General features: G+C 43.1%; 64 protein-coding genes and 1 pseudogene. 5 read left to right on the plus strand and 60 right to left on the minus strand.

The genetic code is table 11. The features are described 5' to 3' along the window. Positions 1 to 168: 168 nt before the first annotated feature. The 11 genes from D6855_RS15770 to D6855_RS15815 all read right to left on the minus strand — a co-directional run bounded on the left by D6855_RS15770 (position 169) and on the right by D6855_RS15815 (position 10,050). Positions 169 to 1,587: a hypothetical protein gene (locus D6855_RS15770; protein WP_120742842.1), complete on the minus strand. Its 1,419-nt coding sequence runs from the start codon at positions 1,585 to 1,587 to the stop codon at positions 169 to 171. An 11-nt stretch (positions 1,588 to 1,598) separates the two neighbouring features. Next, positions 1,599 to 2,150, minus strand: coding sequence for a hypothetical protein (locus D6855_RS15775; RefSeq protein WP_120742844.1), 552 nt, complete (start codon positions 2,148 to 2,150; stop codon positions 1,599 to 1,601). 239 nt (positions 2,151 to 2,389) lie between these two features. After that, positions 2,390 to 3,337 carry a DUF4268 domain-containing protein gene (locus D6855_RS15780; RefSeq protein ID WP_120742846.1) on the minus strand — a complete coding sequence of 316 codons (948 nt, stop codon included), beginning with the start codon at positions 3,335 to 3,337 and terminating at the stop codon, positions 2,390 to 2,392. Positions 3,338 to 3,582: 245 nt separating this feature from the next. Beyond that, positions 3,583 to 5,157 (minus strand): recombinase family protein, encoded by a 1,575-nt coding sequence (locus tag D6855_RS15785; protein WP_120742848.1) that lies wholly within the window; start codon positions 5,155 to 5,157, stop codon positions 3,583 to 3,585. Continuing rightward, on the minus strand, positions 5,123 to 6,751 hold the full coding sequence (locus D6855_RS15790; protein WP_120742850.1) for a recombinase family protein: 1,629 nt from the start codon (positions 6,749 to 6,751) through the stop codon (positions 5,123 to 5,125). Before D6855_RS15790 ends, D6855_RS15785 begins: the two co-directional genes overlap by 35 nt. Before the next feature lie 57 nt (positions 6,752 to 6,808). Beyond that, entirely contained in the window at positions 6,809 to 6,982 is a 174-nt protein-coding gene (locus tag D6855_RS16850) for an SHOCT domain-containing protein (protein ID WP_199712468.1), read from the minus strand. Next, complete coding sequence (locus D6855_RS15795; protein ID WP_120742852.1) at positions 6,975 to 7,382, minus strand: RNA polymerase subunit sigma-70; 408 nt, start codon at positions 7,380 to 7,382, stop codon at positions 6,975 to 6,977. Before D6855_RS15795 ends, D6855_RS16850 begins: the two co-directional genes overlap by 8 nt. Positions 7,383 to 7,727: 345 nt before the next feature. Next, entirely contained in the window at positions 7,728 to 8,117 is a 390-nt protein-coding gene (locus D6855_RS15800; RefSeq protein WP_120742854.1) for a hypothetical protein, read from the minus strand. Between the two features lie 23 nt (positions 8,118 to 8,140). Then, a complete protein-coding gene (locus D6855_RS15805; protein WP_120742856.1) occupies positions 8,141 to 9,088 on the minus strand; it encodes a hypothetical protein in 948 nt (315 codons plus the stop codon). 4 nt (positions 9,089 to 9,092) lie between these two features. After that, the gene (locus D6855_RS15810; protein WP_120742858.1) at positions 9,093 to 9,512 is read right to left on the minus strand and encodes a hypothetical protein; all 420 of its coding nucleotides are present in this window, start codon (positions 9,510 to 9,512) and stop codon (positions 9,093 to 9,095) included. 76 nt (positions 9,513 to 9,588) lie between these two features. Then, the gene (locus D6855_RS15815) at positions 9,589 to 10,050 is read right to left on the minus strand and encodes a hypothetical protein (protein WP_120742860.1); all 462 of its coding nucleotides are present in this window, start codon (positions 10,048 to 10,050) and stop codon (positions 9,589 to 9,591) included. Between the two features lie 57 nt (positions 10,051 to 10,107). Between D6855_RS15815 and D6855_RS15820 the strand changes: the two genes are divergently transcribed. Next, a complete protein-coding gene (locus D6855_RS15820; RefSeq protein ID WP_120742862.1) occupies positions 10,108 to 11,178 on the plus strand; it encodes a serine/threonine protein kinase in 1,071 nt (356 codons plus the stop codon). A 366-nt stretch (positions 11,179 to 11,544) separates the two neighbouring features. Here the strand turns inward: D6855_RS15820 and D6855_RS15830 are convergent, their stop codons facing one another. From D6855_RS15830 to D6855_RS16030, 45 genes and pseudogenes are all read right to left on the minus strand, one after another. Continuing rightward, the gene (locus D6855_RS15830; RefSeq protein WP_120742866.1) at positions 11,545 to 11,874 is read right to left on the minus strand and encodes a hypothetical protein; all 330 of its coding nucleotides are present in this window, start codon (positions 11,872 to 11,874) and stop codon (positions 11,545 to 11,547) included. Positions 11,875 to 12,041: 167 nt separating this feature from the next. Further along, positions 12,042 to 12,704, minus strand: coding sequence for a zinc ribbon domain-containing protein (locus D6855_RS15835; protein WP_120742868.1), 663 nt, complete (start codon positions 12,702 to 12,704; stop codon positions 12,042 to 12,044). Between the two features lie 256 nt (positions 12,705 to 12,960). Further along, the gene (locus D6855_RS15840; protein ID WP_120742870.1) at positions 12,961 to 13,695 is read right to left on the minus strand and encodes a glycoside hydrolase family 73 protein; all 735 of its coding nucleotides are present in this window, start codon (positions 13,693 to 13,695) and stop codon (positions 12,961 to 12,963) included. Further along, entirely contained in the window at positions 13,670 to 14,089 is a 420-nt protein-coding gene (locus D6855_RS15845; protein WP_120742872.1) for a phage holin family protein, read from the minus strand. The genes D6855_RS15840 and D6855_RS15845 overlap by 26 nt, the downstream gene beginning before the upstream one ends. 62 nt (positions 14,090 to 14,151) lie before the next feature. Beyond that, positions 14,152 to 18,174, minus strand: coding sequence for a phage tail protein (locus tag D6855_RS15850; RefSeq protein ID WP_120742873.1), 4,023 nt, complete (start codon positions 18,172 to 18,174; stop codon positions 14,152 to 14,154). Then, entirely contained in the window at positions 18,171 to 18,812 is a 642-nt protein-coding gene (locus D6855_RS15855; protein ID WP_120742875.1) for a hypothetical protein, read from the minus strand. Before D6855_RS15855 ends, D6855_RS15850 begins: the two co-directional genes overlap by 4 nt. Then, positions 18,809 to 21,298 carry a phage tail tape measure protein gene (locus D6855_RS15860; protein WP_120742877.1) on the minus strand — a complete coding sequence of 830 codons (2,490 nt, stop codon included), beginning with the start codon at positions 21,296 to 21,298 and terminating at the stop codon, positions 18,809 to 18,811. The genes D6855_RS15855 and D6855_RS15860 overlap by 4 nt, the downstream gene beginning before the upstream one ends. Before the next feature lie 67 nt (positions 21,299 to 21,365). Then, entirely contained in the window at positions 21,366 to 21,899 is a 534-nt protein-coding gene (locus D6855_RS15865; RefSeq protein ID WP_120742879.1) for a hypothetical protein, read from the minus strand. Between the two features lie 69 nt (positions 21,900 to 21,968). Continuing rightward, positions 21,969 to 22,133 (minus strand): hypothetical protein, encoded by a 165-nt coding sequence (locus D6855_RS16855; protein ID WP_199712469.1) that lies wholly within the window; start codon positions 22,131 to 22,133, stop codon positions 21,969 to 21,971. Then, complete coding sequence (locus D6855_RS15870) at positions 22,130 to 22,504, minus strand: hypothetical protein (protein WP_120742881.1); 375 nt, start codon at positions 22,502 to 22,504, stop codon at positions 22,130 to 22,132. Before D6855_RS15870 ends, D6855_RS16855 begins: the two co-directional genes overlap by 4 nt. Positions 22,505 to 22,517: 13 nt before the next feature. Next, entirely contained in the window at positions 22,518 to 23,108 is a 591-nt protein-coding gene (locus D6855_RS15875; protein WP_120742883.1) for a major tail protein, read from the minus strand. An 11-nt stretch (positions 23,109 to 23,119) separates the two neighbouring features. Beyond that, the gene (locus D6855_RS15880) at positions 23,120 to 23,437 is read right to left on the minus strand and encodes a hypothetical protein (protein ID WP_120742953.1); all 318 of its coding nucleotides are present in this window, start codon (positions 23,435 to 23,437) and stop codon (positions 23,120 to 23,122) included. Further along, the gene (locus D6855_RS15885) at positions 23,437 to 23,811 is read right to left on the minus strand and encodes an HK97 gp10 family phage protein (RefSeq protein WP_120742885.1); all 375 of its coding nucleotides are present in this window, start codon (positions 23,809 to 23,811) and stop codon (positions 23,437 to 23,439) included. Before D6855_RS15885 ends, D6855_RS15880 begins: the two co-directional genes overlap by 1 nt. 1 nt (position 23,812) lies before the next feature. Then, on the minus strand, positions 23,813 to 24,148 hold the full coding sequence (locus D6855_RS15890; RefSeq protein WP_120742887.1) for a phage head closure protein: 336 nt from the start codon (positions 24,146 to 24,148) through the stop codon (positions 23,813 to 23,815). Continuing rightward, complete coding sequence (locus D6855_RS15895) at positions 24,148 to 24,426, minus strand: head-tail connector protein (RefSeq protein WP_120742889.1); 279 nt, start codon at positions 24,424 to 24,426, stop codon at positions 24,148 to 24,150. Before D6855_RS15895 ends, D6855_RS15890 begins: the two co-directional genes overlap by 1 nt. A 56-nt stretch (positions 24,427 to 24,482) precedes the next feature. After that, positions 24,483 to 25,667 (minus strand): phage major capsid protein, encoded by a 1,185-nt coding sequence (locus tag D6855_RS15900; RefSeq protein ID WP_120742891.1) that lies wholly within the window; start codon positions 25,665 to 25,667, stop codon positions 24,483 to 24,485. Between the two features lie 14 nt (positions 25,668 to 25,681). Beyond that, on the minus strand, positions 25,682 to 26,458 hold the full coding sequence (locus D6855_RS15905; RefSeq protein WP_120742893.1) for a head maturation protease, ClpP-related: 777 nt from the start codon (positions 26,456 to 26,458) through the stop codon (positions 25,682 to 25,684). Then, a complete protein-coding gene (locus D6855_RS15910; RefSeq protein WP_120742895.1) occupies positions 26,376 to 27,701 on the minus strand; it encodes a phage portal protein in 1,326 nt (441 codons plus the stop codon). The genes D6855_RS15905 and D6855_RS15910 overlap by 83 nt, the downstream gene beginning before the upstream one ends. 9 nt (positions 27,702 to 27,710) lie before the next feature. Next, positions 27,711 to 28,277, minus strand: a complete 567-nt coding sequence (locus D6855_RS15915; RefSeq protein ID WP_120742897.1) for a hypothetical protein — start codon at positions 28,275 to 28,277, stop codon at positions 27,711 to 27,713. Further along, entirely contained in the window at positions 28,264 to 29,415 is a 1,152-nt protein-coding gene (locus tag D6855_RS17045) for a hypothetical protein (protein ID WP_120742899.1), read from the minus strand. Before D6855_RS17045 ends, D6855_RS15915 begins: the two co-directional genes overlap by 14 nt. A 149-nt stretch (positions 29,416 to 29,564) precedes the next feature. After that, entirely contained in the window at positions 29,565 to 29,720 is a 156-nt protein-coding gene (locus D6855_RS16860) for a hypothetical protein (RefSeq protein ID WP_199712470.1), read from the minus strand. Between the two features lie 175 nt (positions 29,721 to 29,895). Beyond that, positions 29,896 to 31,497, minus strand: coding sequence for a terminase large subunit (locus D6855_RS15925; RefSeq protein WP_120742901.1), 1,602 nt, complete (start codon positions 31,495 to 31,497; stop codon positions 29,896 to 29,898). 89 nt (positions 31,498 to 31,586) lie between these two features. Then, positions 31,587 to 31,760: a hypothetical protein gene (locus tag D6855_RS16865; protein WP_199712471.1), complete on the minus strand. Its 174-nt coding sequence runs from the start codon at positions 31,758 to 31,760 to the stop codon at positions 31,587 to 31,589. A gap of 10 nt (positions 31,761 to 31,770) precedes the next feature. Beyond that, a complete protein-coding gene (locus D6855_RS15930) occupies positions 31,771 to 32,046 on the minus strand; it encodes a DUF7678 domain-containing protein (protein WP_120742903.1) in 276 nt (91 codons plus the stop codon). Between the two features lie 101 nt (positions 32,047 to 32,147). Then, positions 32,148 to 32,324: a DUF5049 domain-containing protein gene (locus D6855_RS15935; RefSeq protein ID WP_120742905.1), complete on the minus strand. Its 177-nt coding sequence runs from the start codon at positions 32,322 to 32,324 to the stop codon at positions 32,148 to 32,150. A gap of 169 nt (positions 32,325 to 32,493) precedes the next feature. Beyond that, positions 32,494 to 32,709 (minus strand): annotated as a pseudogene (locus D6855_RS17115) (DUF4314 domain-containing protein); the annotation flags it as partial. Further along, on the minus strand, positions 32,706 to 33,467 hold the full coding sequence (locus D6855_RS15945; RefSeq protein ID WP_199712472.1) for a virulence protein: 762 nt from the start codon (positions 33,465 to 33,467) through the stop codon (positions 32,706 to 32,708). The pseudogene D6855_RS17115 and the gene D6855_RS15945, both read right to left, overlap by 4 nt. A gap of 110 nt (positions 33,468 to 33,577) precedes the next feature. Further along, entirely contained in the window at positions 33,578 to 35,503 is a 1,926-nt protein-coding gene (locus D6855_RS15950) for a DNA cytosine methyltransferase (protein WP_120742909.1), read from the minus strand. Next, positions 35,493 to 36,728 (minus strand): site-specific DNA-methyltransferase, encoded by a 1,236-nt coding sequence (locus D6855_RS15955; RefSeq protein WP_120742955.1) that lies wholly within the window; start codon positions 36,726 to 36,728, stop codon positions 35,493 to 35,495. The genes D6855_RS15950 and D6855_RS15955 overlap by 11 nt, the downstream gene beginning before the upstream one ends. A 14-nt stretch (positions 36,729 to 36,742) precedes the next feature. Continuing rightward, positions 36,743 to 37,273, minus strand: a complete 531-nt coding sequence (locus tag D6855_RS15960; RefSeq protein ID WP_120742911.1) for a P27 family phage terminase small subunit — start codon at positions 37,271 to 37,273, stop codon at positions 36,743 to 36,745. 209 nt (positions 37,274 to 37,482) lie between these two features. Further along, positions 37,483 to 37,842 (minus strand): HNH endonuclease, encoded by a 360-nt coding sequence (locus D6855_RS15965; protein WP_120742913.1) that lies wholly within the window; start codon positions 37,840 to 37,842, stop codon positions 37,483 to 37,485. Between the two features lie 134 nt (positions 37,843 to 37,976). After that, positions 37,977 to 38,381: a sigma factor-like helix-turn-helix DNA-binding protein gene (locus tag D6855_RS15970; protein WP_120742915.1), complete on the minus strand. Its 405-nt coding sequence runs from the start codon at positions 38,379 to 38,381 to the stop codon at positions 37,977 to 37,979. After that, the gene (locus D6855_RS15975; RefSeq protein ID WP_243111998.1) at positions 38,378 to 38,623 is read right to left on the minus strand and encodes a hypothetical protein; all 246 of its coding nucleotides are present in this window, start codon (positions 38,621 to 38,623) and stop codon (positions 38,378 to 38,380) included. The genes D6855_RS15970 and D6855_RS15975 overlap by 4 nt, the downstream gene beginning before the upstream one ends. Positions 38,624 to 38,626: 3 nt before the next feature. Beyond that, complete coding sequence (locus D6855_RS15980; RefSeq protein ID WP_120742917.1) at positions 38,627 to 39,031, minus strand: RusA family crossover junction endodeoxyribonuclease; 405 nt, start codon at positions 39,029 to 39,031, stop codon at positions 38,627 to 38,629. A 159-nt stretch (positions 39,032 to 39,190) separates the two neighbouring features. Further along, complete coding sequence (locus D6855_RS15985; RefSeq protein WP_120742919.1) at positions 39,191 to 41,197, minus strand: AAA family ATPase; 2,007 nt, start codon at positions 41,195 to 41,197, stop codon at positions 39,191 to 39,193. Further along, the gene (locus D6855_RS15990) at positions 41,197 to 41,400 is read right to left on the minus strand and encodes a hypothetical protein (RefSeq protein ID WP_120742921.1); all 204 of its coding nucleotides are present in this window, start codon (positions 41,398 to 41,400) and stop codon (positions 41,197 to 41,199) included. The genes D6855_RS15985 and D6855_RS15990 overlap by 1 nt, the downstream gene beginning before the upstream one ends. Positions 41,401 to 41,411: 11 nt before the next feature. After that, positions 41,412 to 42,992 carry a DEAD/DEAH box helicase gene (locus D6855_RS15995; RefSeq protein WP_120742923.1) on the minus strand — a complete coding sequence of 527 codons (1,581 nt, stop codon included), beginning with the start codon at positions 42,990 to 42,992 and terminating at the stop codon, positions 41,412 to 41,414. 11 nt (positions 42,993 to 43,003) lie between these two features. Continuing rightward, entirely contained in the window at positions 43,004 to 43,486 is a 483-nt protein-coding gene (locus D6855_RS16000) for a hypothetical protein (protein ID WP_120742925.1), read from the minus strand. Positions 43,487 to 43,657: 171 nt separating this feature from the next. Further along, entirely contained in the window at positions 43,658 to 43,861 is a 204-nt protein-coding gene (locus D6855_RS16005) for a hypothetical protein (protein ID WP_120742927.1), read from the minus strand. Further along, a complete protein-coding gene (locus D6855_RS16010; protein WP_120742929.1) occupies positions 43,858 to 44,805 on the minus strand; it encodes an ATP-binding protein in 948 nt (315 codons plus the stop codon). The genes D6855_RS16005 and D6855_RS16010 overlap by 4 nt, the downstream gene beginning before the upstream one ends. A 13-nt stretch (positions 44,806 to 44,818) precedes the next feature. Then, positions 44,819 to 45,328, minus strand: a complete 510-nt coding sequence (locus D6855_RS16015; protein WP_158589561.1) for a siphovirus Gp157 family protein — start codon at positions 45,326 to 45,328, stop codon at positions 44,819 to 44,821. Beyond that, positions 45,276 to 45,485 (minus strand): hypothetical protein, encoded by a 210-nt coding sequence (locus D6855_RS16745; RefSeq protein ID WP_158589562.1) that lies wholly within the window; start codon positions 45,483 to 45,485, stop codon positions 45,276 to 45,278. The genes D6855_RS16015 and D6855_RS16745 overlap by 53 nt, the downstream gene beginning before the upstream one ends. Before the next feature lie 10 nt (positions 45,486 to 45,495). Beyond that, positions 45,496 to 45,696, minus strand: coding sequence for a hypothetical protein (locus D6855_RS16020; RefSeq protein WP_120742933.1), 201 nt, complete (start codon positions 45,694 to 45,696; stop codon positions 45,496 to 45,498). 80 nt (positions 45,697 to 45,776) lie between these two features. After that, positions 45,777 to 46,481, minus strand: coding sequence for a hypothetical protein (locus D6855_RS16025; RefSeq protein ID WP_120742935.1), 705 nt, complete (start codon positions 46,479 to 46,481; stop codon positions 45,777 to 45,779). A 325-nt stretch (positions 46,482 to 46,806) separates the two neighbouring features. After that, on the minus strand, positions 46,807 to 47,220 hold the full coding sequence (locus tag D6855_RS16030) for a helix-turn-helix domain-containing protein (RefSeq protein WP_120742937.1): 414 nt from the start codon (positions 47,218 to 47,220) through the stop codon (positions 46,807 to 46,809). 411 nt (positions 47,221 to 47,631) lie between these two features. On the opposite strand from D6855_RS16030, the gene D6855_RS16035 reads away from it, so the two are divergent. Genes D6855_RS16035 through D6855_RS16050 form a run of 4 tightly spaced genes read left to right on the plus strand, consistent with a single transcriptional unit; the run spans position 47,632 to position 49,694 of the window. Further along, positions 47,632 to 47,967: a helix-turn-helix domain-containing protein gene (locus D6855_RS16035; protein WP_120742939.1), complete on the plus strand. Its 336-nt coding sequence runs from the start codon at positions 47,632 to 47,634 to the stop codon at positions 47,965 to 47,967. Positions 47,968 to 47,972: 5 nt separating this feature from the next. Then, positions 47,973 to 48,566 (plus strand): ImmA/IrrE family metallo-endopeptidase, encoded by a 594-nt coding sequence (locus tag D6855_RS16040; protein ID WP_158589563.1) that lies wholly within the window; start codon positions 47,973 to 47,975, stop codon positions 48,564 to 48,566. Positions 48,567 to 48,585: 19 nt separating this feature from the next. After that, positions 48,586 to 49,431: a hypothetical protein gene (locus D6855_RS16045; RefSeq protein ID WP_120742941.1), complete on the plus strand. Its 846-nt coding sequence runs from the start codon at positions 48,586 to 48,588 to the stop codon at positions 49,429 to 49,431. A 20-nt stretch (positions 49,432 to 49,451) separates the two neighbouring features. After that, positions 49,452 to 49,694, plus strand: a complete 243-nt coding sequence (locus D6855_RS16050; RefSeq protein WP_120742943.1) for a hypothetical protein — start codon at positions 49,452 to 49,454, stop codon at positions 49,692 to 49,694. 52 nt (positions 49,695 to 49,746) lie between these two features. Here D6855_RS16050 and D6855_RS16055 read toward each other — a convergent pair whose 3' ends face one another. The 4 genes from D6855_RS16055 to D6855_RS16070 all read right to left on the minus strand — a co-directional run bounded on the left by D6855_RS16055 (position 49,747) and on the right by D6855_RS16070 (position 54,216). Then, the gene (locus D6855_RS16055; protein ID WP_120742945.1) at positions 49,747 to 50,841 is read right to left on the minus strand and encodes an HNH endonuclease; all 1,095 of its coding nucleotides are present in this window, start codon (positions 50,839 to 50,841) and stop codon (positions 49,747 to 49,749) included. Positions 50,842 to 50,850: 9 nt separating this feature from the next. Further along, a complete protein-coding gene (locus D6855_RS16060) occupies positions 50,851 to 52,089 on the minus strand; it encodes a DNA cytosine methyltransferase (protein WP_120742947.1) in 1,239 nt (412 codons plus the stop codon). Beyond that, positions 52,064 to 53,149, minus strand: coding sequence for a DNA cytosine methyltransferase (locus D6855_RS16065; protein ID WP_120742949.1), 1,086 nt, complete (start codon positions 53,147 to 53,149; stop codon positions 52,064 to 52,066). The genes D6855_RS16060 and D6855_RS16065 overlap by 26 nt, the downstream gene beginning before the upstream one ends. Positions 53,150 to 53,283: 134 nt before the next feature. Beyond that, a complete protein-coding gene (locus D6855_RS16070; RefSeq protein ID WP_120742951.1) occupies positions 53,284 to 54,216 on the minus strand; it encodes a GIY-YIG nuclease family protein in 933 nt (310 codons plus the stop codon). Positions 54,217 to 54,476 lie beyond the last annotated feature (260 nt).

The raw sequence follows: 54,476 nt of genomic DNA on the forward strand, positions 1-54,476 counted from the left end.
TCCGTAACCTGCGAACATTAATACAATGTAACTTTGAACCCCCTTCCATATTAAGACGGTTTCAGGCATAAAAAAGAAGCCCTGTGTCGCGTTTTTAGGATCTTTACTTGGACTATTCCAAAACTTCAATCCTGAAATCGCCACACGAGGCTTCTTTAAAATCACCCATCATACAGCTTTATAAAGCACATCTATCTCTGCAATCTCTGTCTCCATTTTTTTAGAAATTTCACTATCGATGAACTCCTTCTTTATTCTAGTAATAAATCTAATATCAGAAAAAAGATGTGTAACCGTATTTAGAAGACTTCCTATGTCCAGGTTCTTTGGATTTTTTGTAATTGCAGTATTGATGATTGTACTTGTGGATGCTATCGAATTAGAAATGAGTAATATTTTCCTTGTCCTCACCTCATACAAATCTTTATCTTCATTTTCTTTTCTAAAAAGTCCATGTGCCAGTGCTATTATCATATCGAACAATTTAGAAACGACAAATGATGCTCCTATCACTTTTACATCTCGCGCCAAACACAACGCATCATAGTGTTCACTATAAAGCTTACTAGCAAATTCTTCATTTATCGTTTCTAACAAAGGAACTGGTAAACCAAGCTTTGTAAATGAATCAGACTTGAGGTGTTGTGCTTGGGCAAACAAAGCTGCTGGTAGATTTAATTTATCGCCTCTTATTTCCTCATAGCATTCTTGGAACATAAGCGGTAACGGAACAACTTCTGGTGTGATTTTCATTTTAGCTGCTCCAGTAATTGGATCCACTCTTGTAATTCTATTAGTATGAAAATTATTAAAAGTTATACAGTCTGTTAAAATATTTGCTGTGCCAAAAATCCATCCCAAAATAGGATCATGTCCCAGTGTATACATGCGATGGTAACGCCCGCCCATATTTATGCCCAATTCACCGGATCCCTTAGTAATATCATACGGAACCGTCTGATATAAAATATTAATCCAATGACCTGTTGGATTTCTTTTTAACTTTTCATCCCTAAATTTATCATTCGCTTCCCTATGCGCTTTTTCAATTGATTTATCATTGTGGTCTAATCTTTCATCTGGATCAAAACTTTCTCCATATCCAATTTTTTCAGCCACATAAGGGAACACCAATGATTTTGTAACCTGCAATGCTGTTGCTATAGCTAAAAATGCCAAATCTGATTTATTTACAATACTTGTCTTTTTTGAAAACAGTGCTTCAATTTCATCTAGCTCTGAAAAAGCATCCTGTATCTCACTTTCAGACATAATATCTTCTAATTCAACCACTTGTGGTTCACATAGATTAGCAGCAGCTACAATTTCATCCCAACTCTCAAGAACCGGTGAATGCTCCAACTTTCTGCATTGATTCCGCTCAGTAATATCTGTAGCTAGTTTTATGACATCCCGATTCTTTCCTAGTGATCGAAGTAATTCTATAGATGATTCTATATTTGAATCAGCAGTCTGCCTTGAACTACCCAACTTACTATCATTAAGCAATTCTTTTGACATGTCCTGATTCATTTTTAAAACTTTATTAATCTCAGCCTCTTCATCAGAATACTTAAATTTGCCCATATAATCCTTCCTTAAGCAGAGATACCTAAGTCATGTTGCAAATCTTTTATTGCCGCCTGAAGCATTATGTTCAGTCCGTTCAAATAATCTATTCTTTCTTTATCTGCATTACTCTCTTCTTTAAGAGCTTTTAAAATAGCAGTTTGTTTTGCTAATGCGTTTTTATATAGTAGCTCTTTAGCATCGTGAAGTCTTTTGTTCTTTACATGTGATGCCACGCCTACTGCAGTTCCTCCAAGAATCACTGCTGGTGCAGCTAATACAGCAACTCCTGCCGCCATTCCTCCTCCGATAACTGCACCAGCGGCAGCCAACCCGCTAGTAATACCTGCAGCACTTAATCCAACAACTGATCCTCCAAAATACAAAGCCGCAAAACCCACACCAGCACCGACTCCAACGCCCAAAGCCCCGGCGATAGTCTCATTCAGTGGAGAATCTTTCAATTTTCGTGATTTATCCTTTAATGCCTTATCTGCATCATCAATGACAGCTTGTACTGTCTTCAATGCTTCTTCGCTCTGAAACTTCATGTCTTTTTTCTTTTTTACATATTCGCCCATTAATAATCCTCCAGTTTTCAACTACGAATTAAACAATATGCGAAAAGCTACAGTCATATTATAGAATATGTAGTTTTATATCCCATAAACATTTTGTTAATTTACCATTAAACATTTTCTTTTCCACCACTGCGGTGAGCTATAAAATTACTAAAGCCCTGTGTCGCGTTATCAGCCAGATCGTTTGGACAATTCCGCAACGCCAATCCTGAAATCGCAACACAGGGCTTCAATTATTCTTATAATATTTTTGAAATATAGGGCTTAAACAAATCTCTTAAGAATACAGCCCTATCAATCGTAGTTTGGATCAATTCATCATAATTGTCATGATTATCAAAATCCAAATCTGGAATCATGGTGAGTATTCTCGATGCCTTCTTATTATCAAGCCTCATCCACTTAAGTTCTACGTTTCCCGCCTTCTGATTAATCTCATCTTTGTACTGTGCCAACTTATCATAGAAGTCTTTGTTGTCCGGTATATAAATTGAAACACCTATGTATCCTTCTTTATCTATAAGCGTAACAGAAATATAAGACTGGGAGTTTCCTATCGGAAGATTACAAAAATGATGAGTTGACACCTTCTTTGGATTAAAGGCTTTTGTTTCTCTCAGGCGCTCCTGAAATCTTGTCCAGAATATCATTCTCTCCGACTGAGAACGCCTAAGCTCGGTATCGCCATTATTGGTATTGGCCTTCGAACTCTTTATGAATCCATTAGGACTCTCCACCACAGCAAACTTTGCTGCAGGTAATGAATCCCCAATCTTATAAGCATGTATTTCTATAAGAAAGAAACCTATCTCTTCTGAAGTATTATTATTAAGCCATTCGATAGCACTTTTATGTTCTTCTCGCGCCTCCCGAACAACCCACACAATTATTTTTGCATCAAGTCCAGAAGCATATGTGATGAGCTTTCCCAGATGTTCATGATTTGATGCCTCCAACTGATTCTCGATAATGATCTTGTCCCCGGTAGTCTCATCAACTCCAACCAGGTCACAACGATAAGCACCGACAAACACTTCTTTTTCAACCTCAGTAAGCGAGGTTCCTATTTCTTCATTCAGCAGCTCAAGATTCTCTGGATTTGATAACCACTCTGAAAAGTCATACTGTTCATGAGACCAAAGATCTCTAATATCAACTTCCTCAAGTTTTCCTATTGAACTTATCATGGCACTTTACCCCACATTTGTTAACGTTATACCCATATTCATATTATACCCACAGAAAAAGCAGCCCACAATCAAAACTGATTGAGCACTGCTTCAATGTGTTCTTGCATTTCGTCTTGCTTATATCTAGTTATTTTCTATTAGTTGTGTTCTATAAATCACCAAAACAAAATGTTGTAGTCTGCATTTATAAAGAATATGTAAACTTGCATTTTATAGCTGTTTTAGAAAGTTTCCTTGCATTTTCATGTCTTGATTCTCATCCCGCTCTTCAGATTAAAAGTGATATCTCCATTGACCTCAAGCGTCATACTCTCTACCATGCTTCCCCAGAGCCACATATCAAATTCCCCGGTAGGTGTCTTCATCTGTTTGAGCGTCTCAATGAACTCATCGATTGCTGCAGCTCTTGCCTTGGCAGTATCAAGCTTCTTTATAAGATTCTCTTTCTCTGCAACCTTCTCTTCATATCTACCTGCAGCTTCCGCATAAATCTTCTGGTATTCATTCTGATCCTTGGCGCTTCTGGCATTATCATAAACCAAGGATTCTACTTCTTCAGCCAATACCGGCAATTCCAAATCCACCTCTTTTATCCTAGCCTTGATGTTCTCAAGCTGTGTTGCGTCCTCTTTGAGAATCTCAATGTCCTCGATGTAAGTGTCCTTGTCTTTCCATAAAAGCTCCATTGCCCTGTTGAAGCATGCCTTTATCTCATCCTCTGTAACGTGAGGAGTCTTGCACTTGGTAGGGTGATAATATCTCCCATTACACTGCCAAACCACCCTTCTGTACTTATCATTTGAATGCCATACTCTGGATCCGTAGAAGCATCCACACTCTCCGCAGATGAGTTTTGATGCAAAGATGTTACCTGCCACGTACCTATGTGGAAGGCTCATCCTTCTCTCAATCTCCCTCTGAACTCTCTCGAACACCCCTTCGCTGACAATCGGTTCATGATGATCCTCTATATAATACTGAGTGACGGTCCCATCATTCTTAGCCATCTTTTTGGTAAGGAAGTCTACTGTGTAATACTTCTGCAAGAGGACATCCCCCTTATACTTTTCATTTGTAAGGATGCTCCTTACAGTTCCATCATGCCAGTTCTTACCTCCCGGAGCTTTCCTTCCCTGATTCTGCAGTTCCTTGGCAATCGCGTTATATGTCAATCCTGCAAGGAAGAGCTTGTATATGAGCCTTACCGTTTCAGCTTCTTCTTCATTAATATGAAGCTTTCCATCCTCGCCCATGTCATATCCAAGGAACATATGGTAGTTGAAGCTGACTTTGCCATCAGCCATCTGCTTTCTTCTGCCCCATGTGGTATTCTCGGAAATGCTCCTAGATTCCTCCTGCGCAAGAGAAGACATGATCGTTATAAGAAGCTCTCCCCTCGCATCAAATGTCCAGATGTTCTGCTCCTCAAAGAACACCTCTACACCTTTTTCCTTAAGGCTTCTGATGGTCTTTAATGAATCAACGGTGTTTCTGGCAAATCGGCTGACGCTCTTTGTGATGATAAGGTCTATCTTCCCGGAGAGAGCATCGTCCACCATCCTGTTGAATCCATCTCTTTTTTTGGTGGATGTTCCGCTCTTAGCCTCATCTGAATACATTCCTACAAACTCCCAGTCATCATGAGCCTTGATGTACTTAGTATAGTAATCAAGCTGAGCCTCATAACTGCTCTGCTGCTCTTCATGATCCGTACTGACTCTGGCATATCCGCATACCCTCTTTTTTCTAGAATCTGCTATGGGGATGTTTGTATAAAGCTGTTTAGTTGCGGGTATCCTTGTTATCTTTTTTGCCATGTCTTCCTCTCCATGCTTCCTGTTTCTGTGAGTAATACTCTACTCCCTTTGCCCTTCCATCCTTGAAATGGATTATCATATGGCAAGGTCTGTCCATATCGATGTGGTCTACTTCTTCCCTGAACTTATCGAACGAAAACTCATCCCAACCTGCTACCTCTGCTACCCTGAACTTAAGTACATTCTCATGGATGAAGCTGTTGTCAGCATTGACTTTGCAGTTCCAAGTGACTCTGCGGATTCCGTTTTGATTGAGGCAGATAGTTCCAAAGTACTCTCCACAGCATCCACAGATAAGTTTCTTGGAAAAGCAGTTCCTATTGATAGGCTGCTTCTCCACCGAATCCTTCAAACCTCTGAAGTAATCCTCATAAACAGTTCCATCCTTTTTCTTTATTGTTATCCTTCCATCTTTGGGAATCTCGATGACCTGTACCTTTTCTCTGACTATTGACTCATCAAATTCATCCATATCAAGAGCCCTTTTACAAGCCTGTTTTAAAGCCAAGTCCGGTACTGGCTTGATACCACATTTTCCTTTATATGGACAATCTCTTCTTTCGCAGCTCCAAGATCCGTCATTTCCATATGCCACGCTTCCTTGTGGTTGGTGTCTTAAAGACATCCCTGTCTGTCCACATTTTATGATGAAAGTAAAGGTCTTCCTTCCTTCAAACTCAAACACTCTAGAATCCCAGTCTGCCTTCCTTCTTTTCATCTCCGACTGGACCGCGTCCCACATGGCAGGCTCGATGATAGGCTCATGATTTTCTTCTACAATGACCTTGGGAAGTTCTCCTGTGTTCCATCTCTGGACCTTTGTTATAGGATCTTCTATGAATGTCTTCTGAAGGATCAGGTCTCCTTTATAAAGTGGATTCCTAAGAATTTTATACACGGGTCCCTCTTGAAACCAATGCCCGCGGATGGTCTTTATGCCATCTGCTTTGAGTCCTTTACATATCTGTCCGGGCGATTTCCCATCAAGATATTCTCTGTAGATTCGTCTTATTATGTCAGCTTCCTCAGGTTCCTCAACAAGTTCTTCGCCTTCCCATCTGTAACCTGTGACCTGCATCCTTATCGGAGCTTCGCCATTGTCAATCCTTCGCTTCCTAGCCCAACGTACATTATCTGAAAGGCTTCTGACTTCCTCCTGGGCAAAGGCGCCTGTAATGGTCATCAGAAGCTCTCCATCTCCGGACATCGTGTTGATGTTCTGCTCTTCGAACCTGACCTCTACTCCAAGATCTTTGAGATGCCTGACTGTCTGCAGAAGGTCAACTGTATTCCTCGCAAACCTCTGGATGGACTTTGTAAGGATTATGTCTATCTTTCCCTCCTCACAATCTTTTATGAGCCTGTTGAACTCATCCCTTTTCCTTATCAAAGTTCCTGTGATAGCTTCATCTGCATAAACCCCGACAAACTCCCAAGCAGGATTTTTCTGGATCAGTTCGCTGTAGTAGCTGACCTGATTGGAAAGGGAATGTAAAAGTCTTTCGCCATCTTCAGATACTCTCGCATAGGCAGCTACCCTGAGTCTTTTCTGAATGGCCGGGACTTTTTTCTGTAGTTGTATTATTCTTGGCATGGTCACCCCTCCTTTCAGATAGCATATTCCCGTACAATCCGCATGAAATCAAGCTATTCAGGCACTTTTGCCCCAGAATATATCCGAGAATTTTGGCTTATATTTCTCCCTCATCCTCAGCTCAAAGCGATCAAATTCTTCCTCGTCTATCAGTCCTTTTTTAAGCATGTCTGATGCGATGGTCATTGTGATCTGATAGTGGTTCTCTCTCTTTGCTTCCTGCTTACTCATCAACGCCACCTCCGAACCTGTCCTTTATGTAACATTCATGGGAGCAATACTTCCTCGTTGAATTACCATAGACCGTAAATGGCTTATTGCAGCATGCGCAGGTGTACTGATAGAATGCTTTCTTATTTACCTTGTCGAGATTATTGTTCCACCAAGCCATCCTGCACTTGTCAGAGCAGAACCTCTTTTCTTTGCGCTTTGGATTCTGTACTATCTTTGCCCCACAGCACATGCACATCCCCATCCCCTCAGGGATTGCTGTCTTTACAGAAACAACACCTTCCCTTCTGCAGTAACTCTTGATGGTGGATGTCGGAAGTGCAAGGCTCGTTGCAATCTGGCCAAAGCTCATGCCTCTCCCACGCATGTCCCTTATCTGTTTCTTTACACTCTCTGTCATAGCCTTATTCTCCTTTCAGCGGCTATGTATCCGAAACGTTAGATTTTAAGGTTTTTCAAAAAACTTTTATCCATAACCGCTCGGATATAAAGCGCCCGGAAAAATGACGATTTGAACCTAAGCCGTTAATTTTTTTAAACTATTTACATAGTCGCTCATATATAAAGCGTGCGAAAAAAAGCCCAAAGGAAAAAATAAAAAACTTTTTAATCTGGGTAGTGCTATATTCGGATTACTTTTCCCAGAACTGCAGTCCATTACTGGCTTTTGGGTAAAAAAATGCACCTATAGGCGCATATACCTATAGGTGCATTAAAAACTACTATTTAATTATCTACCAGTTGGTTACTCTACATCACTTGGAGGTGGAACTTCACCTTCAACTTTCTTTTTTCCAGTTATAAGTGCTACTACTGCAAGCGCAGCATTGATTAAGCACCATCCAGACCAAATTGCCAAGTCAGAATAGCTTCCATAATTAGCAAATCCAATCAAAGCCGCTAAGCCAAATAGAATTATAAGTGCAATATTACCGCCCTTTTTAACAGATTTCCTCGTCGCAATAGAAACAATACCACCTGCTAACATAAAGATTGCAACAAGGAATCCTGCCGAACCAGATACTTCCCCATTTTCTTCTAGTGCATTTGCAACGCCTGCCGCACATGACTGCAGCATTACAATTAAGCAAAGAACAATAGATAAAATACCTGCAACCAATTTCCAAATCTTCATTTCAATACTCTCCTCTCTCTCTTTTACTGTGCAGTAAATGTTATAGGATCTGTGTCCTTAATTGTATCGTATGTATCTGCATTATAAATGTGGAACTTAAGTTCTACTTCTTCAATTGCAGAAATGCTATTCTCTTCTAATTCTGATGACATGATTGTAATATCATCAAATGCCTTCTTACCATCATAAACTGTCGTCGAGAAATAAGGTGTCATCATGAAACCATTGATAGACATATCATCAACATTAATTCCAACATTCTTTCCAGAATTATTCTCGATATACAGAAGGATTGCGGTGCCCCAGAAGCTATTCTCATCAACTGTTTTACCAACAATTCTGATTCCGTCCTCATTATACAGCTCAAATCCAGAATCATCTGCGCTTGTATCCATATGATCATATGCGGAAGTCTTGATAGTAACTACGTCAGGATTAACAACATCAGTCCAATCATCTGAATTATAGATGTGGAAATAAATCTCAACCTGACCTACAGAATCAATTCCTGCAGCCTTGAGCTCACTGCTTGAAAGGTGCATTGTCTCGTTAGCTTTCTTTCCAGGCGCAACCTCAGATACAAACAGGTCACTGATCATGAAATCATTAACGATAAGTGCATTGCATCCTACAGTAACAGTTTTATCTGATTCATTCTCAAGGAGTAATTTAATACCATCACCCCAAATACTATCTGTCTCATAGCCAGTAGCTGTGACCTTGATACCTGCCTCATCAACAAGCACCTGCTCTTCCACGGTAATTTCCTCTGCCTTAGCCTCTTCTGCCTTAGCTGAACTGTCAGAAGAATCTTCTGTCTTTGTGTCAGACTTAGCATCAGAATCAGCAGATTGATCAGTACCGGTTATCTCTTTTTTATCATCGGAGCTGGATGAACCACTACCGATTGCCATTGATGCAAAAAGACAAAGACATAATACCACTGCTAACCATTTTGTTTTGTTTCGCATATTTTCATAGCCTCCTAATAAGAAATAGTTTGATTATAATAAAAGCAGCAAATGCCTCAGCAAAACCTTCTATCACTATATCCCAGATATCAAATACACCAGGAACTATAGCAGTAAGTTGGAGTAATTCCATTGCTGTAGAGAATAAAAAAGCTATTATGAATACTTTTCCTATTGCTGCATTATTACCTAAACATAAGAATAGAGCAAAAACTAATGCATACCCCCAAAGTATGTCCATCAAGTAGTACCTTACGAAATAATCAAAAGCCGTTTCAGGCTGGCTAATGCTTGTAACTTCATTCCCCAAAAATGATCCTAAGGCTCGAACGAAAATCACATCCGGAGCAACGATAGCGTACAATATTGCACCTACGACCAAAGGAACTATGATATTGGCCAACAACAATACTTTTTTATCCACCTACCAGTCTATTGTTATCCTCCTTATCAAAACATGTTATAACAATATTATAAACGTTATTACGATTATATCCAAACTATTCTTGTAGCCCGCTTGTCCTCAATGGTGCCATCTTCTTGCTCTTGAGGACACTGTTAACGTCAATAATGCTGCCTGGTCTTTCATTAAAAATAATCATAAGCATTGCATCTCGAGGAACTTTAGCATACAACTCAGGCATCTCATATTTTTTTAATGCCCTCTGGGTCTCATCAAGAGTCATTTCCGAAGCATAACAGATTCTTAAAATCACATCCCTTTGTTTAGTGCGCTTTTCTCCGGAAAGCAACTTATAACCATAACGCTCGGGAATATCCGCATTTACAAACACTGACTGCTGTGTTATACCTCTTTCTGACATAATTCCCTTTACATAAGTCGAAAAGGCACTGCTCTCAGTATTTAAGCTATCTTGATTCTCTTCACAGTATTTGTCGAACTCTTTAAGATGAGTCTTACCTAATACTTCTTCCAACTCTCGTGTACTTTTTTCTTTCATACGTTCTCCGCCTGTTTGAGATATAATAAATAAAAAACATAAAACGAGGACGATAACATGGATCCAACATATCATCCGAACAATTCAAATTACAAAACCATAGCCATTCTTAACGAATCTCATGGTATATATCTGGTTCAAAATCAATCAACGAACAGGATTTTCGTCAAGAAGATACTTGATGTTTACAATCCTGATATCTATAAAAAGCTTTATTCCACTCCTGTACCAGGAACTCCAAAAATCATAGAGTTTTTTGAACAGGACAACCAACTTACTATCATTGAAGAATACATATCCGGAACACCACTTCAAGAAAAACTCCAAGAAGGTGTTAGATATAATGATGTCATGAGCTATATAACAGATTTATGCTCTGTTCTTAAAAGGCTCCATGCTTTCACTCCTCCTATAATCCATAGGGATATCAAGCCTTCAAATATCATCATCACAAACTTCAACAGAGCAATCCTGATCGATTTTAATGCAGCAAAGAATTTCTCATCCGCTGCATCAGAAGATACAAGATTATTGGGCACTCAAGGCTACGCAGCACCAGAACAATATGGTTTTGGTTCATCATCACCTCAGACAGATGTTTATTCTCTAGGCATCGTCCTAAAAGAAATGCTTACCTCATGTCAACAATACCCTTCTGAGTTAGACAGGATAGTCGCAAAATGTACCCAGATGAATCCTAAAGAGCGCTACTTAAATATCAATGAACTCGAAAGAGCACTACAAGCGATTTCATCACCAAATAACACTCATGTAAAGCAGGACTCTATCAAGGACTTTATCCCGCCGGGATTCAGAACCCTGACTCCTTGGAAGATGATCATCGCAATACCTGTATATACTCTCATACTGTGGCTATGTTTAACATTAGAAGTAAAAAATGTCTACGGATTGGCCCTGTGGGTAGAAAGAATCTTTTGTTTGGCAATGTTCTTGTCAATTATCTTTGGGTTCTTTAACTACCGTGATATCCAAAGGTTTATTCCTTTGTGTAAACACAAGAATCCTGTTGTAAGATTCTTAGGCTCCGCTATACTTGTTGTAGCCATGGTATTTACCCTGCTGATTTCAATGATTCTCATCGAAATCGTGTTTTTTCACGTGACATGAGAATTATAGCATTTATATTTTTCATCCGTTGCCCCCGCTACGGTGGCAATTTTCATTTTTTAGACTTTTTTAATCTAAGCAAATTTAGTATAACATTGTAAAATAAAACATTTATAAACGGTGTATAATCATTTTCTAACCATACACCGTTTATTTATGCATTGGGGAATACAGCAGACTTACCATTTTCAATGATCATAATCATCAGACGAGTCAATGAAATAAACATTCCACTCCAAGAATTTAATAAGAACAACATTCCAACCACTGTGGCAATAGTTAGATTTGAATGAATCAGGCAGAATCCACAGATATTATATAAAGCTAGTAATATCAATATATGAACAAATTTCTTCATGTTACACCTCACACCATTGCTGACAATAGCTGAAAATTAGAGAGTTTAGTGATTGTCTTCCTCTTAGCCTCTCTTTTCAAGATATATCTATCGTGCTGTCTTATCTCAGAATATGCCAATAAAGCATTGTCTTGTCCATAAACAAAATGAACATGGTACTTTGAATGCTCACTGTGCTTATGATATAGAACAACTGGAGGATATCCTGCCTGATCAAACTTACGGACAAGCCAAAACTGTCCAGTAGCACCACTCTGCATCTCTATCTTATTGTCATCCATTGAAATTATTACAAAATCTCCTGCCAAAAAAGCAGACTTCTCTCCATTAGCAAACATATCTACAACTCCAAGTAAATCTAAAGTGGGTAAAAATTATTCCTGATTGGAATAATTACAGCTATGAATTAGCTGCGAGGGATACTATATCAAAAAGAAAATGATTTGTAAATAGATACTGAAAATAAAAAAGGCTAGGATAAAAATACCCCAGCCTAGCAAAGCAATTACATATGCCTAAAGCCAATAATCATCAGCGCGAACATCAATATAATACCAGCAAACATAGCTAAAAGAAAAATGGGAACTTTTGCCTTTTCCTTTTTCACCTGACGCATCTTTTCATTATAGAATTGTTCTGCCCTGTCAATTTTATCCTGCTCCATTCCAAGAACTTTAGCCTTCTGAACAGCCTGCTGATATTTAGAAATCCAAGCTTCAGATAGATGCTTATCAGTTTCTTTTTGCACATTTGTTCCATTGAATTCATCAAACGCAGATGGAACAATATTTGAAACCGCAAGTATTAAGAAATCCAAAATGTCTGCAGTATTGTTCGGAATCGCATAATTTCTTATTAGCTGAATTGCTTTCTTGGCATTCTCATCTGGTTCTATCGCATCATACCATTTGCGTTTTGTTTTTTCTTTTGGAGCGTTCAATACTTCAGTCAGCTTCTTTTCAAAATCCTTTACAGAATCAGGAATATCTGCATCAATTTCATATCCACAAAATTTGCACTTGGTCTCTAATGCATATATTAAACCACCACAATTGGGACATTTTTTTGTATCTTTCTCATATTGGATTTTACTATGAACTTCGCTTCCGCAATACTGACAAAACATAGCATCGTCTGCTATTTGCTTACCACATTTCTGACAATACATACCCTCATCCTCTTTTATTCGTAAAATAAAGACAAGTAATTTTAGTATCTATATATCACAAAGTCAATAATTAAATCAAAGCTAATTAAGGTAAGAACATGACCTTTCCCATTAAAAATCAACACTATAATTATATCCTTTTTCTCAAACAAAAAAAGAGGACCGCAATGGCGATATCGCTACCATAATGGTAACTCCGCTGTGCGAGTCCTCTCTTTGAATTGGATTATACAGTTTTTACTTTTTTGTGCAAGTACTATTCTACATAATAGTTCCCACCATACTTTAGAGCCACATACCCATCTACTGTTTTTCCCCAGCTCTCACTTACTGACTTCTCGATAGTTTCAAGTACCTCGATGGTCCTTCCCTGTCGATAAACAGCCTTTCCAAGAATGTTGCTCTGAGCAGAGACACAGTCCTTTGCTACTTTCTGTGGGAACTCAGTACCTGCTCCTTCACGGATCTTGATGGCAGATGCTGTGACCGTATAGACCTTGGAGAGCTTCTTAATCCCCAAAACATCCCTGTCATAATCATCAAGGTCATACTGCTTAATATAGTTCTTGAGGTTCTGAGCATAAGAAAGGCTTGTAGCCCATCCGTCCTGTCGGATAAGGTCACAAGCCTTGTTATAATCTGTCACTCCCCTTAAGTTCTGGTATCTCTTGTACTGGAGAAATTCATAATACCCTTTTATCCCTTCAGCCACGCTTCTATATTTCCTGAACCGAGCAGTGATTGTCACGTAGGATCCATCCTTTCTCTGTTCCTTTGTCTTATACTCCTTGTAATCACAGCCACATCCCTTTGACCATTTCATTCCAAAGAAGTTATAGCAGTCTTTTGAAAGACCGCTCCTCCCCCAGTTGGATTCAAGGATTGCCTGCGCAATCGTGAGGGACGGCAAGATGCAATAGTCCCTATAGTAGCTGACTGCGGCATCTCCGATCATCTTAATGAAATCACTCTGAAGTTTTGTCATCTTCATCACCGTCCTTTATCTGCTTCAGAACCTCTACAAGCTTTTTAGGGATAGGCAGCTCAAGCTTTGCAGAATTCTCAATGATGGAAACCCCCTCATTTGAAAGATAAAAGAATATGACTGCATTCCTTAAGATTGCCCCGGTCTTAAGTATCTCGATATCGATGACATTACCGATACCTACAAGAAGGAAGATAGCAACCTTCCTTGCAATACCCTTGAAACCGACCTCGCTTGAAAGCTGCTTTGTGTAGATAGCTGCCATTACTCCTGTAAGGTAGTCGATAACAACAAAAGCAATCAGCGCATACAGAAAACCATCGAGTCCACCAAAAATCCAGCCCATAACACCTCCAATCCCAGTAAAGATATACTGACCTACAGTTACTACATTTTTCATACGTGTTTCCTCCTTCTTGCAATAAAAAAGCATCCTCGAAGGATGCAGATTGCCATGATTATTTAATTTGTCAGCTCTGTGTAGATTCCATTTTTATTCGTGTAATATATGTGCCCCGGAACAAGCAATAAGTCCTTTGAGCCATCTGTCATATGTATCTGCTGTGAGCCGCTAGAAGTGTTAAATCTGATACTCTGGCTACCACCATCAGTAATAGTCAGACATCCTGACTTTATTGTTATGGTTCCATCGGATTTTACGATAAAGTTGCCATTATTGTTGATCGCAATGGAGTTCAGAGTTCCTGTTTTTATCTTATCCGCAGATATTGTTCCAGACTTTATCATGCTCGCATTGATGCAGAGCTGACCGGAGCTGTTGATATAAAGCCCCTGGTTCGAATCAGTCGAAGTACCACCTGTCATGGTAGAAACTATCGAGTCCTTCAGCATGGAATCTGAACCATTCGGTGCCCATCTGACTGAGGCTGAAGCAGTCTTGGCTGTGTCATTCCCAGAAAGTCTCGATATCATCAGTCCGCAGAACTCTACCGAGATACCATTGCTCATGCCCACACGCATCTTTGTCTTAAACTTTCCTGTCTCATATTCCCAGAAATAGTTGGTGTTCTTCATATCCCACTTATTACTGGTATCCTTGTTCTTTAAGAAAGTATCCTCTCCGACAAATCTGTTCCATTTTCCTGCTTTGATATCGGCTATAGAACTGCTCACCGTTGAATAGATACCATATGAAGAACCATTTCCCCACCTTCTGAAAACACGGAAATAGATAAGGTCTGATTCCTTGTATGACGCATCAGCAGTATTGGGAACATAGGCAGTACAGTAATCTGCTTCCTCAAGCTTCATGCAGGCAAACTGGACACTTCCTGCTCCGGAAAGACCGAACTGGATGTTTGTTATCTCACTTGTCTCACTCGTTGCAGTGAATACCACACATCTTCTTTCCCATGCTGTATTCGTAACCTTGGAATTAAACAAAGTCAGTTCACATGCATTTGTTGTAGTATTCCAGTTGCGGATAAGGAGCGTAGCTGATGTACAGTTATTAACAAGCCTTGAATACCAAGAGAGGACATACTTCTTTCCCTTTGTCAGCTTAACTTTCTGCGCATAGTCCCTGTTGCCAGAAGTATTTCCTTTAATCTCATAAGCAAGCGGATAAGGAAGGACAAACTTATCTGTCGTTCCAAGGTTGTTATAGCCCGTGATGACAGAGCCTGTTCCATTGCCGCCGGAAGAAAGTACCCATCCTGTATCTGTGACTCCAGAATCAACTTTCTTATCTGCAGTATTCCTTAAAAGGTTAGGATTGAGCTTAGCCCTATAGTAATACGAGAACATATACTTGCCCGCATCGATAGGGATTGCCTGTCCTACACAATGCTGACCCATGTTATAAGGCTTTATCCACAGTGAATTAGTAACAGGCACACCGTCCGGTGGAGCAGGTGTGATATCACACAGGTCGATAGCACAATTCGATGAGTTATTACTGTCTCCCATCCAGTTGCCCTTTTCACATGAAGCAAAAGTAAGCCACTCTGTTCCTATCTTGCTGAAGGAAGCCGTATTCCTCCAGATATTACTTGGAGTCGTACCTACTACTGAAAGGGATGTGGCTTTCATATTCAGGATCCCGTTCTCAAGGTCAAGATAGAACGTCTCGCCATCCTTTGACTTAAGTATCCCCGAAGCAATGTACTCAGCATTTATATAGAGCTTTCCATCCTTCAGATAGATTCCCTGTGTCTGGCCATTATTAGTGAGCTTATTGAAGATATCGCTCTGAGTCTGATTCTTCACAGCTGCGGCTGCTGCCTTGTCAGCATAATCCTTTGCCCCATCAGCTGCTGTCTTTGCACTGTTAGCTGTCTCTTTGGCTTCATTGGCAGCTGTGCTTGCAGCATTGGCTGTGTTCTTTGCTGTGTTGGCATTCGAATTGGCAGTATTCGCTGTTGTATTAGCAGAATTGATGCCATTGGCAAGCGTAGGAGTCGTATAGGTCGTGGTCTTATCTGTCCATGTGACTGCGCTCCTAGTCCAGATATAATAGCCTGACTTCCAAGCAGGACATGTTGTCTGCCATGAGCCTCCTGCCTGTGATGTGTTCGATGATGAAAGATAGTACTGCTCCACGATGGCTGTGACACCTTTACCATCGGATCCATTCTTTCCGTCCGTACCATTCTTGCCATCAGCACCGTCTTTTCCAGGAGCACCGTCTTTTCCGTTGGTACCGTTTGTACCATCTTTTCCATCTGCTCCGTCCTTGCCTGGAGCGCCATCTTTTCCATTGGTGCCATCTTTTCCGTCTTTTCCGTTTGCTCCATCCTTCCCCGCAGCACCTGTAGCTCCTTTTGCCCCAGTTATGCAGGTCGGTTTGCTGTATTCAGACTTGCCATCTGCTGTGGTGGTCTTAGTCCTCTGCCATATGAACTTGCCATCCACCCATGAAGGTGCTGTCGTGCTCCATCCAGATGTAGGCGCTGTTGTGGAAGAACTGTTCTGGGCATACTCAACATCGACATCAATAATGCCCTTTGTGATGGCGGTCTCTATGTTCTCGACAGAAGTATCTCCAATCGTTCCTGACTGAAGGCAGAACTCTCCTGTTTCCATGTTCCAATAGTTACGGCCTTTCTCATCAGAGATTATGCCTGTCTTGATGAGGTTGGCATCAAACTTTCCTGCTGTGATGTAGTCAGCTACTATCGCTCCATCCTGAGTTATCGCTACAGAAAAGCTTCCATCATATCCTTCCTTGGAAAAACCAAGGCCACCCTGATTCCATCTCCATATCTTCTTGGCGGTCCTCTTATCGTTGGTATCCATGATAAGGATCTCGTTTGGCTCAACAACCACATAACCATGCGTAGCTTCATGGATGAGGTTCGTTGCATTCCTTCCTGCCTGTGCAAGAACAGAATCCATGTCAGAAACACTCTTTATCTTCTTGATAATCTCAGCATTTGCTTCCTGTGAAGCTCCCGTGAATGTCCTGCTCCTCTCATTAGTACCAAGCACAATGACGTTATCAGCCACATTATCAAGAGAAAGGCTGAGGCTACTCACCGGGAATCTCCTATCAAGGCCGTGAGGACCTGAGATGACCCTTACATACTGTCCGACCGAGAAAGCAGGGATGCTCTCGTCAGCGTAGTGAAGGTCTATTGCCCTACATTCGATAGTCATGTTATCGAACTGTGTCTCCTGCAGATATTTCTTTCCCTTTGAAAGAAGGGCACTCGCTGTAGTGACATCTTCCCAGATGACTGTCTTAGTGATGATGCCGAAGCTCTCTATGGCCTCTGCGCTCTCGACATAATCCTTGCCATCATTGATATCGCTAACTGTCAGCCTTTTCCTTATCGTTTCTGATGATTCCCCATCAAGGAAAGCTCCAAGCGGGATTATCCTTGTAGCAAGGTCTGCAGCATTAAATCCTCTAGTGAAATCAAGAAGATTCTCTCCGAATTCTATCTTCTGGTCACTAAGGTCAAGATAATCCTCAAGGTAATCAAGATACAGCTTCCCATCCTTATTCCTGACAAACAGATATCCGCCAAGGTTTTCAAGAAGATCTTCCTTCATCTCCTCAATAGTGCTGTTATAATTTGTAAACCTATAAAGTGAATCATTTGCATCCCTAGCTGTAACAATCCCTACTGTAAACTGTCTGTCTGCCTCCACTTGGCTGTTATGGATCTGTACCAATTTCTCAAGGTATCCACGTACCGTGATACCATGATATTCAGCTAAAGGCTGAATGGAATCATTAAAAAAGGCCAATGCACCTTCACAGTACACTGACCTTCTGTTATGGAAATCATCACTTATCTCTGTTGCCCTTCCCGTGAAGATTATCTCGGAATCCCTGTAGACAGTTATCGTAGACTTCATCCTCTTGATGACATCCTTCAGCTCATTTCCCGGAAGCATGATGAAAGTAAGGCTTCCTGCCTTATTTACTTCTAGCTCGACTGTCGGATTCAATATAAGCTTCTCATCATCTCGGCTGTCATATATCAAATTGCCATCACATAAAATCTTATAGATCATAAGCTCTGCACCTTAAATTCTACTTTCACGTTTCCTGTTCCGCTGAATGTCAGCTTGCTGTCCCCTTTGGGAAGAAGGATATCAAATATCCTGTTCTTACCAGGAGAAAGGTCATAAGACTTACCTCCGAAAGCTACTGTCATTTCCTTATCCACTGTCATCGTAGGGACAACAGGGATCCCATTATTTGTTACTGTAAGAGCCTTTGTCCCGGATACTGCTACCGATTTTGAGACAGAAGTCTTATATGTTTTCTTCGGATTCACTATACAGATGATTGCAATCTCCGCAAGGCTTCTGTTCGTAGCAAATTCATCAACACTCACCCTGCCCGTGTATGTGTTGTCAGGATCATCATCGAGTACGATATCCATCTTCTTTCCATGGATATTATTAAGCACTCTTGAGTAGGTTTCTGCCCACTCTTCCTTGGGATTCGGAACCCTGAACACGAAAGATATCTCCCTGTCCTCATACATGACCCTTCCCGTGAGAGCTTCCGTGATGTCGAGATTTCCATCTCTTCCTGGAACGTCAACTGTAGTAGTCCTTGCCTTTGGCGGACTTATCTTTTTCGAATAAAGAACAAGGCCAAGGTCCGTATCAGACCTCAGCCCTCCAAACTTTACACCTTTCATGTCCTTGATGCCCTCCATGCTATGTTGCCAAGCGCAACGTCCATCTTTGGAGCTATACCTCCTACAAGCTCTCCGCTGTCGAGGTATACCCTCATGTCCTTATCTGCTATAACTTTAAGAAGGTTTACTATCTGTCCGTCCTGACCTCTCATGCCATCTGCCACTGCATCAGCAATATAAGTTTTGAGCGCATCAAGAGGCGCTACCGCTTCCTTGCCTGCTTCACCGCCTCCGAGAAGCCTTCCGTTCTGCATTCCGAAGATTGTAGGACCATCAAGGATACCACCGTTCTTATACCAATCAACCGAAAGATGTGGCACTGAAGGAGGATCCAGAGAGAAACTACCACTGATACTGAAATGTGGGAGCTTAAGATGAGGAAGGCTCCAACTGAAGTTAAAGAAGCTCTTTATGCGCTCGATTGCTGAATGCACAAAGTCTGCTGCCTGATTCATCTTGCTCTGGAATGCCTGCTTGATGCCATCAAGCTTTCCTCCTGTCAGGGCATTAATGGTATCGAAACCGAATGTGTAATACTCCTTTATCCCGGTCCATACCGCTGCGACTGTACCTTTGATGCCTCCACCGTTGCTCTCAAAAGCCTGCTTTATATTGTTCAGCTTCTGGGAAACCATGCTCTTAAGATTATCTGTAGTCTTTGAGACATGGTCCTTTATATTGTTCCACACCTGTGAGGTATTCTCCTTAAGCTCTGACCACTTCTGTCCTACAAAGTCCTTAAGCTGTCCTGCCTTTTCCTTGATGGTATCCCAGTTCTTATAAAGAAGGACACCTGCTGCCACCACGGCTCCTATTATCGCAATGACCGGAGCAGCAGCAACGACTATGCTTCCAAATGAAGCAACACCTGCTGTAACTGCCGGAACTATTCCACCACTGAAGGCAAGGGATAATAGCTTGACCACCGATACGACCTTCGGTATCACTGTAAGTATCGTACCCACAGCAGTTATGACTTTACCTACGACAATAAGGACAGGACCAAGAGCCGCCACCACAAGTCCTACTGTGATGATCGTCCTCTTGGTCCCTTCATCCATATGATTCAGCTTATCCACAAATGACTGCACATGCTTTACCACATCCCTTATGACAGGCATCATCGTATCGCCAAGTGAAATGGCAAGTTCCTGAAACTGTGATTTCAGGATAGTCAGCTGACCTGCGAGGTTATCCTGCATCGTCTCAGCCATTCTTTCCGATGTTCCATCACAATTTGCTATCGCTCCACTCAGTTTATTTATATCTGAATCAGCTGCATTCATGATAGCAAGGAATCCAGACATGGCATTCTTTCCTACAAGGGCTTCTGCATTTGCAGCCTGTTCGGATTCTGACATCTGAGAGAAAGCATTCCTACAGTCGGAAAGGATATCAGAGAGGTCTCTCATGGATCCGTCTGCATTTGTAGTAGCGATATGCATCTCGCCAAAGGCTGCTCCCGTGAATGAAACATCCCCGGCAAGGTTGTTCATGATGGAACGGAGTGCTGTTCCTGCCTGTGATGACTTGATACCTGCATTGGCCATAAGACCTATCGCTTCTGCAGTATCTTCTACAGAAAAACCAAGAGCTCCTGCGATAGGCGCTGCATACTTGAAGGTCTCACCCATCATCGATACATTCGTATTTGCATTACTTGATGCTGCAGCAAGGACATCTGCAAAGTGTCCAGAGTCCTCTGCGGAAAGTCCAAAAGCTGTAAGAGCATCAGTAACGATATCTGATGTGGTAGCAAGGTCTTCCCCGGAAGCTGCTGCAAGATTCATGATACCCTCGATACCACCGAGCATGTCCTCGGTCTTCCAACCTGCCATAGCCATGTAATTCATAGCATCTGCTGCCTCGGAAGCTGAGAACTTTGTCTTGCTTCCCATCTCCCTTGCCTTATCCCGGAGCTTATCAAATTCCTCTCCTGCCGCTCCAGATACAGATGCGACCTTGCTCATGGCAGAATCAAAGTCCGCTGTTGTCTTCACAGCGGCTGTACCCAAACCCGTAACAGCCATTGAAACAGGCATCAGCTTCTGACCGACACCGGATATCGAACTTCCGACATCCTTCATCTTATTTCCGACAGCAGTCATCTTCTCAAGAGCAACTCCTGATTTTGAAGCCTGCTCCTCAAGGTCTTTCAGTTTGAGTGTAGTATCTTCAATCTCCCTCTGGAGCGAATCATACTGAGCCTGTGAGATCTCGCCATTCTCAAGTGCTGTCTTAGCCTGCTTCTCTGCTTCCTTTAAGGCATCAAGCTTTTCCTTCGTCTCCTTTATAGCCTCGCCAAGAAGCCTATACTGCTGTGCCGCAAGAGTGCTGTTTCCTGGATCAAGCTTAAGAAGCTTATTCACATCCTTAAGCTGAGTCTGGGTCGAATGAATATCTGTATTTACTTGTTTCAGTGATGCCGACAGCTTTGTAGTATCGCCACCGATTTCAACTGTAATTCCCCTTAATCTGTCAGCCATAATCCCTCCTAAAGAAAAGTATGAAAAAGCACCTACCCTTTGACAGGTAAGTGCTTTGTAAATCATATTATTTATTTAATTCTTGTTCATAATACTCTTGGAGTCCTTTATCCACAATCTCTGTGATTTCAGCCATGATGGTTTGAAGATTGACTGTAACATAAGGATTTCTCAAAAATGATTCTATATATGCTGCCTCTCCCCAATTATCACTGTTTATTCCCTCAGATACATCATAATGACAGATAAACTTATCTGCTAAAAGCTTTATAGCCGTTCGTATTGTCATATCAGAAACGTCTGGTATAAATTCCCTGCTCAAAATATCATCTAGCGCATCTGCATAATCATCTTTTCCAATCTTTCTCATTACATTTTGAAGAGTATAGTTATTCTTTAGGCTAGGGCTCTCTATAAAAATAGCCCTAAGCTGAACAATTACCATATCAAAATATGTACCAATATCAAGATTGTCATCTAAAGGATTATCTATTTCCTTTAATCGTTCATACCTTTTTCTCAGTAAATCATATTGAATCTTAAAATGCTTAAGGTATGGCTGTAATTCTAATTGTGCTTTTAGGTCTTCACTGATGTCCATAATAATTTCCCCTTTTAATCAATACTTCTTCTTGATTCTATCATGGGTACATTGTCGTTAAAAGAGGTATCAGAAAGAGTCAAAATCGTCCTGTGTGGCCAGAACGTCATACTCACAGTTATCATTACTGCTCTCAACATACATATCATTCACTGTTCCGATAGTGATAAGGTCGAGATCCCTTATGGAAATCCCGACCTGTACACATCGAAGTAGGAATAATGCAGTTGTCATTTCTCTGTCAGTTGCTGGAAGTTTTTTTTAGATTCTTCCTGCTGCTGAATGTTCATCCCCCAGAGCGATATCAGTTCCGGAAGTATTTCATAAATGGAAAAAGTTGAGAACTGGTCGAGCCATTCATCGGGAGAGCTGAACTTCTTATCAGGCTCACCCTGCTTTGCAAAAACATAGGCGAGATTCTCGAACATCTCCAATGAAAACATGTCCAGATCATCCTCACCATTCTTATCGATGTCCTTCTCAAGCTTTGAAAGGTCCTTGAAGATATCCCTTCCAAAAAGATTACGATAGATTCTCGGAGTCGCTGCACTTGCTCTGAATGTCACATCCTTATCATCTATCTTAATGACTTTAGTTACTGCCATTACTCATCCCTCCTCATGACTTACCGCCAGTGCCTGATGACTTTGCTGTAGGCATATAGACGTTTCCGAACCAGCCTTCATAAGTCGCATCAGTAGTATTGGTTCCTGTCTTTGCCTTTACATAACCACCATTGATTGATGTGGCAACAACAGAGAGCTTATCTGTCTTAGGCTCTTTGCTGTTCTCTGTAGTTCCGCTTGCGATACCACTTCTTGATGCTGTGCAGTTATACAGGCAGTGACGGATCTTTCTCTGATCACCCGAGAACTCGAAAAGCAGAGCGAAATGCTCTGGCTCTACATCCTTATTCTCCACAAACACACCATTGGCATCCTCTTCCTCATGCATGATGTCTGTTGAGAAAGACTCCGGGATGATGGCAATCTCAAGGTCTCCCTTGTAGCCATTATTTGCTGCGATAGCATAATAAACACCATCGTCTGCATAGAATGAATCACTCTCACCCTCTGCATCAAGCGAAAGGCTTACTGCGCCAGGAATAGGTACAGGCTTTGCATAAGTCACACTTCCATCTGTAGCGAATGTGGCCTTGGCATAGTGGCAGTTCTTCAAACCGAACTTCACCTTATTTGCATTCTTCATGTTAACCTCCTTCACACGGTCATTTCATACCGCACTTCATATAATCTTTCTGAATCTATCCACACTTCAGACCTTGTCCACACAATCTCATGCCTTGTTAACACGTCCTCGACCCTCTCCTCCAATTCAGGAGTCTTCAAATCCGTATAGAGTTCTAGGACGAGCCTGCTTAGTTTTTCATAGACAACATCATCAGCATGGAAGTTATCACTTCCAGGAATAAGAAAAATGCAGAAAGGCGGATCCGGAGACTCACCCTCTGCAAAATGGTCATAGGCAAATGGAATTCCTGTTTCTTCTATCATTTCTACTATCTTGTCATACTTCATCATCTGAGTTTCCTCTCGACCTCACTTATCAACTGATCCTCGCCCTTCTTTTCAGCAGGAGCGATGTGAGGCCTTGCAGCTACCCTTCCACCGCCTCTCTTTGCATGACCATTTTCAAGAAGATGGGTCAGCCGATACCTGTCTTTGGAGTGGACTACGACCTGTATGGAATCCGAAGTTTCCTTCGTTTTCTTTACTGCCCAGGATTTCCTGTACTTCCCGGTCCTCTTGGGAGCAGTCTTTTCAATCTCATCCTTTGTGGTATCGCCTGCATGCTTCACAGCTTCTTTAAGGTCATCTGTAGCAAGCTGGGCGTATTCCTTCAGACCTTTCATGACTTCATCAGCAAGGTCATCAATCCTTACTGTTGCCATATCATCTCCTCACTTTCCTGCATCTGAGCTTCATGCACTTTTTCTTGTAGTTCATAGGGTCGACCGCCATAATGTCATATATCTCATCATGGAATATGACCCTAAACCCTGTAACATCAACACCTGCCACCTTTATGCAGAAGCGCACAGTAAAAGAAACGATGCTGTCATCAACTGTCTGTCCTGCGGATTCCTTCTGAGCACTTTCTGATGAACCACTCACTGTCGCATGGCATGAATAATAATCTGCCCATGTGTTTGTATGGTTCCCTATTCCGTCCACTGTGACTTCATTTTTCTGTATCACTATCCGTTCGTTCATAAGTGCTATATTCATCAGAAATCCACCTTCCTGTTCCCTGAAAGAAGTGCCCTTAAAGAAAGCGTGAGCTCATGGTGGTCAGCTTCCTCCCGGTGCTCATAAAGATATGCCGTGGAATAAAGAACCGCTGTCCTTATGGCTTCATTCTCGGATTCATTAACTGCTTCCACATCGAGCCTAGAAACAGCGGAGACAATCTCCATTGCTCCTTTTATCAGGGATTCTATGAGCTGATCTTCTTCATCATAATCAACACGTAGGTATTTCTTTGCTTCTTCTACGGATACGAGCATGTCTCCCACCTTTCAAATGAAGAGCCGCCCCTTACGAAGCGGCTCTAAAACTAGCCTCAGGCCTTAGCCTTGATCTTGAGGATCTGTACTGCCTCAGGAAGTACAAGCTTTCCATCGACTCTCTCCTTGGCAACGAAGCCTACCATGCCGTTTCCAGCGAACAGCTCCTTGAGGATTGAGATGGATCTTGTTCCACGGTCTCCGATGTTATAGAAGCTATAGTCACCGAATGCTACAGCATTTGTTGGAGCGTATGCTGAAGTATGGAGTGAATAGCCGAGGATCTTATCAGGCTCACCTGCCTGGTAGGAAGGCTGCCAGAGGTAAGCACCATTGTTATCCTTGAGAGTCCTGATCTGAGCAATGGTCTTGTCATTAAGGATGAAGGCAGCGTTCTTTCTGTAAGGACGCTTAAGTCCATAGATAAGACCGATAAGCTCATCTGCTGTGACCTTATCCTGTGTGGCTGTAGTTCCGAATACCTGACCGCCCTTTGTGGCATTAAAGATACCAGTAGGCTTTCCGGTACCATCGCCATTGAGGAACGCATCCTCTTCAGCATTTCCGAGAGCCTTGCCGAACTGTGTGATGATGTAGTTCTCAAGACCGAAAGCGTTGTCATAGAGGAGTTCCTCTGTGACCTTGATAGCTACATGGAGCTTGTGTGCATCAAGGATCTTCTGGTCGAATGTGGCATCACCGAAAGTGAGCTGTTCTCCCTCATCGATCCAAGCTGCAGCAGGCTTTGTAGCTGCGATGTTGATCTTGTGCTCTCCTGAAGTTGTGATTGTTGTGGCAAGCCCTCTGAAGATGTTCTCTTCTGTGAGGACATCGATGATTCTCTTGTCGTACTCCTCAGGAACAAGGTAGCCGCCGTCTGCGTCTACGCCTTCCTGAAGAACATTAGATACCTGACGGAAGTTTGTGCGGAGTGCTGTGAGCATGTCACGTCTGTACTCATCAGAAGCACGTCCTGTCTTAACTTCCTCGGTAACATTGCCCTTGCCGGGCTTTGCAGTAAGAGGAGTGTTCACAGGCTTATTAAGCTCTGCCTCCCTCTCCTCTGCTCTTCTCTCACGGTCGATAGCCGCTGTGAGGTCAGTGATCTCTTTTTCCATCTTCTCGTAAGCAGCGGTATCCTCTGCTGAAAGAGTACCGTTCTCCTGCTGATGTGTGTCTACGAAAGCCTTAGCCTGCTCCCAAACCTTAGCTCTCTGGTCAATAAGCTGCTGTAATCTCATATCCTTATCCTCCGTTAAATAAAGTTTTTGATAATAGAAAGACGCTCGGTAATCTCTGCTACCGAACGTCCAGTATCTGTTTCCTGCACAGGTATCTTTGCCTGCTGTGCAACAGGCTTATGTTCCTTCTCAAACTTGGCTGAGACCTTATTCATGAGGGCATTATCCACAGCCTTTCTTGAAAACATCATGGATACTGACGGATGCTCTTCATCAGAGACATTCCTAGTCAGGATCTCATCTGCAAAACCAAGCTCAACAGCTTTGTTTGCATCCATCCATGTCTCAGCATCCATAAGATGTGAGAGCTTTGCCCTTGACTGCCCTGTCTTCTGGGCATATGCATTGATGATGCTTTCCTTGACCTGCTCAAGCATATCGATTGCCTTCTGCATCTCTGCATGGTCACCGAAAGCTATAGTCGCAGGATTGTGGATCATCATCATTGAAACGGGAGACATATAGACCTTATCCCCTGCCATAGCGATGACCGATGCTGCAGAAGCAGCTATGCCATCAACCTTCACTGTGACCTTTCCCTTATACTCAGAAAGCATGTTGAAAATCTGTGCTGCCGCTATGCAATCGCCACCCGGTGAATTGATCCACACCGTGATATCGCCTTCCCCGGAATCAAGCTCATCACGAAATAAAGCCGGCGTGACGTCATCGTCATACCAGCTTTCTTCAGCAATAGTTCCGTTAAGACTAAGCACCCTCTCTACGCTTTCGTTTCCTTCCTGGTCCGTCACCTTGTGGCTCGTCCAGTTCCAGAACTTCTTGTTCTTCATCGGATTCCTCCTTTCCTTTATTAGCAAATAGACCTGCATCCTCAAGCTTGGTCATGTTTCCATTTATAAGATATAAATCCCCGCCCTGCTCTTCTGGGATACGGTCTAGATCCTCTAACTCCCTAATGTCATTTGCACTCATCCATCCATTCTGCCTTCCGACAGCATATCCATTCATCCTCGACTGATAATCACCTCGAAGAAGCCCATCAACATTGAATCTGAAGAAGTACCTCTTCTTCTCTTCCTCTGTGAACAGCCTTCTATACATAGCTTGTTCAAGCCTAGTAAGCCAAGGGCGGAGCGTATACTGCACATACTCCAATGACTGCTGCTCTATGTTGCTGAAAGATGATTTATCAAGGTCAGCTACCATATGAGGCGGGACGCGGAAGATACGGCAGATTTCTGTGACCTGAAACTTCCTCGTATCAAGGAACTGTGCCTCAGAAGGGTTAATGGAGATAGGCGTATACTTCATGCCTTCTTCCAAGACCGCAATCTTATTGGAGTTTGCTGACCCACCGAATGTCTGAGTCCAGCTCTCCCTTACCTTGGAAGGGTCCTTCAATGTTCCCGGATGCTCAAGCACACCGCTCGGAGCAGCTCCGTTCGCATAAAACTTGGATCCAAACTCTTCTGCCGCAATCCCAAGCCCTATCGCATTCTTTGCCATCGCTATCGGGCTGTAACCTATAAGACCATCAAATGAAAGCGATGGTACATGCAGGACATCTTCAGGCTTTAATATCACCGATGAGGATTTTGATTTCATCGGATCATCACATGAGAGTGTGTACTCATAGTAGAGCTTTCCCTTCTCATCCCTGTCGACCTGCATCCTGTCAGGCATCAGCGGATATAATGAAACGACCTCGCCTTTTCCATTCCTGATGATTTGGGCATAAAAATTCCCCCACAGCAGCATGTGCGTGAGGGCAGCTTCAAAGAATGAATATGCAGTCATCTCTGGGTTAGGTTCATCATGGAGCAGATGATACAGCGGATGGTCTATTGCCTTTTCCTTTCCACCACCATCCTTATATCTGTACAGATGGAGTGGAAGGCTTGCTACCGACTCTGAAATGACCCTCACACATGCATACACTGCGGAGGTCTGCATCGCTGTCCTTTCATTTACTCTCTTCCCTGCGGCAGATGTTCCCATGAAAAAGCTATAGGCACTGCCTGCAGTCCTGTTTGTTGGTGCTCTTGATTTGAATATTCCGTTAAATAATCCCATTCTTCCCTCCTATGCAGCGAACCATCTATATGGTATGCCTTTGTAAAGATACGAGGTCGTACCAGATTGGCCGTGGATATAAATATTATTTTCATCTGCCCTTATGATAGGGACGTTCGTATTCGAATCAACAGTCGTAGCACTTGCAGAACCATTACCATTGATCCTTGTACCAGATTGAAAAAATCTCCATGTATAATTTGGGTTACTATCTAATATCAATCCCATGCAGCTTTGATAAGCACTTGTCTTAGGCACTAAAGGACTTGACGGATCACCGCCTTCAAGCGTGTTGTCGTATGTAAAGCAGACAAAGAATGGTCTTCTTTTCAGATTATGCGGTATCGTAATAAACTGCTTTTCATAAACAGTCGCTGTCCTCTGCAAACTTATATTTTTTTCTGGATAATACACACCTTCATCGATACATAGCCTTGAACCATCGCCTCCGCCTTCTGACTGTTGAGGGATACTCAGTATCATGGAAGCAAATTCCAGAGCGGGAATCTTACCTGTAGTCCCTGTCTTTTCTCTTATGGCATCTGCTACAGATGTCAGATAATCAGTAAGAGCCATTCAACACTCCTCCAATCTGCTCATCAACATAAGCCTTTATCTGTGCAACATCCTCATCAGTCCAATAATCAGTTCCACGGACAGGAGTGTACCCATCTTTGCCGGCAGCTCCTTTTGCACCTTGTTTCCCCTGTGGTCCAGTATCTCCCTTTTCCCCAGGTTCGCCTTGTGGCCCTTGTATGCCTTGCTCACCTGGATCTCCTTTAGGACCTTGCTCTCCAGGATCACCTTTATCGCCCTGAGGACCTTGAGGTCCCACATCACCTTGAGGACCGGTTGCTCCAGTATCTCCCTTCGCACCTTTAGCTCCTTGTTTTCCTTGTGGGCCAGTGTCTCCTTTGTCTCCCTTGGGTCCTTGGATTCCAGGCTCACCTTGCGGTCCCTGTTCTCCAGTATCGCCCTTATCTCCTTTAGGGCCTTGATAACCACGAGGACCTTGCTCCCCAGTATCACCTTTATCACCCTTGGGACCTTGAGGACCTATCTCCCCCTGATCCCCTTTGTTTCCTTTTAGACCTTGTTCTCCCTGTGGACCTTGGACACCTGTGTCTCCCTTATCGCCTTTCTCTCCCTGTGGACCTCTTTCACCTTGAGGTCCTTGGCTTCCTGTATCACCTTTTTCTCCCTTGAATTCATCACGATGCTCACAGACATATGTATCAATCAGTTCCTGCACCCTGCTTTCATCAAAGCCATCAATAGGATGTTCATCAAGATAGTTTTCAACAAACTTTGTGATTACAGCTTCATCTATCTTGTCCGTCTGGATTGCTTCAAGCTTCTGCATTATCTGCTCGTAAACGTTCTTTGAAGGCTCTCTAGGAGTCTTTCCTTCCTCATAGCCTGTAGCTGCCACTTCAACGACAGCCCTATCCGATGTGATAAGGTCCCCACAGAATGTTGATACATAAAGCTTTCCTTCAGTGATAACTTCCCATGGAACCCTACAGATATTTGTCTTTTCATCTATGACCTGCGTAACCACATTGAAGCCATTTCTGAATATGGCAGTCTTTATCCCAGTCCATTCTTCAGAGAAAACAAAATGAGCATCAAGATAGTTCTTGCTTCCTGCCACTACCTTCTGCCCATCAATCCTGACTATATGTTGTTGTTTTATAAGGAATTCTATCTGCATCAGTAATTCTCCATCTGATTCAAAGCTTCACGGATCAACAGAAAGCCTATTATCGAAAGGATTATCATAATCTCCTCCCTTTTTATGGCACGAAAAAAGCACCTCTTAAGAGATGCCTTTCCGGGATGTTTTTTTAGTTTGTTTTCTCCTTACTTTCTGCTTGATGCGTAAGCAGAGTTGTTAGGATTACACTGATTGCTATGATTGTTCATGCCAGCAGTGTGAGCAGAATTATTAGGATTTCCCTGATTTGAATGATGATTGTTCTGGCTCACTGTATGGCTAGAAGTGTTGTACTTACTCATTTCAGATACCTCCTTCTTAGTTAGTGTGCCTTGCTGCAAGTCATATAAGAGTCCAAATTATCACAGCATTTTCACTGCGTCTCCCTATAACCCAGAATCCTTCAAACTGCCCAAAGGCTTATCTATACCTCTGAGATTATTCTATCACTAATCTATCGAAGAAAAACACTCTCTTTTAGAACACTAATAGCCCTCTGCTGTCATATACACTCTCCCCGGAATCTAGGCCACATCTGATTGCTCTGTCTAAAGCCATGATTGTTGCAACCGCTCCATCGATACGCTCCGTGGACTTTTCCTTGTCTGGCTTGATGTTTCCTGCCGGATCCGTTCGTATGAATATGTTGTCGAAGTTCCATCTGAGTATCGGATGACCGCCATGTGCTATCCTCTGCTCAAGTACAAGCTTGAATATCTCTTTGGAAGGAGGGCTCATGTCCTTGAACCCCTGTCCGAAAGCGGCTACCGTGAATCCCATCTCTTCCAAGTCTTGAGATAACTGGGTCGCTCCCCAGCGGTCGAAGGCAATCTCACGTATATTGTAGGTTTCACCGAGCTGTTCAATGAACTTCTCGATGTAAGCGTAATGCACGACATTTCCTTCCGTTGTCTGGAGGAATCCAAGCTTCTGCCATGCGTCATAAGGAACATGGTCTCTTCTTACCCTCTGGTCCAATGTATCCTCTGGAACCCAGAAAAAAGGCATGATGTAATACTTATCCTCTTCGTCTATCGGAGGAAAGACCAGGACGAAAGACGTAAGATCGGTCGTGGAACTAAGATCCAAGCCTCCGTAGCATACACGCCCTTCAAGCTCTTTAGGAAGGACTGGGAATGCACATGCATCCCATTTATCCATAGGCATCCATCTGACGGACTGCTTTACCCATTGGTTCAAACGGAGCTGTCTGAAAGTATTCTCTTCAGCAGGGTTCTGCTTTGCCTGTTCACAGGCATCCCTTACCTTCTCCATCGTTATCGTTTCTCCAAGGGAAGGATTCGCTTTCTTCCACACCTCAGGATCCGTCCAGTCCTCATCCTCTGCTGCTCCATAAAGAACAGGATAGAATGTTGAGTCTATCTTTCTGCCCTCGATGATGTCTAAGGCTTTCTGATGTAATTCGTAGCAGATGCTGTTCCTATCTGTGCCCGCGGTCGAAATTAAAAAAAAGAGCGGATTTTCCCTAGCGTCTCCCGAGCCCTTTGTGAGGACGTCATATAATCGCCGGTTTGGCTGTGCGTGGACCTCATCTAGCACCAGACCTGAAACATTCAGGCCATGTTTTGTACCGACTTCAGCAGAAAGTACTTGATAGAATCCATTATTTAATCCACAGGTAATCCTCTTGTTTGCTCCAAGGATTTTACTAGCCGCTGACAAAGTCCTGTTCTGGTTTACCATCTGCCTTGCAACATCAAAGACAATCGATGCCTGTCCTCTATCGGCTGCTGCCCCATATACCTCAGGTGAAGCCTCTCCATCTGCGTATAAAAGATACAATGCAACGGCAGCTGCAAGTTCTGACTTGCCATTCTTCTTGGGAATCTCTATATAAGCGGTATTGAACTGTCTGTTCCCATCCGCCTTAACCACCCCAAAAATATCCCTTATTATCTGTTCCTGCCAAGGGAGCAAGATGAACGGCTTTCCTGCCCATCGTCCTTTTGTGTGGGATAACTGCTCTATGAACATTACTGCAAAGTCTGCAGCTTCCTTATCGTAATGGCTACCTTCTGCCATAAAGCGTGTGGGTTTATAGTTTTTCAGCTTTCCCATCCATATCATCTCCAACTAAAAAAGAGCCCGGAGGCTCCCAAAATCTATCTGTACAAGAAAAAGAGCTCTCGCTCCTTTCCTCTTTTTCTTCATTTTTCTTTGATTGCCACGAACCCGAACTGATCAAAAAAGCCGTGGGTATCAATCTGGTAAATCTCATATCCGTCCATCTTCCCGATGTAGCGCTCCCCACCGAGGAGCTGCTCTACTATCTTCGCATGGCATCTTGTGTTGTTGTAGGAAAAAATGATCTCTTCTTTCATGGCCGCCTCCTTAGTTGTAATCATGCATGATTATCGAAAATGCTGCCATTGTGAGCTCATCGTTTTCATCGGGCTCCAGATCCCAACCTCTGTCGTAGGCGAGTGTTGTCTTTCCGTCTACCTTGATCATCAGCTTGGAGATCCTTCCGTTATCGATGCCGTATTCGCTAGGCTCGTCATAAACCTTCGCCCAATAATGTGCTACTCCCTTGTGTTCCTTTGTGAGCAGCCCGATTGTTCCTTCCTTGAAAAGCCTCTTGAATTCCTGTTCTTCTCTCTTTGTCATTGCCCTGACCTCCTTTGGTTTTGGTAGGTACATAATCCCGTATACCTGCACATACAGCAACGTGCATTACCACCAAGGATCAGTCTGTATTATTGTATAGTTTACTTATCGCCATAAAGGATGAACCTTCCGTATTCCTTCTGATGTTCATCAAGGAACTCTATGAGTTCTGGCATATCAAATTCTACAGCAAGCTCTCTGACGCGCTTTAAGTCGAACATATTTGTAAGGCCTGTGCTCCTGATATAAAGGATCTGCTCTCTTACCTTCTCACTCATCTGCACACTCCTTCTGCCCCGCCTTGAGCTGAGCTAGGATCATTGTGTATCTTTCACACTCATGGCTGTTAGGGTCACATCCAAGCTGTGCCTCTCTGTAAAACCTGATGGCATCTGCCCTATCCTCATATTCATCGGTCTTCCTATAGCAGGTTACCTTGACGGGGTCGAGCTTCCTTACCACATCCTCGCCATAGACTACATTGAGTCCGCTGCCGTTATCCCAAGACATCAGAAGGGATCCCGTATCATCTACTCCATCGACCGTCCCCTTGGTCCCAACTGGAGGTGCCTGTGGATCATCCATACTTACAAGTGCTACCCTCGTTCCGACAGGGTACTGTTTACGCACCCTGTCGACTGTCTCTCTTGAAGGAAATCTCATTCTGCTACCTCCTCTTCTGAAACCCTGTCAGCTTCCCTTTTTGCTTTCTGCTTGGCTGCAAATTCGTCTGCTGCCTTCTGTGTAGGGAAAGCTGCGCTTCCAGTCAGGTTCTGCAGAAGGATGCGCCTCTCCTCCTTGTACTCGTTCCCGATGAATCCGAGCCTTAAGAGAAAGCATCTGAATGCGAATTTCTCGCTCTCGGCTTCCTTTGCCTTGGCTGATATCCTCTTCTGGGTCATCGCCATGCTGCAGAGGTTTGATATGAACTTGGTGTAGGCTGATGTTGTATCCGCATCCCCTACCTTGAACCAAGGGAAGGAAACCTTCTCATCCGTTACCTCTATCGGAAGCTCATCTGCTCCAAAGGCATGCTTCATGATCTCGCCCTTGCTTTCGATTATCTTGTTGAGGTTGCTGATTGCCTCTTCTGTTAGGCTGTCCCTTGGGACCTCTATCGTAAGCTTGTCTCCCTCTGTCAAAAGCTCTGCTCCTTCCTCATTCTCTTCAGTAGGCTCTTCCTCAACCTCTTCCATCTGCTCGCCTTCAAAACCCTGTTCTGAAAGCTGTCTGAGAAGTTCGTCTGAATCCTCTCCGTCCGGGATTGTAAGGATACCCTCTCTGCTGACCTCGAGCTTTCCTCCAATTATGTAGGCAAAACTCGGAACTCCGAGGTACTCGATCTCCTGTCCTGTGATTCCTGCGATTGCCTTTACCAGTCTCTTCTTTTCATCCTTTGTTACGCTGTAATTAACCTTCATTGTTTGTCTCCCTTCTTTGTGAGCCCTAAGGCTGTCTGTTTTGTTACATACATTACTCACTCATCTGCCCTGGTATAGCAATGTCGTTAGGAGACAAACATATGAAGAAATTACTGTGCATAGTAGACAATGCCTGAAAGCACGAAAACCACGCACGGAAGGGCAACTCCATTGCCCCACATCTTATAAGCAGCACTATCGGAATAAGGCGATTTGAGCCATTTGCGGATCTGATTCTCCGTCTTTGGCTTTGTTTCTAATCCAAGTGCTGTCCTCTGGGTCTCAAATATCTCTGACCAGCGCTTTACCTCATCTTCGGAAGGATCCTCCGAAGCAAGGTCATCAGTCCACCAATCTGGAAATCCCTGAAGCCTTGCACACTCTGTAGGAGTCAGCCTTCGTACTATATAATATGGTTCTTCACTGACCGTAGGCGGATCCTTATAGTCTGTAGCTACAAGGGTGTCGACCGCCTCTCCATCAGAGAAGTTCGTATGATAACTGTTCTTTGATGAGTGGAAGGGATGTCCGACTGCGTTAGGTCCTCTTGATACCATCGCAGGCTCAACTTCTTCATCCACACAGAATCCAAACTTGGCATTTGCACCCTGATTGAATGATGCCCTGTCCAGTCCGTAGGAAGGTTCTGCCACGAAGTTCTCCTCGGGATTACCAAGCTGCTGACTCGAAGGACCTTTAGGTCCATCGCCTGCTGAAAGGGTGGCTGACTTATCTGCAAAAGCTACGGAGTGCTGTTCCACAGTATTGAGCGTGTACATCACATCGCTTTCCTTATAGCCATCACCTCTGTGGCTTGGTCTTGATCCGTTACCTTCAAGGGCTATGACTGCTATGCCACCCTGATTGCATGTAGGATTACCTCCATTGGCATCAAGGCATCTGGAAGTATCCGCTTCATAGAATCCGCTCTTGGGATTATCACTCATCATGCTGTTACTGTTCTTTGCGCATACTCCAAAGGCTGTAGGCTGGAACAGCGTCTGGTCATTATGTGTTCCTAAAGTCGCTGACTTATCCTCCTGGATTAAGGCACCCTTTCCACCACCTTCGCATCCGCTTCGGATCTTAAGTGTCAAAGGCTTTCCCCCAGGAGTCATGATGAGAGGAACGTTTCCACCTCCTGTTCCCATGCGTCCTGAAAGCGTCTGAATGGCATCGCCCTCTTCTATCTTTATCCTTGAATCATTCGGATGATGCTCAAGTGCAATAAGTGGCTGATGGCCATGAGCTTCTGCACGTAGCGTACCTGTCACGTCTGTACTGACACCCATGACAGAACCGCCCTGATCATTCAAGCAAAGGCAGCCTGCCTCTCCAGAGCATTCTTTAAGACTATTGGCAGCTCTTTGCCACGAGCGGAAGCTCTCCGCAGAATACCCTGACAGGCCTTCGCTGACAAATAATATATCTCCGGCACTCTTGCCTCCAAAATCTGCGACAGCGTAGATACGTTCTCTTCTCTGGGGCACACCCCAAAACTGTGCATCGAGGAGACGCCAGGCAACAGATGACGACTCTCCCAGAATGCATCCTGCGTTCTTCCACCTGTCACATCTAGGAACTGAAATGTCTGGTTCCGTAACATGGCAGAACTCTTCGAGGACCTGTCTGAAGTCTTCTCCTTTGTTTGAGGAGAAGGCACCTTTGACGTTCTCCCATACTGCATATCTTGGATATTTTCCATCTGTCGCTTCCCTCATTTCTCTGATGATTCGGATTGCCTGATAAAAAAGACCTGAACGTTCTCCGTCCAAGCCTTCTCTTCTCCCGGCTATGCTCATGTCCTGACATGGGCTTCCGAAAGTTATTATGTCCACGGGCGGGATCTCCGCTCCGTTTATCTTTGAGATATCTCCATAGTGCTCCACAGTCGGGAGCCTTTTCTCTGTGACCCTTATAGGGAAAGGTTCTATCTCCGATGACCATATAGGCTTTATCCCAGAGATTATCCCTCCGAGAGGAAAGCCTCCAGATCCATCGAAGAGAGACCCAAGGGTCAGCTCTTTATTTTTCATCACGCCCCTCCACCTCTATAACGAGGTCAGAGTACATAAGTTTCTCTCCGTTTCTTTCAACGTAGACTTCATCTGCCTTTCCTGTATCCTCCACGAATCTTCGAAGGATTACGGAAGCATACTTTTCATCAAGTTCCATGGTGTAGCATGTCCTGTTCATCTGTTCACAAGCTATCAGAGTGGATCCGCTACCACCGAAGGTATCAAGGACGATACCGTTCTCCTGCGAGGAATTGCCTATCGGATATGTCATGAGGTCGATAGGCTTTGATGTTGGATGGTCATGGAAAGATGTCTGCTTGTTGAACTCCCACACCGTAGTCTGCTTTCGGTCTCCATAGAATTTGTGTTTCGCATTTTCCAGATATCCGTAAAGCACAGGCTCGTGGCGGTATTGAAAATCGCCCCAGCCTGGAACGAGGGCATTTTTGACCCACACACAGACCGCTGACAGATGGAAGAACTTCTTGAAAGCTGTCCTGAATATCTCAGTCAGTGAATCTGCATGGAATACATAACAGGATCCGCCCGGAGCAAGGTGTGCTGCGATGTTCTCAAATGACTTGGTAAGGAAATCAAGGAACTCCTCATCCTTAAGGGAATCGTTCTTGATCTCGAGTCCGTCCCAAGACTTGAATGAAACACCGTATGGAGGATCCACAGAGCACATATTTGCCACAGCACCATCCATCAGCTTATCTACATCTTCTGCAGATGTAGCATCACCGCACATAAGGATGTGCCTTCCGACATGCCATCTGTCTCCCTTTTCAACAAAGGCTGCTGCCTCGAGAGCCTTGGTAAGGTCAAAGTCATCTTCCTCTGCTTTCTTCTCCTCATCAAAAAGAGATGCTAGTTCCTTCTCATCGAAGCCTGTAAAGGAAACATCAAAGTCCATTCCTTCCAACTCTTCGATCTCGGCTTTCAGCATCTCTTCATCCCATCCTGCATCCTGGGCATATCTGTTATCAGCAAGTATGTACGCTTTCTTCTGTGCCTCGGAAAGGTAATCCACAAGCACACATGGCACTTCTTCGATGCCCTCTTCCTTCGCAGCCATCAGTCTTCCATGTCCTGCGATGACATTATTCTTGCTGTCGATGATTATCGGGTTAATGAATCCGAACTCCCTAAGGGATCCCCTGAGCTTATTTATCTGTTCCTTTGAGTGAGTCCTTGCATTGTTGACGTAAGGTATCAGCTCACTCACAGCTACCTTCTTCATTTCAGATGTTGATTTCAATCTCTCCTCCTCGTCCTAAGGAGCATCGCCATCACATCATCCTGTGGTGTGGAAGTCACAGCTTCCGAGCACTGCTCCTTAACTATCTGATAGATTTCATTCCAGATGGTATTCACCTGCTTCATGTAGCTCTGAGCCATCGCCACATAAGGACTTGCAATTGCCTGCCCTGTGGTAGGGTGCTTGGCAAGGTAACCTGTCCTTGAGATTGTCTGCTCACAGTGGATCCAACGTCCTACAGACATCGCATACTGCTCAACTAACTGTGGATTTACAAATGCCTGGCACTTGCGCTCCTTGAGCCACTTGTATGTCTCCTCATATATCTCTTCAGAGCAGAGCTGAGAGCCATCCTTCTGTTCCTCGGTAAGAAAGTCCCTTATCGGAGGAGTGTCCGCTCCTTCGAGTGCTGCAGGGACCATCATTACATTTGCTTTCTGTCCGTCCTGTAATTTATCTGCAAGAGCCTTCCTCGGTCTTCCAGCACCAGGACGTGCGCCTCCACGGCGCGTACCATCTTTCGCCATGTCGGCCTCCTTTTCTTTGATTTCCATTGAAAAAAGCTGTGCTAAATTCAAACACAGCTTTTCATTCCAAAACCTCTATCCATCTGTTCCCGGGACCTATTTCAACAAGGGGTCAATCCCCTGTCTGAAATCCCATTTTTGCACGCGAGAGTCCGGCCCGGTCACGTAACCATGCGCCTTTAGAGATTCGACCCGCCCCTCCCCATGCGCTAATAGTGGTAAACAGGGCATTTATCTTCTGTCCACGTTTTCCTATCATGACAGGGCTTGCATAAAGCCTGCCAGTTGTCTCTGTCCCAGAAGAGCTCTTGGTCTCCTCTGTGCGGCTTTATGTGATCCACCACCGTAGCCTTCGTGTACCTGCCATTCTTTTCGCAGATAGCACAGAGCGGATGAGCCTTCAAGAATATCTTCGATTCTCTTCTCCACCTAGAAGAATATCCACGTGTAGAAGAATTCCTTATCTCTTCCGGATGCATCTTCTTATGTTCATCACAGTACTTCTGACCATGAGGGATTATCTTCGCACACCCACTTTCAAAACATGGGTGGCCTGCTTTATATGGCATAAGCAACTCCTTACACGACAAAAGCCCCAAAGGTCATAGGTCCCTTTGAGGCTTTCATCATTTTCGACTTTCGTCAGTATAACAATATCATTTTCCCTAAGTGAAAAATAGTGAAAAAGTGTGCAACTTACATTTCATGAGATAACAACATGCTCGAGTGCCCTGCTGTGGACGATGTGGACATTCCTTACAGAACAGTCCATCTTCACTGCGATGTCCTCCCAAGAGAAGAAGTTCAGGTATCTGAGGTTCAGTACCAATGACTCCTCCGGGTCTGAGACCTCATTTATCACATCCATGATATTACCTTTCAGTTCCACAAGCTTATCAATGTCTGCACTTATCTCCGACTCCAGATCCGCTATCTTTACAAGGAGCTCTTCTATCTTTGACTTTCCCTTATTCGGATCTCCCGGCATATCGGAGAGGGTAACGCTTGTCTTTGTAGCAAGGGTCCTGAGCATCGCTATCTGTTCTATCTTGGAATCGATACGTTCATTTATAAGGAATCCCTGATTCAGATATTCTTTTGCATTCATTTCTTCATAGCCTCCTCACGTAATCTGTTAATGAGCCACTCTCCTTCAACGGAAGTAAGGGATGCGTACCAGCTGCTGCGGAAGAACTTTTCACATTCCTTTGCTGTTGCAGAAGAAATCTTACTGTTCGGATTCTTCCGAAGCTGTCTCACGGCCTTGATGTAGTCCTTTGAAGCAAGGACGATTATTCCGTTTATGAGACTGTCACATCCGTACTTATTAAGTTCATCCTGCTTCAGCAAGGCTCATACCTCCTTATCTATCTCAAGGATCTCGATGCATATCCCTGTCGGGACATCCGACCATGCCTTGCCGACTATCTCCAGGACAACCTGTGCATCATCATTCCAGAACCCCACCTTTGTCATGCAGTCCTTGAGCATCTTCTGAAGGTTGTCTGTATCGGGACGTGTTGTCCTCCACTCTCCTGCCTTATGTGACTTACCCTTGGGAAAGAGCCATAAGACTTTAAGTGCTACCGCTCCTTCGAAAGGTTCGTCAGGAACGTTATCTGATAAATGTCCCATAAGGAGCTTTTTAGCCTCCTTCAACCTACTAGGCTCAAAGAACACAGGTCTTCCGTGTATCACCCTTACGCTCTTTTCCTGTGCCGTAGCGGTAGGTGGTTCCATTTCCATAAAAAATCTCATTTTTCTACACCTCCCTCTTTCGGTCTTGGTCTGCGCTGTTCTAGTTATGTTGGACTACTCGAATAGGGTAGGGCGGGCTATTTAGCCCTACCCATATTCGGTAGTCTAACTTTCTATCTGAATATATTTATATATTCAGCGTAGAAGAAGAATTTTGCTTTACTCTTCTAAAGCGTGATCAAGCCTCATAACTCTGCCCTTTTTGAGGATGAACTCACCGTTCATCTTCTTGATACGGGCGTATATCGTCTTGTCGCTGACTTCCATGTAAGACATCATGTCCTGTACCGTGACATTCCCGGTCATATTGCATGCATCATATGCTTTTCTGAATTCTTCTTCAGCTTCTTCTGTAGACTTAGAATTAGAATTCTTCATCTTGCCTGCTGCCGAAGTACCCTGTGCAGGCATCTCTCCGAGGACACCTTTGTCATCAAGTACATGGAGCGGATATTCGAACCAGAAATTTACAGGCACGATGTTCGGAAATTCTCGGAGTGATGACTCCAATCTCCAGGCTGATGCATTGCCATCCCGGACGTTGTTCTTGATGTCATCTGAAAGCTCAAGCTCTATCATGTCCAACTGTGCATCGGGATCCCTCGCAAATACACCGGACCCTGATGCTCTGTCCATTGCTTTCTTAGCACCCTGTGCTCCCTTTGAGTGATGATGACAATACACAGTTGAGCAGCCTGTGAGGTTACAGATCTTATCAAACTGATTGCAGAACGCACCCATGTCCGAAGCCGAATTCTCATCACCCGTTATGACCTTGTAGATAGGGTCGATTATGATGCAGTCAAAATGTTGGTCCCTGACCCTTCTTATGAGCTTTGGTACTAACTGGTCTAACGGAACCGCATGTCCCCTTAAGTTCCAGAGAACGATGCTGTCTGTGTTTGCCATAGGGATGCCCAGAGCCTCGTAAATCTTCAGGAATCTGTTTATGCAGCTAGGTGGGTCGATCTCAAGGTTCACATACAAGACCCTGCCCTTCTGGCATTGGAATCCAAGCCACTTACGACCTTCAGCTATGGCCACACACAGCTCCATGAGAAGGAATGACTTTCCTGCCTTCGAAGATCCTGAGATGAGCATCTTATGTCCTCGTCTGAGGATTCCCTGGATAAGTTCTTCCGGAAGTACGGGAGGGTCATCCTTGAAAGCTGAGAGAGGCTCCATATCTGGCATCTCATCATCTATACCTTCCGCAAAATCCATCCATTCAGTCCAACTCTTTCTGCCGATGTTCATATCCACTATGTACTGCCTGTTCCCGTTACGAGTCACACCCGGCAGCCTCGAAAGGCGGCTCGGATTGCGGTTCTGCTTATCTATGACGCATCCCTTTTCTTCCAAGAAGGTGTAGAGGAAATCCACTCTCCTCCTATACTCCTCATAATCGGGAGCATCGACCTTCACTATCGCATGGAGCGATTTGCCTCCGCTATGCACAAGTACAGCTATAGGAAGCTCCAACTTTCTGTACAGGAGGTCCTGCTCTGCTATGGGAAGGGTATCTGACTCGACAAGGGCATACTTGAACCTCGTCACGTTTTCATTCTTTACGCCTTTGCCATCGAGGGCATTGAACCTGATCCAAGCACCCACGTCAGGTTTCCAGTCTCCGATAGTAGCTCCGAGGTCATCCTTATACTTATCAAGGGATGCCAGTATCTCTTTTGCCTTCTTGTAATAGACACCTTTGGATGGAACCCATCTTCCGTCTGTGTCCTGCCATACGTCATTCGTTACATAGCCGACATAGTCATCCGGCTCAAACAGCTCAGAGATATATCTCTTAAGGTCCTCTACTCCGTTCCAAGCTGCCTGCGGAGTGAATCCCGTGAAGCTCTCTCCGTCATATTCGATGGCATCATCCCATCCAAGGGCATCCCCGATGTCAGGACCTGCTGTCCAACCTCGTTCCTTTGCCATCTGGACTATCGAGCCTGCCTTCACGGGCTTTCCGGATCCGTTGAAGGAATCCCACTTCTTTTCACACTCCCCCGGATGATAACGGCTGTCATCACGTGACCAGTCATCCCAGACAGAGCATGGGAATCCTGCATCCTTTAGGGCCATGCCGACTTTTATCCAGTCGGCACGGTCAAGATCTGATACAGGTATGGATCTTAGCGCTGATAAAATCTGCGTATCCATCAATCTCTTCCTCCATGAGCCAGAGCATATGCCTTACACTCCTTGGCTACCTTCTTCATATCGACCTCTGACTTCGGCTTATAAAAAGGGCAGTCCTTCCTTCCGAAATCATTCTCACTGAGGCATACACACTGACCATTCTTATTTGCAAAGCAGTCATCATGTGTATCACATTGCGGCTTAGCGCCTATCGTTCTTCCCATAACGGTTCCTCCTATGGTGTGTATAATTGCGGCTGCATGCCATAAGGCACTCGCCAGTTATTGCCTGCAAGAAGACTTATCATCTTGCTTGCCATATCAAACTGCCATGTCCCGACCCTACGGAATCCGTATCTCTCGAGACACCTTATCTGCTTGGGAGTCGCAAGTCCCTCTTCCTGCCTGCGCTTCAGCCTGTCTATGAGAAGTGATGCCATTCCACAGTTTGTTACTGTCTCTGGGAATATCCCTCTCCTCTCAAGGAAATCGAGCTGAGCCTTTGACGCCGGTCCCATCTCCCATGCAAAAGTCGGTTCATAGTTCGTTAAGTCTTCTGCCGATATCGAGAGAGCATATTGGAGCGGGTCCACGAGCTGCCTTTTGCGTTTGCGCATGGCTTCAAGTTCTCTTGCGAGTGCTTCTTCCCTTTCAGAAAGGACATCCCTTTCTGCTTCTTCCTCTGCCTGTAAAATGTCGATTTCTTCATCGTTACCCTCAACCTTCTTATCAATCATCTGTGCTATCTTTGCATCCTTTGATACAAGGGATGATGGCCTGCACAGGTCATGTCTTTCCGAGAGCCAGAGGAAATCCAATATGAGAAGGTCCTTCTTTCCCGGATAGAGCCTTGTACCTCTTCCTACCATCTGCTGATAAAGTCCTCTCACTCTGGTAGGCCTTAATACCACGATGCAGTCCACAGCGGGATTGTCATATCCTTCAGTCAGGAGCATCGAGTTGCAGAGAATCTGATACTTTCCATCCTCAAAGTCCTTAAGGATCTGCTGCCTGTCTGGAGAATTGCCATTGACCTCTGCTGCCCTGAATCCTCTTTTCTGTAACATCCTGCAGAACTTCTGGCTTGTCTCTACAAGCGGAAGGAACACCAATGTGCGCTCCCTTTCCTTGCAGTAACGGACCATCTCATCTGCAATCTGCTCTAAGTACGGCTCCAAAGCACATCCGATATCTCCTGCCGAGTAATCTCCGTTTGATACCTTCACATCCGAGAGGTTCAGCTCCAAAGGGATCATCTGGGCTTTCACGGGAACAAGGTATCCGTCCTTTATCGCCTGAGACATCGTGTATTCATAAGCCATCGAATCGTAGTATTCTCCAAGATTCCTCTTATCGCCTCTGTCTGGTGTCGCTGTAAGTCCAAGGACATCTGCACTGTCAAAGTGCTTCAGCACCCTCTGATACGTGTCCGATAAGGAATGGTGGGCTTCGTCTACGATGAGTGTTTTGAAATAGTCCTTAGGAAACTGTATGAGCCTTTTCTCCTGTGCTATGGACTGGATAGAAGCTACAGTTATAGGAATGTAAGAGCCATAGCTCCTGCTCTCTGCTTTTTCAAGGATCGTATCCCTGCCTGTAAGTTTCTTGATCTTGTCTGATGCCTGCGTGAGAAGCTCTTCACGATGTGCAAGCACAAGGACTCTGCCGCCCTTATTGACTTCATCATCTGCAATCTGCCCCATCACTATTGTCTTGCCTGTCCCGGTGGGGAGATTAACGACCGTCTTATGACGGCCGCCATCCCATTCCCCGTGGGTGGAATCACAGGCATCCTTCTGATACTGCCGGAGTTCCATGACGCACCTCCTTAATCAAAAGGAAGCTCATCTGCGCTGCCTTCCGGTACTGTCATGAACATGGCATCCCCGTCATAGTCGTAATACTTGGAAACCTTGTTGTTCTCTCTCTGTGAACCATCCTTGGCAGTGTACTTGTTCACGATGATGTGGACCCTGCCTGAAGAACCTACGACCTTGTTCCAATCCATGACGAGGCGCTCGCCCTTCTTTTTCATTCCGATGGCTCTGAAGAACTGTGACAGCTTCCACTCCATCTTCTTGTGGAGGATCAGGTCATCAAAGACATTCACTGTGCCATGCTCGGCATCTGTGATTTTGAGTGTGAGCGTTGCCTTTGCACATGCACACATCTTCTCACTGCCAGGGAAGGATCCTCTCTCCATATTTGTTACCTCGAAGATGTAATCACCTTCAGGCAGGACGATAAATTCGGAGCCATCATTCTCCAGGACACCGTCCCAATCCAAAGCCTCATTATTGAGCTCACCCATAGTTTTTTCCTCCTTGGGTATCTGTGTAGGCATATTGCCTGTTTACTGTTACAGGTATAAAGCTCTTGGGAATTTCTCATTCTGAAACTAGATAGAAGAATTTTTGAAAAGAATTTTTGAAAAAGTTTGGGACCCGGCAGAATACCGAGTCCCGATGATAATCTGAACCTATCACTTGTACTCAAGGATGCTCTTCATCTCCGAGAGATCCTCTGAGATGCTCTCAAGCAGTTCCATGACAGTCTTGAGCTGCTTCTGTCTCTCACGCTTCTCAGCATTCCTTGTCTTGACCGCATCAGCTAGTGCAGTAATAAGTACAATGATGACTGCACAGATGCCTATACCGCATAAGATAACCTCGATAGCTTCAATCATTTTGAATCACCGTCCTTTCTATTCTTCTCTACGATAGGAACTATGTCCTTCCAATACTTGATGACCCAGCCTGTAAGAAATGCAGGCTCATACTCCTCGATAGGAGTCTCCGGAGGATACTTACCCTTCTTTACCACCACATCTCTGAGTTCTTCATCTGTGATTCCTGAATCAGTCATCAGCTCATGGACCTGTTCTAATGGAGACTTGGGTCTGGGTGCTTTGCTATTAAAGAGATGTGCGATGCTCTTGAAACTGAAGTCCATCTCATCGGGAAGTCCATGCCTGTTCTTGGCATCCCAAGAAGCTGTGTGCGATGAATACATGACTCTCTTGGTACCGCCTGTTCCCTTGTGGTGGTTCTTGTTATTCTCTGTAGAAACCACATAGGTCTTGAAGTTGGCAAAAAGCTGTATGTCACACCACTCCCTTACTAGAGGAGACACCTGCTTGGAAAGCTTGAGTTCATATCTGTCATAGGCACCCTGTTCATCAGGAAGCTCAAATTTCTTTATCTGTGTATGGCAACAGATGACCACGTTCACACCTGCTTCGATAACTGAATCCAATGCCTTAAGGAAATCTGCAAAAGCCTCACGAAGATAGGTGTAGCCTTTGCCGTAGCCGATATCCTCAATGCCGCTAACATGCTGGCTTCGACATACATATGCCTCACAGAGATGTTCTGCCCAGTCCCCGGTATCCACGACCAGAGTCCTGCATACAGATGGATCCGCCACGACATCCTTAGTAATCTGTAACAGCTCCTCCCAAGTCTCTGGCATCTGCGTTCTCGCTACATCCATTGAATCTGTACCTTTTTCAAGGTCAATGAACAGCGGATCCGGAAACTGCGCTGCAAATGTTGACTTGCCGATACCCTCGACTCCATCAATGACTACCCGGAGCGGTCGTGCTACCTTACCTTTTGAAATCTTTAACATGAATCATTCCTCCTTATCTAAGTGAACAGTTATTTTTTGTTACTAAGCTGACTCCCGGAATCTCGGTGTCATTCTTTACAAGCTTCTTTACCGCATCCTTCATGATCTCTGGAGCAGGTGTGCGAATGCAATCATCGTGACCATTATCATGGAGCCAAGAGATTGTCAGCGCCTGATCAGTGACCTCAAGGCTCTCTGACTTCCTATATGAAAGAGTCGCAACTCCGAGGTCTTTCTTTACTCCTGCGCATTCCCTGTCAAGGATTCCTATGAGACGCTCTTCCTTATGTTCAAGAATCTGACGCCTTTTCTTAAGCCTGTCCTCTTCCGCTTTGATAGCTGCTACCTCTGAGCGGGTGTTGAGTGCTGCCTTCGCAAGATACTCGAGGATCCTGTCACGCTCCATCTCAAGAGTATCCAGTTCTTCCATCACCTGCTCTGTAACCTCATTGACCTCGCCATCTGCTTCATCAAGAATGTCTATTGCCTGCATTATTGCCGCATTTACTTCGTACAGTTTCATTTCTTCTCCTCTCCAGATAATCCTCATCAAGGGATATATCTATTTGACACTTAAGCACCTTGAACCCAAAGTTAAGTGATACTGAAAAAGGATTTTTGTCAGTACACTGTGGTTTTGGGGTATTTCTTTTCTTACAGACTGTTTTTTTACTTGCCATGATGTTCTCCTTATTTTTCATTCTCACTAACTTCATGTATCTCAACCGACTCAATGTTCTGTCCGGGTTTTAACAGATAGACTGTTGTAAAGTCTCCGAACAGGAATTTTAGTAATCTGACTGGAAGTCTGACATCTGCTCCTTCAAGAACTCTGTCTTTTCCTTTGCCACCGTCAGTAACATTGATTCTTACCTTATGTTTCTGTAGCATCGCTGCGCACCTCCTTCTTCATTGGTAGGAGTCCTCTGCTCCCTCGTATATAAAGCACCCAGACTTTTTTCAGTTTGAAACTACACCCTAAAAAATCTTTTGATTTCTGCATTGTTTCTTATCTTTTCCACAATTCCATTCCAGATACGTCCTGCATATTGTCCTGAAGTCCCGATTACTTCACCCATCTGCTCGTTGGTCATCTGCTTACGAATCTTGCAATCATAAATAGTACGTTCCCTGTCACTGAACAACTCCGAAGCCATAAGTTCCTCCATGCAGCTGATAGGAGTCTCCTCTTCCTCAAAAAAGTTTGCTGTCTCATCAGGGAGGATTTCTCCTATGGTCGCACCGCCTGCAGCATCTACAGGAGCCTCCAGAGAAACATGACTTCTGTGGCTTCCTTCTGGTAGCTCTTCCTTACGAGGATCCCTACCATACTTGTCTCTGAACTTCTTTCTGAAAGAATCCACAGTCTGGTCATATTGCATCTGTGAGAAGGGATCCAACTTACGTTCCTTATTGTTCTCCCTGACTTCTACATCATCGACCTTGGTATGCATAAGCTTTGTAATCCTTCTCTTCACATCGATGGTCACATCCATAGTGGTATCTGTTTCAGGGTTGAAAATTGCTACGACATGCCCTTCATCATCAAATACTTTGTATGTTGCCCTTGGGTCTTTCTTTCTGAGTTCTGTCTCCTTCTCAGGATGCAATCTGATCTGCTCCTCTAATTCTTCAAGCTGTTTCTTGCTAAGGCATGGTGTTCTGCGGAACCTCATAACGGGTCTCTCCTTTCGTTTTTGAATGGAGGGATAGACCCGACGTGTATTCCGCTATGGCTTCTGGCCATTACAAACAGGAATAGAACTGTCTTGATTCAGCTTTCCAGACCACTTCGTTAAAATGTTTATGTCTGTATTACTGAAATAGATCTATCCCTTTGGCCAAAGTTATTAGCATCTTGCGATGCTCATCTGACTTTCCAAATGAAATGGGAAGCCAGATCAAGACCGCAAATCTCTATCGTTAAGCTGTTTATGCCACAAAAAAACGACCTGATACCCCTTGTCCGGAGTTTCAGGCCGTCTAGCGACTCGACGAAACTTAATCTTTTACTTCTGTGTCTTTAACGTCATATGTACTTGTAATAGGATGAAGCCAGAATACTGATTTTACCCTGTCTCTCACGATTTCCAACTTCTTTTCCTTCGGATACCAGACTGCCCTCAGCTTGTCCCCCTCCGATCTGAGTTCAACCTTTTCTTCGTTGTGTTGGAAACTTTTTCGAGAAAACTTAACCAAATTGGAAAGTCGATGATCAAAAAAAATAGCGTCAAACTCTTCGAAATCCAATCCCAGAGCATCTGCTATGCTGATCATCTCATCAGCTTTAAACTTATTTGACTCACTGCATTCCTTTTGACACATTGATTTTTCTGTAAGATGCAGCATCTTTGCCAGGTCTTTCTGGCGGATATTGCGCTCCACGCGCTTCGCTTTTAGAAGTCTTATGTTCATACACATCTCCTCCTCGTATTATACGTACATTATACTTTCCTATCTGGAAAGTGTCAACACCATTAATAAATCCCCGTTTCATGCGCTTACAATTAATTTATAATTATATAAAATAAAATTTTATATAATTACAGTTTTCCATATTGACACAAATGGAAAGTTTTATTATACTTTTGGTTAAGTTGATAAAGATCCTCCTCATTAATGATGGATAATAATGATAATGATGAAGGTTACTTCTGTCTTAGTCAATGCGCATAAGCATAAGGCCAGTAAAGTATAACAGTGATAGAAACATAGGGAGAAGTATTGGAAAAGGTTACCCGGGAATATACACTACACTGCTAAAAGGTAAGGCAACTGACAAGCGCCAAACAGAGCAGAATTTAATTAGAAATGAGGATTACGCATATGGAAAATAATAAGAGTGATATGGGAGGCAGGATCAAAGCTCAACTCGCAGCTATTAACAAATCACAAAGAGATCTGGCAACAGAGGTGGGTATTACAGAAGTGTCTCTTTCCCGTTATATCGCAGGAATAAGAGAGCCCAACGGTTCTACTCTCGCTAATCTTGCAAAGGCTCTCCATACCACTACTGATTATCTTCTTGGTAGAGAAGTCGGTAATGATTTTGACTCAGAATTTGAAACAACAAGGGCATGGATTGCCAGAAATGCAAAGAACATGAGCCCAGAACAGCGGATGTCTCTTGTAGGCCCTCTCTTCCAGACAAAGGAAGGATGATTCTATTGCAGTTAACTGGTGTGCGCCTAACAGGTGCTCGCTACGATGAAATCGAAAAGCTTGTCGTAGACATGTATGAAGAATGTGGATTGTACGCAATTCCAATCGACTGCTTTGCAATCGCACAGAAATTAGGGTATATTTTAATCCCTTACTCATATCTCTCTCCATTTGATCAGGCTGAAGCCTTTGAAAAGAGCGATGAGGGATATTCAGAAATCCATTGTCTTAATGGGATGTATCGTTATTTTATCTATTTTAACGATTATGAGCCAAACCACAGGCGTGTCCGATTTACCATCTTTCACGAGATAGGACACTGCTACCTTGGACATCTCGATGATGACAAAGGAAAATCTTACGCAGAACTTGAGTCGGAGGCAAATTTCTTTGCACGTACTGCAATCGCCCCACTCCCGATTATCTGCACCATGGACCTTGATTATGTAGAGCAGATCAGCTGTGAATTCGATGTTTCATATACAGCATCCTGCCACATTCTCAATGCATACAGGCAATGGCTCAGATATGGAGCCAGAGATTATCTGGAACATGAGATTAAATTATTGGATATGTTCGGCTTAAGAAAGGCCGCATAACGGAAAGGAGGAAAGACCAATGGGCAGAGAACATGAATCAATTTCAGAAGCAACAGATACTATCATAACTATGCCTGATAGCTTTACAGAATCTTTGAGTCTCAGCGTACCTACAGTCACTATTCCTCCAGAGGTTAGCGAAGGCATCGCTGCTTCTCTTTCCGGACTTTCAAGTGCCATCAGCGCAATGATGGCTAATGTAGACCTTTCAGGCATGACAACAGCCATAGAAACTGTTGCTGCTTATACCGCAGCATCTCTTCCAGATACAAGCACTATCGCCGCATCTCTTCAAGCAGCTTGGGAAAACGTCGAAGCTACTACTAATATCATAAAAGAGGCTGCTCAACCTATCAGAGCATCTTCTTCTATGCTTTTAGATGCATGCGCACCTTTGATTGGAACATCTGCATTTAACAATCCCATCATCATTGATGAAATAGAAGCTTCCATTCATCCAGCTGTTGTTGAAGCCACAATTGATTACTTTAGTATTTATTCCAGAATAGAAGGCAAGATAATAGAACTGGTTCGCACAATTGAGAAAAAGTTCTCATTCTGCCATGAGATAATACATAAAGCATATCAGATAGTACAAAAATGGCTTAATGAAAAAATAGCCTGTGCTTTTGCACATGCCTTTTACTCATTAAAGCATATCCTTCGATTTTCCACGCATACTCCGCGGGTAGTTTTACATTACGACATCCGCGAGCATATACAATCCCCTGAACTAATATTAGCGAGAAGGAAGTTCATGGGTATCGCACCTCGCATTAAGGAGCAGTTCCTGCGTCATTGCAGAGAACGAGGTAACGATTCTGACCTCTCAGATTATGTTGCATTTATTCCCACTACAACATAGTCTAAGGAGGTTTAATAGCAATGCTTATTGAAGCAATCGAAAGTACTTATGATAAGGCCATGGTATCTTACTACGAGTCTGAGGAGTTTAAAGTATTAGACTCTGTAGCAAACGACAATTATGAAAGGCTTCTTACCGCTTTACCCGACTCACTCCAGAAGGAGCTAGCGGCTTATAAGGAGTCAATGATGAGCCTATTAGCATCAGAAGCATGTAATGCCTATACAAAAGGTGTTCTCATCGGTCTATCAGAAAAAATATAATATAGCCAAAAAAGGAACCGAGAAATCACTCCCGGTTCCTTTTTTGTATGTATCACTTCTGTTTTAACCCCTTGGCATATTCCACCAATCTATTACTTCCATTATTTCCAATATAGCCCTCTGCTTTTACCAATGATCCTGCCACCTTAAACAAACCGTATACGTTCTTTTGATGGTAGTGTAAATTGTTAACATCTGGAGCAAAGAATGAATTCTTTGGTACAAAAATCTGTTTCTTGTCATACTGTTTAAGATATTCGCTACTAATATCTGGATGCACTCTTACACATAATCCATCATCTATAGTAAACATACCCTTGTCAAACGCCCAATGCATATCACGGCACATAGCGATACCATTAGAGGGCAAATACAATCCTTGATGAGATCTTGGCTGAATGTGTGCTGCCTCCAAATTCATAAAAGTCCCATATCTAATGACATTTCGAGTAATGGCACATTTATATTCATATCCATTCATTACAAAATCCCTAAAGGAAATCGAATTGAACAGATTGGCCATTGAATCAACATCACCATCCTGGGCCTTGGCAGTTACAGTATCATCAATTACAGCATCTATTGATTCTGCATCTTCGCCATATATTTGTGCAATCTTTTCTTCTACTTTCTTTATTTGGCCATCATAAATAGCATGCCCACCGCCTCGAATAGTGGAGTCATCTATTACCTTACTACAAAAAGAATAAAGATCATCTTGAGGACAGCAAAGATAAAGAAAGTACATCTTGGCATTATTTTCATAGCCCCATGATTCTTCAGAATCTTCGTCTGTATTTTTCTTTTCTTCTGCGCGGAATATTAGAATATCTCCGGTTTCAAATAAGAGCTTGTTATTCTCCAAAGAAGAGTTGCTGTAAATTCTATATTCGTCTCTCGTGCCACTACTTGTGCTGAACTTATCATTATGATAGATATAGTTACAATAAATCTTTAGCCTACTATCACCATATAAAGGAATAATTGGTAACACAGCCGAATCATTTACAACTGTTTTAGAAAGCTGTGGAAAAAAATCCAAAACATCAGAATCCTTGGAGATATAAATATACCTCCCCCTCTGAGCTTTCCCATTCTTAACACTTCCCAATTCTTGGCTTCCAAGCTTTTTCAGATAATATCGCATGTCTACTCCTCAATTATCATTTAACAGATTACTCAATGCTTTAGCCACTTTGCTTGCAAACAATGGAGGGACCGCATTTCCTATCATCTTAAACGCATCCGTCCTACTACAGTCAAAAATGTAATAGTCTGGAAATGTCTGTAGTCTTGCTGCTTCCCTAACAGTAATTGTTCTCGCCTGCTCTGGATCTGGGTGTATATGCCTTAACCCATCTTTATACAAATGAGCCGGGATCAGATTACTTGGCTCATCCCATCTTAAAACATGGTATTTATGAACATTTGACTCTTTTCCCGTTTCTTTAGTATATAGTTCTTTTAAGGCATTAGCTGAAACGTACTCATTCCTTCCACTAGCAATGTCATTGGTCAGCAATTTGAATATCTCAATATCTCTTTTACTATGAAATCTAGAGATGTGCCCATCAATATCTGGATCAGGTAAAGAATGTGATATTTTTAATGCTCCTACTCTACCTGGTTGATCAAGCGGATATAGTTTTGGAAGATCTGAAATTGCATCCCTAACAGTCTTTTTCTTTTTGACTTTTTCAGATGGTAGGTACTTTTCATAAAATAGCTTTACAAGCTCACTCGCCTTTTCCCCATACTCTTCCTTTGATAATCCTAAAATAATGATCCTTTTTCTATTTTGAGGCACACCATAATTGGTCATATCAATTACAGCTTTATCCAAGTTCTCTAAGACACAATATCCCGCCTTATCAAACTCCTCTCTTATAACCTCAATTATCTTAAACGATCCATCCCCAGGTTTAGCAGATAAAATTCCGGGTACATTCTCAAAAATGAAAGCTTTAGGTTTATATCTTTTAACTACTTTCAAATAAGATTCAAACAGATAATTCCTATAATCATTCTTCATTCCATGCTCATCTCTTATTCTTCCGGCTATTGAATAAGCTTGGCATGGAGGACCACCAATGATTACATCTACCTTTTTATCGCCAATTAAATTATCTAGCCCTCTTGATATTCCATACTCTTCATCGTTCCACCCAGAAAACAGCTCGTCCGTGCGTTGAATATCAAATCTCAAAACCTTATCATCAGCGTCTTTTTCTTTCCATTTATTTTTTAATGTTTCCCTTAAGACGTGCACAGGAGATGATTCCCATTCCACAGCGCCTAACATATTGTAAAAACCTGACTGCTGAAATCCTTCAGTTAATCCCCCACATCCAACAAAAAGGTCTATTGAATTAAATGTTTTTTGTTCCTTTTTCAATTATTTCCCTCAACTCCTCTGCTAACACTTTCCCCAAAAGTGGTGGTACCGCATTACCAACCTGTCTTTCCTGCTTAGTTCTACTTCCTGTAAATACAAAAGAATCAGGGAAAGACTGTATTCGAGCACTTTCTCGAACTGTCGGAACTCTGTTCAATTCATAATGAAACAGATTTCTATGCCCAGTATCTACTGTTCTTGCAGGTGTTCTTCCATCCAATCTAGTCCATGCCATATGGAATGTTCTACTTTCACCCACTCCTGCAGGTAAATCCTTATAATTGCCTCCTTCAGGAACTTGGCTGATAGTTTCGATCACAAAATCCTTATGATTTGTAGCAACATGATTACTCAAAACATCACAGTTACCTCTCATAAGCTTTTGATATTCTGTCACAGCCTCACTTGTATACACATCAGTTTCTTTTCCTAATTCGCTTTTTCTTGTTGGCAAATCGGAGATAGCTTCCCTACATGTAACATATGGCCTTGATGCATTGGGTCCATACTGAGGAGCTGGAAAATGCGGCTCTCCAATATCTTTTCTTACTCCCATAAACACTAAACGCTTTCTCATCTGTGGCACACCATAATCACATGCTGTAAGTATTTTGCAGTCTACGTTGTAACCCATTTTTCGAAGGCGCTTTAATACTTCATCCTTAACTTGCCCCTTGTACATGTTTGCCATGCCAGGAACATTTTCTATAATAAAGCCTTTAGGATTATACTGCTTAACCATGTCTATTACAGCAAGATATAGCTTATTTCTTGGATCATCAAAGTTTCTTGGTCCAGTTACACTAAACCCCTGACATGGAGGCCCTGCAATCACAACATCAATATCCCTTTTCCCAGCTATTTCTATTATTTTATTAACTGTTTCTTTTTTGGACAGATCCGCATTAAGGCCAATCGCCCCAGGATGATTTAACTCAAAAGTATCCAGTGCTGCTTGCTCATTATCCACTCCAACAATTATTTCGTATCCGGCATCTTGAAAGCCATATGACAGCCCTCCTGCGCCACAAAATAAATCAATTGCATTTAACTTCTTCATACTTTTTTCCCTTTACTACAGTAATCTTCCTAATTATATCAGTTTTTTATTTTAATAAAAATACATGCTTATTCCTTATTTTTCATATATTTCCCAATCAAAAAAGCTGAAGAAATGTCTCCAGCCTTTTTCTGTTAATATTTATATTTTTTTACAATGTACTTATTTATATCTATCTTACTGTACATGTCTATAAGTGTTTTGGGATGTATGTTTATATCAAGCTTATCAGGCATATCTTTTCGAAGAACAAAAATCCCTGCCTTTTTCTTGATTCCGCTTTTTACTGTCTTAGCAGGTATTAAAGCATGTATAAGTTCCCTGTTCTCTGTGTCATTTAAAATAATATTCCAATCGTTTAACAATACTTCTTTCTTTGGATTCGCCCAATACTTGACCTTTTTCCTACTAGCATAAGTGCACTCGCGATCTTTCAATTCCAGACCATTCTCCTTCAAAAACTGAAGAGCGCCCTTCTTATCAATAATCTCAGTATTTGTATTATCTTTTATGCTACTTGGTTTATTTTGCTTTTTCTTACTTACAGTTTCTTTGAAAGACTGCTTGTTTGAATCATTAGTGCTAAAAGCATAAACACCTAAGATTCTTTCTAACAGAAAGATTGCTCCTTCTATAAAGTCATCATGTTTTAGCTTATCGACAGATTTTATCTTTGCCGTCTCGTTTTTAACATTGGTACAATTATATCTCTTATATTTCTTAGCCAAAGCAATGAAACGAGCTTCAATATAATCAATAGCATCATGTGTTAAATTATCATCTTTTGTAGTGAGAAGAATTGCATGTTCCCACCAATCTTTATTAGATATATGATTCTTAATCCTGGCCTTTAAGTCCATTGCTTGCCCAACGTAAATTGTGGTATTTGAAAGCAAAAAATATACGCCTGAATTATTACTATGCTCTAATTCAAGCAGTTGAGTCACTTTTTCTCTTGGAGCAGAATACATTATTCCAGATACCCATGAAAAATCATCGACCTGAACAATGCCATCAATATCTCCATCATGAAGTAAGACATTAATACTTTTGTATTTTCCTGCCATGATTATACTCCCTTGAGTTCTACGTAAAATCATTATAACATGGCACTTGTTATCGTTAAAGATCTAGCAAGTTAAGACACAAAGCCTATTTAACGTTTTCACACAAACGTTGAAAGATAGCGACATATTCTCGTAAACTACACTCATCATCCTGCTCACTACAGTTCTTCTGAAACGCCAAAATTAAAAAAAGCCCTAAAACAGGCAGTTTTAGGGAATCCATTCTCGTTACATTGTATTATTGCTTGCCTTCACACGTC

It is taken from the genome of Butyrivibrio sp. CB08 (assembly GCF_003625485.1).
Classification (GTDB): Bacteria; Bacillota; Clostridia; order Lachnospirales; family Lachnospiraceae; genus Butyrivibrio.

Excerpts from the sequence above, each read along its gene's own strand:
- D6855_RS15800 (WP_120742854.1), bottom strand. The coding sequence starts at position 8,117 with ATGAAGATTTGGAAATTGGTTGCAGGTATTTTATCTATTGTTCTTTGC.
- D6855_RS15830 (WP_120742866.1), bottom strand. The coding sequence starts at position 11,874 with ATGTTTGCTAATGGAGAGAAGTCTGCTTTTTTGGCAGGAGATTTTGTA.
- D6855_RS15870 (WP_120742881.1), bottom strand. The coding sequence starts at position 22,504 with ATGGCAGTAACTAAAGTCATTAAGATAGATGATAAGGATGTGACATTC.
- D6855_RS16035 (WP_120742939.1), top strand. The coding sequence starts at position 47,632 with ATGGAAAATAATAAGAGTGATATGGGAGGCAGGATCAAAGCTCAACTC.
- D6855_RS15855 (WP_120742875.1), bottom strand. The coding sequence starts at position 18,812 with ATGAAAGGTGTAAAGTTTGGAGGGCTGAGGTCTGATACGGACCTTGGC.
- D6855_RS15815 (WP_120742860.1), bottom strand. The coding sequence starts at position 10,050 with ATGAAAGAAAAAAGTACACGAGAGTTGGAAGAAGTATTAGGTAAGACT.
- D6855_RS15980 (WP_120742917.1), bottom strand. The coding sequence starts at position 39,031 with ATGAGATTTTTTATGGAAATGGAACCACCTACCGCTACGGCACAGGAA.
- D6855_RS15880 (WP_120742953.1), bottom strand. The coding sequence starts at position 23,437 with ATGAAGTATGACAAGATAGTAGAAATGATAGAAGAAACAGGAATTCCA.
- D6855_RS16850 (WP_199712468.1), bottom strand. The coding sequence starts at position 6,982 with ATGAGTAAGCAGGAAGCAAAGAGAGAGAACCACTATCAGATCACAATG.
- D6855_RS16745 (WP_158589562.1), bottom strand. The coding sequence starts at position 45,485 with ATGGCAAGTAAAAAAACAGTCTGTAAGAAAAGAAATACCCCAAAACCA.
- D6855_RS15860 (WP_120742877.1), bottom strand. The coding sequence starts at position 21,298 with ATGGCTGACAGATTAAGGGGAATTACAGTTGAAATCGGTGGCGATACT.
- D6855_RS15770 (WP_120742842.1), bottom strand. The coding sequence starts at position 1,587 with ATGGGCAAATTTAAGTATTCTGATGAAGAGGCTGAGATTAATAAAGTT.
- D6855_RS15985 (WP_120742919.1), bottom strand. The coding sequence starts at position 41,197 with ATGGATACGCAGATTTTATCAGCGCTAAGATCCATACCTGTATCAGAT.
- D6855_RS16030 (WP_120742937.1), bottom strand. The coding sequence starts at position 47,220 with ATGAACATAAGACTTCTAAAAGCGAAGCGCGTGGAGCGCAATATCCGC.
- D6855_RS15835 (WP_120742868.1), bottom strand. The coding sequence starts at position 12,704 with ATGTATTGTCAGAAATGTGGTAAGCAAATAGCAGACGATGCTATGTTT.
- D6855_RS16020 (WP_120742933.1), bottom strand. The coding sequence starts at position 45,696 with ATGCTACAGAAACATAAGGTAAGAATCAATGTTACTGACGGTGGCAAA.
- D6855_RS16065 (WP_120742949.1), bottom strand. The coding sequence starts at position 53,149 with ATGAAGAAGTTAAATGCAATTGATTTATTTTGTGGCGCAGGAGGGCTG.
- D6855_RS15775 (WP_120742844.1), bottom strand. The coding sequence starts at position 2,150 with ATGGGCGAATATGTAAAAAAGAAAAAAGACATGAAGTTTCAGAGCGAA.
- D6855_RS15990 (WP_120742921.1), bottom strand. The coding sequence starts at position 41,400 with ATGGGAAGAACGATAGGCGCTAAGCCGCAATGTGATACACATGATGAC.
- D6855_RS15885 (WP_120742885.1), bottom strand. The coding sequence starts at position 23,811 with ATGGCAACAGTAAGGATTGATGACCTTGCTGATGAAGTCATGAAAGGT.
- D6855_RS15910 (WP_120742895.1), bottom strand. The coding sequence starts at position 27,701 with ATGGGATTATTTAACGGAATATTCAAATCAAGAGCACCAACAAACAGG.
- D6855_RS15905 (WP_120742893.1), bottom strand. The coding sequence starts at position 26,458 with ATGAAGAACAAGAAGTTCTGGAACTGGACGAGCCACAAGGTGACGGAC.
- D6855_RS15790 (WP_120742850.1), bottom strand. The coding sequence starts at position 6,751 with ATGCCAAGAATAATACAACTACAGAAAAAAGTCCCGGCCATTCAGAAA.
- D6855_RS16010 (WP_120742929.1), bottom strand. The coding sequence starts at position 44,805 with ATGTTAAAGATTTCAAAAGGTAAGGTAGCACGACCGCTCCGGGTAGTC.
- D6855_RS15930 (WP_120742903.1), bottom strand. The coding sequence starts at position 32,046 with ATGACAAAGAGAGAAGAACAGGAATTCAAGAGGCTTTTCAAGGAAGGA.
- D6855_RS16000 (WP_120742925.1), bottom strand. The coding sequence starts at position 43,486 with ATGGGTGAGCTCAATAATGAGGCTTTGGATTGGGACGGTGTCCTGGAG.
- D6855_RS15900 (WP_120742891.1), bottom strand. The coding sequence starts at position 25,667 with ATGAGATTACAGCAGCTTATTGACCAGAGAGCTAAGGTTTGGGAGCAG.
- D6855_RS16055 (WP_120742945.1), bottom strand. The coding sequence starts at position 50,841 with ATGCGATATTATCTGAAAAAGCTTGGAAGCCAAGAATTGGGAAGTGTT.
- D6855_RS16025 (WP_120742935.1), bottom strand. The coding sequence starts at position 46,481 with ATGAGGTTCCGCAGAACACCATGCCTTAGCAAGAAACAGCTTGAAGAA.
- D6855_RS15895 (WP_120742889.1), bottom strand. The coding sequence starts at position 24,426 with ATGCTCGTATCCGTAGAAGAAGCAAAGAAATACCTACGTGTTGATTAT.
- D6855_RS15925 (WP_120742901.1), bottom strand. The coding sequence starts at position 31,497 with ATGGGAAAGCTGAAAAACTATAAACCCACACGCTTTATGGCAGAAGGT.
- D6855_RS15820 (WP_120742862.1), top strand. The coding sequence starts at position 10,108 with ATGGATCCAACATATCATCCGAACAATTCAAATTACAAAACCATAGCC.
- D6855_RS16045 (WP_120742941.1), top strand. The coding sequence starts at position 48,586 with ATGGGCAGAGAACATGAATCAATTTCAGAAGCAACAGATACTATCATA.
- D6855_RS15795 (WP_120742852.1), bottom strand. The coding sequence starts at position 7,382 with ATGACAGAGAGTGTAAAGAAACAGATAAGGGACATGCGTGGGAGAGGC.
- D6855_RS15970 (WP_120742915.1), bottom strand. The coding sequence starts at position 38,381 with ATGAATGCAAAAGAATATCTGAATCAGGGATTCCTTATAAATGAACGT.
- D6855_RS15890 (WP_120742887.1), bottom strand. The coding sequence starts at position 24,148 with ATGAATATAGCACTTATGAACGAACGGATAGTGATACAGAAAAATGAA.
- D6855_RS15875 (WP_120742883.1), bottom strand. The coding sequence starts at position 23,108 with ATGAAGAATGCAAATAAGGTGAAGTTCGGTTTGAAGAACTGCCACTAT.
- D6855_RS15850 (WP_120742873.1), bottom strand. The coding sequence starts at position 18,174 with ATGATCTATAAGATTTTATGTGATGGCAATTTGATATATGACAGCCGA.
- D6855_RS15960 (WP_120742911.1), bottom strand. The coding sequence starts at position 37,273 with ATGGCGAAAGATGGTACGCGCCGTGGAGGCGCACGTCCTGGTGCTGGA.
- D6855_RS17045 (WP_120742899.1), bottom strand. The coding sequence starts at position 29,415 with ATGCAGATAGAATTCCTTATAAAACAACAACATATAGTCAGGATTGAT.
- D6855_RS16005 (WP_120742927.1), bottom strand. The coding sequence starts at position 43,861 with ATGATTGAAGCTATCGAGGTTATCTTATGCGGTATAGGCATCTGTGCA.
- D6855_RS16050 (WP_120742943.1), top strand. The coding sequence starts at position 49,452 with ATGCTTATTGAAGCAATCGAAAGTACTTATGATAAGGCCATGGTATCT.
- D6855_RS15780 (WP_120742846.1), bottom strand. The coding sequence starts at position 3,337 with ATGATAAGTTCAATAGGAAAACTTGAGGAAGTTGATATTAGAGATCTT.
- D6855_RS15785 (WP_120742848.1), bottom strand. The coding sequence starts at position 5,157 with ATGGCAAAAAAGATAACAAGGATACCCGCAACTAAACAGCTTTATACA.
- D6855_RS15995 (WP_120742923.1), bottom strand. The coding sequence starts at position 42,992 with ATGGAACTCCGGCAGTATCAGAAGGATGCCTGTGATTCCACCCACGGG.
- D6855_RS15915 (WP_120742897.1), bottom strand. The coding sequence starts at position 28,277 with ATGGCTCTTACTGATTATCTGACATCTGTAGCAGATGCCATAAGAGAA.
- D6855_RS15805 (WP_120742856.1), bottom strand. The coding sequence starts at position 9,088 with ATGCGAAACAAAACAAAATGGTTAGCAGTGGTATTATGTCTTTGTCTT.
- D6855_RS16070 (WP_120742951.1), bottom strand. The coding sequence starts at position 54,216 with ATGGCAGGAAAATACAAAAGTATTAATGTCTTACTTCATGATGGAGAT.
- D6855_RS15965 (WP_120742913.1), bottom strand. The coding sequence starts at position 37,842 with ATGCCATATAAAGCAGGCCACCCATGTTTTGAAAGTGGGTGTGCGAAG.
- D6855_RS15845 (WP_120742872.1), bottom strand. The coding sequence starts at position 14,089 with ATGAAAAATGTAGTAACTGTAGGTCAGTATATCTTTACTGGGATTGGA.
- D6855_RS15945 (WP_199712472.1), bottom strand. The coding sequence starts at position 33,467 with ATGAAGGTTAATTACAGCGTAACAAAGGATGAAAAGAAGAGACTGGTA.
- D6855_RS15840 (WP_120742870.1), bottom strand. The coding sequence starts at position 13,695 with ATGAAGATGACAAAACTTCAGAGTGATTTCATTAAGATGATCGGAGAT.
- D6855_RS16860 (WP_199712470.1), bottom strand. The coding sequence starts at position 29,720 with ATGAGTAAGTACAACACTTCTAGCCATACAGTGAGCCAGAACAATCAT.
- D6855_RS16855 (WP_199712469.1), bottom strand. The coding sequence starts at position 22,133 with ATGACAACTGCATTATTCCTACTTCGATGTGTACAGGTCGGGATTTCC.
- D6855_RS15935 (WP_120742905.1), bottom strand. The coding sequence starts at position 32,324 with ATGAGTGAGAAGGTAAGAGAGCAGATCCTTTATATCAGGAGCACAGGC.
- D6855_RS16865 (WP_199712471.1), bottom strand. The coding sequence starts at position 31,760 with ATGAAAGAAGAGATCATTTTTTCCTACAACAACACAAGATGCCATGCG.
- D6855_RS15865 (WP_120742879.1), bottom strand. The coding sequence starts at position 21,899 with ATGGACATCAGTGAAGACCTAAAAGCACAATTAGAATTACAGCCATAC.
- D6855_RS15955 (WP_120742955.1), bottom strand. The coding sequence starts at position 36,728 with ATGAAGAAGGTAGCTGTGAGTGAGCTGATACCTTACGTCAACAATGCA.
- D6855_RS15950 (WP_120742909.1), bottom strand. The coding sequence starts at position 35,503 with ATGAAAAATAAAGAGCTGACCCTTGGGTCTCTCTTCGATGGATCTGGA.
- D6855_RS16015 (WP_158589561.1), bottom strand. The coding sequence starts at position 45,328 with ATGAAACTGTACGAAGTAAATGCGGCAATAATGCAGGCAATAGACATT.